General features: G+C 68.6%; 40 protein-coding genes, 4 tRNA genes and 4 pseudogenes. 44 read left to right on the plus strand and 4 right to left on the minus strand.

Translation table 11 applies throughout. The annotated features are described in order from the left end of the window. Nucleotides 1-1,007: glutathione S-transferase family protein (locus DLJ59_RS22080; protein WP_124774531.1), on the minus strand; the 1,007-nt coding region annotated here is incomplete at its 3' end. Between the two features lie 80 nt (nucleotides 1,008-1,087). Between DLJ59_RS22080 and DLJ59_RS22085 the strand changes: the two genes are divergently transcribed. The 10 genes and pseudogenes from DLJ59_RS22085 to DLJ59_RS22135 all read left to right on the plus strand — a co-directional run bounded on the left by DLJ59_RS22085 (nucleotide 1,088) and on the right by DLJ59_RS22135 (nucleotide 11,572). Continuing rightward, on the plus strand, nucleotides 1,088-1,516 hold the full coding sequence (locus DLJ59_RS22085; protein WP_124774532.1) for an ester cyclase: 429 nt from the start codon (nucleotides 1,088-1,090) through the stop codon (nucleotides 1,514-1,516). A gap of 187 nt (nucleotides 1,517-1,703) precedes the next feature. After that, the gene (locus DLJ59_RS22095; RefSeq protein WP_124774533.1) at nucleotides 1,704-2,309 is read left to right on the plus strand and encodes a NuoI/complex I 23 kDa subunit family protein; all 606 of its coding nucleotides are present in this window, start codon (nucleotides 1,704-1,706) and stop codon (nucleotides 2,307-2,309) included. 25 nt (nucleotides 2,310-2,334) lie between these two features. Then, a complete protein-coding gene (locus DLJ59_RS22100) occupies nucleotides 2,335-2,895 on the plus strand; it encodes an NADH-quinone oxidoreductase subunit J family protein (RefSeq protein WP_124774534.1) in 561 nt (186 codons plus the stop codon). After that, the gene (gene nuoK, locus DLJ59_RS22105; RefSeq protein ID WP_124774535.1) at nucleotides 2,892-3,254 is read left to right on the plus strand and encodes an NADH-quinone oxidoreductase subunit NuoK; all 363 of its coding nucleotides are present in this window, start codon (nucleotides 2,892-2,894) and stop codon (nucleotides 3,252-3,254) included. The genes DLJ59_RS22100 and nuoK overlap by 4 nt, the downstream gene beginning before the upstream one ends. Beyond that, nucleotides 3,251-5,182 carry an NADH-quinone oxidoreductase subunit 5 family protein gene (locus DLJ59_RS22110; protein ID WP_124774536.1) on the plus strand — a complete coding sequence of 644 codons (1,932 nt, stop codon included), beginning with the start codon at nucleotides 3,251-3,253 and terminating at the stop codon, nucleotides 5,180-5,182. The genes nuoK and DLJ59_RS22110 overlap by 4 nt, the downstream gene beginning before the upstream one ends. Next, nucleotides 5,179-6,687 (plus strand): complex I subunit 4 family protein, encoded by a 1,509-nt coding sequence (locus DLJ59_RS22115; protein WP_124774537.1) that lies wholly within the window; start codon nucleotides 5,179-5,181, stop codon nucleotides 6,685-6,687. The genes DLJ59_RS22110 and DLJ59_RS22115 overlap by 4 nt, the downstream gene beginning before the upstream one ends. Nucleotides 6,688-6,802: 115 nt before the next feature. Further along, the gene (locus DLJ59_RS22120; protein ID WP_124774538.1) at nucleotides 6,803-8,290 is read left to right on the plus strand and encodes an NADH-quinone oxidoreductase subunit N; all 1,488 of its coding nucleotides are present in this window, start codon (nucleotides 6,803-6,805) and stop codon (nucleotides 8,288-8,290) included. A 114-nt stretch (nucleotides 8,291-8,404) separates the two neighbouring features. Further along, the gene (gene htpX, locus DLJ59_RS22125) at nucleotides 8,405-9,280 is read left to right on the plus strand and encodes a zinc metalloprotease HtpX (RefSeq protein ID WP_124774539.1); all 876 of its coding nucleotides are present in this window, start codon (nucleotides 8,405-8,407) and stop codon (nucleotides 9,278-9,280) included. A gap of 142 nt (nucleotides 9,281-9,422) precedes the next feature. Further along, nucleotides 9,423-10,682, plus strand: a complete 1,260-nt coding sequence (locus DLJ59_RS22130) for an MFS transporter (RefSeq protein WP_124774540.1) — start codon at nucleotides 9,423-9,425, stop codon at nucleotides 10,680-10,682. Nucleotides 10,683-10,928: 246 nt separating this feature from the next. Next, nucleotides 10,929-11,572: pseudogene (locus DLJ59_RS22135) on the plus strand (DUF1028 domain-containing protein). Nucleotides 11,573-11,698: 126 nt separating this feature from the next. Here the strand turns inward: DLJ59_RS22135 and DLJ59_RS22140 are convergent. After that, on the minus strand, nucleotides 11,699-12,193 hold the full coding sequence (locus DLJ59_RS22140; protein WP_124774541.1) for a YajQ family cyclic di-GMP-binding protein: 495 nt from the start codon (nucleotides 12,191-12,193) through the stop codon (nucleotides 11,699-11,701). 147 nt (nucleotides 12,194-12,340) lie between these two features. Here DLJ59_RS22140 and DLJ59_RS22145 point away from each other — a divergent pair. The 13 genes from DLJ59_RS22145 to DLJ59_RS22205 all read left to right on the plus strand — a co-directional run bounded on the left by DLJ59_RS22145 (nucleotide 12,341) and on the right by DLJ59_RS22205 (nucleotide 25,102). Next, nucleotides 12,341-12,424 (plus strand) — tRNA-Tyr (locus DLJ59_RS22145). 673 nt (nucleotides 12,425-13,097) lie between these two features. After that, nucleotides 13,098-14,894, plus strand: coding sequence for an IS481 family transposase (locus DLJ59_RS22150; protein ID WP_279635770.1), 1,797 nt, complete (start codon nucleotides 13,098-13,100; stop codon nucleotides 14,892-14,894). Nucleotides 14,895-15,198: 304 nt separating this feature from the next. After that, on the plus strand, nucleotides 15,199-16,107 hold the full coding sequence (locus DLJ59_RS22155) for a hypothetical protein (protein WP_124774543.1): 909 nt from the start codon (nucleotides 15,199-15,201) through the stop codon (nucleotides 16,105-16,107). Between the two features lie 824 nt (nucleotides 16,108-16,931). Beyond that, on the plus strand, nucleotides 16,932-17,198 hold the full coding sequence (locus DLJ59_RS22160) for a hypothetical protein (protein WP_124774544.1): 267 nt from the start codon (nucleotides 16,932-16,934) through the stop codon (nucleotides 17,196-17,198). 46 nt (nucleotides 17,199-17,244) lie between these two features. Further along, nucleotides 17,245-18,015 (plus strand): hypothetical protein, encoded by a 771-nt coding sequence (locus DLJ59_RS22165; protein WP_124774545.1) that lies wholly within the window; start codon nucleotides 17,245-17,247, stop codon nucleotides 18,013-18,015. 211 nt (nucleotides 18,016-18,226) lie between these two features. Continuing rightward, on the plus strand, nucleotides 18,227-18,769 hold the full coding sequence (locus tag DLJ59_RS22170; protein ID WP_124774546.1) for a DUF2637 domain-containing protein: 543 nt from the start codon (nucleotides 18,227-18,229) through the stop codon (nucleotides 18,767-18,769). Further along, nucleotides 18,766-20,520 (plus strand): replication initiator, encoded by a 1,755-nt coding sequence (locus tag DLJ59_RS22175; protein WP_124774547.1) that lies wholly within the window; start codon nucleotides 18,766-18,768, stop codon nucleotides 20,518-20,520. The genes DLJ59_RS22170 and DLJ59_RS22175 overlap by 4 nt, the downstream gene beginning before the upstream one ends. After that, nucleotides 20,517-20,702, plus strand: coding sequence for a helix-turn-helix transcriptional regulator (locus DLJ59_RS22180; protein WP_030329852.1), 186 nt, complete (start codon nucleotides 20,517-20,519; stop codon nucleotides 20,700-20,702). The genes DLJ59_RS22175 and DLJ59_RS22180 overlap by 4 nt, the downstream gene beginning before the upstream one ends. Then, complete coding sequence (locus DLJ59_RS22185) at nucleotides 20,699-22,135, plus strand: tyrosine-type recombinase/integrase (protein WP_124774548.1); 1,437 nt, start codon at nucleotides 20,699-20,701, stop codon at nucleotides 22,133-22,135. The genes DLJ59_RS22180 and DLJ59_RS22185 overlap by 4 nt, the downstream gene beginning before the upstream one ends. A gap of 189 nt (nucleotides 22,136-22,324) precedes the next feature. Continuing rightward, nucleotides 22,325-22,888: an RNA polymerase sigma factor gene (locus DLJ59_RS22190; protein ID WP_158630889.1), complete on the plus strand. Its 564-nt coding sequence runs from the start codon at nucleotides 22,325-22,327 to the stop codon at nucleotides 22,886-22,888. Beyond that, the gene (locus tag DLJ59_RS36415) at nucleotides 22,885-23,454 is read left to right on the plus strand and encodes a hypothetical protein (protein ID WP_158630890.1); all 570 of its coding nucleotides are present in this window, start codon (nucleotides 22,885-22,887) and stop codon (nucleotides 23,452-23,454) included. The genes DLJ59_RS22190 and DLJ59_RS36415 overlap by 4 nt, the downstream gene beginning before the upstream one ends. Nucleotides 23,455-23,703: 249 nt before the next feature. Next, complete coding sequence (locus DLJ59_RS22200) at nucleotides 23,704-24,270, plus strand: hypothetical protein (protein WP_124774551.1); 567 nt, start codon at nucleotides 23,704-23,706, stop codon at nucleotides 24,268-24,270. Nucleotides 24,271-24,829: 559 nt separating this feature from the next. After that, nucleotides 24,830-25,102: a hypothetical protein gene (locus DLJ59_RS22205; RefSeq protein ID WP_124774552.1), complete on the plus strand. Its 273-nt coding sequence runs from the start codon at nucleotides 24,830-24,832 to the stop codon at nucleotides 25,100-25,102. A gap of 8 nt (nucleotides 25,103-25,110) precedes the next feature. Here the strand turns inward: DLJ59_RS22205 and DLJ59_RS38110 are convergent, their stop codons facing one another. Both DLJ59_RS38110 and DLJ59_RS22220 read right to left on the minus strand, forming a co-directional pair. Continuing rightward, nucleotides 25,111-26,748 (minus strand): DUF3987 domain-containing protein, encoded by a 1,638-nt coding sequence (locus tag DLJ59_RS38110; protein WP_341869628.1) that lies wholly within the window; start codon nucleotides 26,746-26,748, stop codon nucleotides 25,111-25,113. A gap of 311 nt (nucleotides 26,749-27,059) precedes the next feature. After that, nucleotides 27,060-27,545: pseudogene (locus DLJ59_RS22220) on the minus strand (bifunctional DNA primase/polymerase); the annotation flags it as partial. Between DLJ59_RS22220 and DLJ59_RS22225 the strand changes: the two are divergent. From DLJ59_RS22225 to DLJ59_RS37010, 21 genes and pseudogenes are all read left to right on the plus strand, one after another. After that, nucleotides 27,543-28,076, plus strand: a pseudogene (locus DLJ59_RS22225) (HAD family hydrolase); the annotation flags it as partial. The pseudogenes DLJ59_RS22220 and DLJ59_RS22225 sit on opposite strands and share 3 nt — an antisense overlap. Before the next feature lie 77 nt (nucleotides 28,077-28,153). Beyond that, on the plus strand, nucleotides 28,154-29,638 hold the full coding sequence (locus tag DLJ59_RS22230; RefSeq protein WP_124774554.1) for an ATP-dependent nuclease: 1,485 nt from the start codon (nucleotides 28,154-28,156) through the stop codon (nucleotides 29,636-29,638). Nucleotides 29,639-31,274: 1,636 nt separating this feature from the next. Further along, nucleotides 31,275-33,806 (plus strand): putative bifunctional diguanylate cyclase/phosphodiesterase, encoded by a 2,532-nt coding sequence (locus DLJ59_RS22235; protein WP_124774555.1) that lies wholly within the window; start codon nucleotides 31,275-31,277, stop codon nucleotides 33,804-33,806. A gap of 93 nt (nucleotides 33,807-33,899) precedes the next feature. Continuing rightward, nucleotides 33,900-33,972 (plus strand) — tRNA-Thr (locus DLJ59_RS22240). 24 nt (nucleotides 33,973-33,996) lie between these two features. Next, nucleotides 33,997-34,069, plus strand: a tRNA-Met gene (locus DLJ59_RS22245). Between the two features lie 132 nt (nucleotides 34,070-34,201). Continuing rightward, on the plus strand, nucleotides 34,202-34,369 hold the full coding sequence (gene rpmG / locus DLJ59_RS22250; RefSeq protein ID WP_007073056.1) for a 50S ribosomal protein L33: 168 nt from the start codon (nucleotides 34,202-34,204) through the stop codon (nucleotides 34,367-34,369). A 127-nt stretch (nucleotides 34,370-34,496) separates the two neighbouring features. Next, entirely contained in the window at nucleotides 34,497-34,943 is a 447-nt protein-coding gene (locus DLJ59_RS22255; protein WP_124774556.1) for a MaoC family dehydratase N-terminal domain-containing protein, read from the plus strand. A 1-nt stretch (nucleotide 34,944) separates the two neighbouring features. Next, on the plus strand, nucleotides 34,945-35,337 hold the full coding sequence (locus DLJ59_RS22260; protein WP_124774557.1) for a MaoC family dehydratase: 393 nt from the start codon (nucleotides 34,945-34,947) through the stop codon (nucleotides 35,335-35,337). A 129-nt stretch (nucleotides 35,338-35,466) separates the two neighbouring features. Then, a tRNA-Trp gene (locus tag DLJ59_RS22265) sits at nucleotides 35,467-35,539 on the plus strand. A 214-nt stretch (nucleotides 35,540-35,753) separates the two neighbouring features. After that, complete coding sequence (gene secE, locus DLJ59_RS22275; protein WP_124774558.1) at nucleotides 35,754-36,143, plus strand: preprotein translocase subunit SecE; 390 nt, start codon at nucleotides 35,754-35,756, stop codon at nucleotides 36,141-36,143. Between the two features lie 38 nt (nucleotides 36,144-36,181). Then, entirely contained in the window at nucleotides 36,182-36,904 is a 723-nt protein-coding gene (gene nusG / locus DLJ59_RS22280) for a transcription termination/antitermination protein NusG (RefSeq protein ID WP_124774559.1), read from the plus strand. A gap of 186 nt (nucleotides 36,905-37,090) precedes the next feature. Then, nucleotides 37,091-37,522 carry a 50S ribosomal protein L11 gene (gene rplK / locus DLJ59_RS22285; protein ID WP_124774560.1) on the plus strand — a complete coding sequence of 144 codons (432 nt, stop codon included), beginning with the start codon at nucleotides 37,091-37,093 and terminating at the stop codon, nucleotides 37,520-37,522. A gap of 78 nt (nucleotides 37,523-37,600) precedes the next feature. Beyond that, on the plus strand, nucleotides 37,601-38,317 hold the full coding sequence (gene rplA / locus DLJ59_RS22290) for a 50S ribosomal protein L1 (RefSeq protein ID WP_124774561.1): 717 nt from the start codon (nucleotides 37,601-37,603) through the stop codon (nucleotides 38,315-38,317). An 80-nt stretch (nucleotides 38,318-38,397) separates the two neighbouring features. Further along, a complete protein-coding gene (locus DLJ59_RS22295) occupies nucleotides 38,398-39,288 on the plus strand; it encodes an ABC transporter ATP-binding protein (RefSeq protein WP_124774562.1) in 891 nt (296 codons plus the stop codon). After that, nucleotides 39,285-39,974 carry a hypothetical protein gene (locus tag DLJ59_RS22300; RefSeq protein WP_124774563.1) on the plus strand — a complete coding sequence of 230 codons (690 nt, stop codon included), beginning with the start codon at nucleotides 39,285-39,287 and terminating at the stop codon, nucleotides 39,972-39,974. The genes DLJ59_RS22295 and DLJ59_RS22300 overlap by 4 nt, the downstream gene beginning before the upstream one ends. A gap of 334 nt (nucleotides 39,975-40,308) precedes the next feature. Then, on the plus strand, nucleotides 40,309-40,854 hold the full coding sequence (gene rplJ, locus DLJ59_RS22305; protein ID WP_030329872.1) for a 50S ribosomal protein L10: 546 nt from the start codon (nucleotides 40,309-40,311) through the stop codon (nucleotides 40,852-40,854). A gap of 55 nt (nucleotides 40,855-40,909) precedes the next feature. Continuing rightward, the gene (gene rplL, locus DLJ59_RS22310; RefSeq protein WP_124774564.1) at nucleotides 40,910-41,299 is read left to right on the plus strand and encodes a 50S ribosomal protein L7/L12; all 390 of its coding nucleotides are present in this window, start codon (nucleotides 40,910-40,912) and stop codon (nucleotides 41,297-41,299) included. Between the two features lie 568 nt (nucleotides 41,300-41,867). After that, nucleotides 41,868-45,299: a DNA-directed RNA polymerase subunit beta gene (gene rpoB, locus DLJ59_RS22315; RefSeq protein ID WP_124774565.1), complete on the plus strand. Its 3,432-nt coding sequence runs from the start codon at nucleotides 41,868-41,870 to the stop codon at nucleotides 45,297-45,299. An 80-nt stretch (nucleotides 45,300-45,379) separates the two neighbouring features. Then, nucleotides 45,380-49,267 carry a DNA-directed RNA polymerase subunit beta' gene (locus DLJ59_RS22320; RefSeq protein ID WP_124774566.1) on the plus strand — a complete coding sequence of 1,296 codons (3,888 nt, stop codon included), beginning with the start codon at nucleotides 45,380-45,382 and terminating at the stop codon, nucleotides 49,265-49,267. A gap of 94 nt (nucleotides 49,268-49,361) precedes the next feature. Beyond that, nucleotides 49,362-49,730 (plus strand): hypothetical protein, encoded by a 369-nt coding sequence (locus DLJ59_RS22325; protein ID WP_124774567.1) that lies wholly within the window; start codon nucleotides 49,362-49,364, stop codon nucleotides 49,728-49,730. A gap of 220 nt (nucleotides 49,731-49,950) precedes the next feature. Beyond that, nucleotides 49,951-50,218 (plus strand): annotated as a pseudogene (locus DLJ59_RS37010) (RDD family protein); the annotation flags it as partial.

Consider the following 50,218-nt stretch of genomic DNA (forward strand, 5'->3'; position numbering starts at 1 on the left):
GTGTGGTTTGGGTCTACCGGCTCGACCGGCGGTGGGGGCGGGGTGCCGTCGCCGAAGGGGCGGCCACCCAACGCATCCCGGCCGTGCGGGCTGAGCCAGTTGGACAGGTCGGGGCCGAGCGGCACGATCCCGGTCGGGTTGATGTCGCGGTGCACCTCGTAGTAGTGCCGCTTGATGTGGTCGAAGTCGATGGTGTCGCCGAAACCGGGAGTCTGGAACAGGTCCCGGGCGTACGCCCACAGCACCGGCATCTCGCTCAACTTCTGCCGGTTGCACTTGAAGTGGCCGTGGTAGACCGGGTCGAAGCGGACCAGCGTGGTGAACAGCCGCACGTCGGCTTCGGTGATGGTGTCGCCGACCAGGTAACGCTGATCGGTCAACCGCTCGGTGAGCCAGTCCAGCCGGTCGAAGAGCCGGTGGTACGCCTTGTCGTACGCCTCCTGGCTGCCGGCGAACCCGCACCGGTAGACACCGTTGTTGACGTCGGAGAACACCACCGCGTTGACCTCGTCGATCTGCTCCCGCAGGTGCTCGGGGTAGAGCTGCGGCGCACCCTCGCGGTGGTACGCCCCCCACTGCGTGGACAGGTCCAGGCTCATCTGCGCGTAGTCGTTGGTCACCACCTGCCCGGTCGGAACGTCCACCATCGCTGGCACTGTGATGCCCCGCTCGTAGCCGGGGAAGCGCTTGAAGTACGCCTCCTGGATGCGTTCGATGCCGAGCACCGGGTCCCGGCCGTCCGGGTCGAGGTCGAAGGTCCAGCTCCGGGCGTCGTGGGTCGGGCCGGCCACCGCCATCGAGATGGCGTCCTCCAGGCCGAGCAACCGCCGCACGATGATCAGTCGGTTGGCCCACGGGCAGGCCCGGCTGACCGCCAGCCGGTACCGGCCCGGCTCGACCGGGTATCCGTCGCGCCCGTCCTTGGTGATCCGGGTGGCGATGTACCGCTGGTCGCGGGTGAACTCGCCGCCCGGCTCGACGTACTTGCCGCCTTTTTCCTCGCCCACGTCGCCCTCCCGGTCTGATCCGTGTCTCTACCCATCCTCGCGGATCTACGGCGCACAGTGGTCCCGGATACCCTGCCGGGATGACGGATGTGGAGGCGGCGGCCCGGCGGTTCATCGCCGACGTGTGGAATGCCCGCCAGGAGGAGTCGGCGTACGAGCTGGTCGCCGAGGAGTGCCCGGGGCTGGGCGGCACCGGGCCGGAGGCGACGCTGGCCTGGCACCGCGAGCGCCGGGCGGCCTTCCCGGACCTGCGCTACAAAATCGTCGACGTGGTCGCGGCCGGCGAGCGGGTGGCCGTGCACTGGCGGGCCGCCGGCACCCACGCCGGCCAGTTCGGGCCGGTGCCGCCGACCGGGCAGGTGGTCAGCTACTCGGGGGCGACGTTCCTGCGTTTCGACGCGGCGGGCCGGATCGTCGAGGTGTGGAGCTGCAACGAGTTGTTCCAACTGCTGCAACAACTCGGCGTCGAGATGCTCCCACCGACCGTCGTCGGCGGACCCGGGGCGTGATCCGGCTGATCGGCAGGTTGATCGGGATGGGCTCGCCGGTGTCGACGAACGTCGTCCGGCGCCCGGTCTCGGTGTAGACCTCGCTCACCGCGTACCAGCTCTTCCAGGTGCGTTCGTTCTCCCCGCGACCACGCTACGGCCCTGGACCTGTGGGTGGTGGTCGCGCGCGCCGTGGCCACAGGGCAGGATGGTCGACATGAGCGACCCCAGCGAGCGCGGTGGCACCGGCGAGCGCGGCCTTCCCGGCGCGGGCCTGGTGAAAGGGCTGGCGGTCACCCTCAAGACGATGACCAGCCGTTCGACCACCCAGCAGTACCCGGACACCGCCCCCGACCTGCCGCCCCGCTCGCGCGGCGTGATCGCCCTGTCCGAGGAGAACTGCACGGTCTGCATGCTCTGCGCCCGCGAGTGTCCGGACTGGTGCATCTACATCGACTCGCACAAGGAGGAGGTGGCGGTGCCCGGCGCCGCCCGCCCCCGCCAACGCAACGTGCTCGACAAGTTCGACATCGACTTCTCGCTCTGCATGTACTGCGGCATCTGCATCGAGGTCTGCCCGTTCGACGCGCTCTACTGGTCACCGGAGTTCGAGTACGCCGAGTACGACATCAAGGACCTGCTGCACGACAAGGACCACCTCGGTCAGTGGATGGCCACCGTTCCGCCGCCGCCGGCGCACGACCCGAACGGCGAACCGGCCAAGGAGGAGACGTCCGCCGCGCGCAAGGCCGCCGCCGCACGTCCCGCTCCACCAGCGGTACGCCCCGACGCCGACCAGGACCCGGCGTCGTGACCGCCCGAGCCGGAAGGGCAGCCCGGTGACCGGTGCGGATGTGCTGCTGCTCGCCCTCGGCGCGGTGGCGGTCGGCGCCGGCGTGCTGGTGGTGACCACGAAACACCTGGTCCGGGCCGGGCTCTACCTGGTGGTGTGCCTGGGCGCGTTGGCCGGTGACTTCCTGGTGCTCAGCGCCGAGCTGGTGGCCTGGGTGCAGGTGCTGATCTATGTGGGCGCGGTGGTGGTCCTGCTGCTGTTCGCGGTGATGCTGACCCGGGCTCCGATCGGCGCCTCCGACGACCTGGACCGGCCCGGCTGGCCGGCCGCGCTGATCGGCGGCGGCGCTGGGCTGGGGCTGACCGCCCTGCTGGTCGACGCGTACCGCTGGAGCACCGTCACGCTGCCCGACGCCGGCACCGCCGAGCGGCTGGGCGAGCAGATCTTCCAATCCTGGGTGCTGCCGTTCGAGGTGCTCTCGGTGCTGCTGCTCTCCGCCCTGGTGGGCGCGATCGTGCTGTCCCGGCCGGACATCGGCCGAGCCGGCCCGCACGGCGACGGCCGGGCAGCTGACCTGGTCGACAGCGAGCCCGGGGGGCGCCGGTGAGGCCGGTCATCCCGTACGTCACCGCCGCGCTGCTGTTCGGCCTCGGCGTGTACGGCGTACTGCGCCGCCGCAACGCGGTGCTGGTGCTGATGTCTGTCGAGTTGATGCTCAACGCGGTCAACCTGATCCTGGTCACCGCGGACACCACCGCCCGCGCCGTGCTCCCGCACTCGGGGCAGGTCTTCGCCCTGTTCGTCATCGTCCTCGCCGCCGCCGAGATCGGGGTGGGGTTGGCGATCGTCCTTCAGCTCTACCGGCTGCGGGCGACCGTCGCCGTGGATGACGTGCCGCTGACCGAGTCGCCGGATCCCGTCGGTGGGCGCGAGCCGGCCGTTTTGGACTCGGAGGCGGGCCGGTGACCGGGCTGCTCGGGGCGCTGCTGCCCGCCGTACCGCTGGTCGCCGGGCTGCTCGGCCTGCTGCTGCCACCGGCTTCTCGACGCCACGGCGCGACCGGCGGCGACCGGGCCCGGGCGACCGCCGTGACGCTCGGCGTCACCGGTGCGGCCGGCGCGCTGGCGGTGGCCGTCGCGCTGCTGCTCACCGTCGACGGGCCGACGGAGACGTCGAGCACCTGGGTCGACGTCGGCGGGCTGGTGGTGACCCTCGGCGTGCGGCTGGACGGCGCCGCCGCGCTGGTGGCGGTGGCGGTCACCGCTGTCGCCCTGGCCGTGCAGGTCTACTCGATCGGCTACCTGCGGCGCGGCCCCCACGACGATGTCGATGTCGACCACCGCTACCCGCCCTACGCCGCCCAGATCAGCCTCTTCACCGGTGCCATGTTGCTGGTGGTGGTCGCCGGGGACCTGATCATGCTGTTGGTCGGCTGGGAGGTGATGGGCCTCTGCTCGTACCTGCTGATCGCCCACGACCGCCGACTGGCCGGCGCCCCCGCCGCGGCCATGAAGGCGTTCCTGGTGACCCGGGTCGGCGACGTGGGGTTCCTGCTCGGCATCGCGCTGCTGGGCGTGTCGACGGGCAGCTTCCGGATCGCCGACGTGCTCGCCCACGACCACTCGCACGCCACGTTGACCGCCGCCGGTCTGCTGCTGCTCGCCGGCGTGGCCGGCAAGAGCGCGCAGTTCCCGCTGCACACCTGGCTGCCGGACGCGATGGCCGGCCCGACGCCGATCTCCGCGCTGATCCACGCCGCGACGATGGTCGCCGCCGGGGTGTACGCGGTGGCCCGGCTCTACCCGCTGTTCACGGCCGCGCCGGTGACGCTGACCGTGCTGGGGGTGCTCGGCGCGATCACGCTGCTGCTCGGCGCGCTCGCCGCCACCGCCCAGGACGACATCAAACGCGTACTGGCCTGGTCGACCGTGTCCCAGTTGGGCTACATGACCGGGGCGCTCGCGGTCGGCTCGCCGTCGGCCGCACTGTTCCACCTGCTCACCCATGCCGCCTTCAAGGCGCTGCTGTTCCTCGCCGCCGGCGTGGTGATCCACGCCGTCGGCACCACCCTGATGTCGGAGATGGGCGGGCTGCGGCGCAGCATGCCTGTGACGTTCTGGTGCACGGTGGTGGGCCTGGGTGCGCTGGCCGGGGTGCCGCCGTTGGCCGGTTTCTGGAGCAAGGACGGCGTACTGACTGTCGCCGAGTCGGCCGCGTTGGAGGGCACCGGTCCGGCGCCGTCCTGGGTGGGTTGGCTCGTCTGGATCGCCGGGCTGGTCGGCGTGGCGATCACCGCCTGGTACGCCGGTCGTCTGCTGCTGCGCGCCTTCTTCGGCGCTCCGCGCCTGCCCCTGGTCCGGCCGCACGACCCGCCGGCGGTGCTGCGTTGGCCGGTGCTGCTGCTGGCCGTGCCCGCCGCGCTGCTCGGTCTGGCCGGGTTCATCCGGGCGTTCGCCGACCGCCTGCGGTTCCCCACCGTCCCGGTGGCGGGCTCCGAGGACGGCCTGGTCCACCTGGGGTCGGGGGTGCTGCTGCCGCTCGCGTTCCTGCTGCTCGGCGCCGGGCTGGTGCTGCTGGGTTGGCGTCGGGACCGGGCCGCCGACCCGGCGGTCGCGCTGGGTCCGCTGCGGCCGGTCTTCGCCCGCGCGTTCTGGCTCGACGACGTCCAGCACACCCTTGTCGTACGCCCCGTCCGCGCGTTGGCCCGTGCCGCGCGCACCGGTGACGAGGTGGTGGTGGACGGCGCTGTCGAGGGCAGCGGGCGAGCCGCCTCCGGTCTGGGCGCGGGGCTGGCCGCGCTGCACCGCGCGGCGCTGCCCCGGGCCGCCGCCGGCGTACTGGCCGGCGCGTTGCTGATCGGCCTGGCCGCCGCCCTGGTGGGAGTTAACCGATGACGTTTGGGCAGGGGTTGCTGGTCGCTGTCCTGGCGGTGCCGGCGCTGGGCGCGGTCGCGGTCGCGGCGACGCCCCGGGACCGGGCGGCCCGGCTGGTCGGCACGGTCGCGGCGGCGCTGACCCTGCTGGCAGCGGTGCCGCTGGTGTTCGGCGGTCGGGGCTGGGTCGCCTGGTCGGCCGACGCGCCGGCGGTGCGCCCGTGGCACCAACTGGATCTGCCCTGGGTGCCCGGTCTGGAGTTGCGCTTCCACCTCGGGGTCGACGGCATCTCCTGGCCGCTGGTGGTGTTGACCGCGCTGCTCACGCTGCTCTGCTGCGCGTACACGATGTGGCGGGTGCCGGGCGGCGGCAGCGGCCGGGCACTGGTCGCGCTGCTGTTGGTGGTCGAGGTGGGCATCCTGGGCACCTTCCTCGCCCTGGACCTGGTGCTGTTCTTCCTCTTCTTCGAGGTCGTCCTGCTGCCGATGTACGCGATCATCGCCGGCTGGGGTGGTGCGGACCGGCGTCGGGCAGCCCGGAAGTTCGCGCTCTACACGCTGTTCGGGTCGGTGCTGCTGCTGGTCGGCGTGTACGTGGTGGTTGCCGCCGCCGGCACCGCCGACCTGGTGACACTGACCGGCGGCGCGGGGATGTCCAGGGGCACCCAATTGGCTGCGTTCACCCTGCTCGCGTTGGCGTTCGCGGTGAAGAGCCCGCTGTGGCCGCTGCACTCCTGGCTGCCCGACGCGCACACCCAGGCACCCACTGTGGGCAGTGTCGTGTTGGCCGGTGTGCTGCTCAAGATGGGCACGTACGGCCTGATCCGGGTAGCGGTGGGGGTGGCACCGGAGGGCGCACGGTGGGCGGCGCCGGTGCTCGGTGTGCTGGCCGTCGCCGCGATCCTCATCGGTTCGCTGGTCTGCCTGGCCCAGTCGGACGTGAAGCGGTTGATCGCGTACTCCAGCGTGGGGCACATGGGCTTCGTGCTGCTGGGCGTCGCCACGCTGACCGCAACCGGCATCCAGGCGGCGTTGATCGGCAACGTCGCGCACGGCGTGATCACCGGCCTGCTGTTCTTCCTGGCCGGGGCGGTGAAGGACCGTACCGGCACGGGCACCCTCGCCGAGTTGTCCGGGCTGCGGGAGACCGCGCCCCGGTTGGCGGGTCTGCTGGCGTTCGCGGCGATCGCGTCGCTGGGCCTGCCCGGGCTGGCCGGTTTCTGGGGCGAGGCTTTCGCGGTGATCGCCGCCGTGCAGGTCGGCGGCCCGCTCTGGACCACCCTCGGGGTGCTGGCGGCGGTCGGCGGGGCGCTCACCGCCGCGTACTTCCTGCGATTGCTGCGCCAGGTCACCCACAACCGGCCGAGCCCCGCCGTCGGGCGGGTCGGGCCCGGCCTGGCCGGTGCGGAGTTGACGGCCTGGGTGCCGCTGGTGCTGCTCGCGTTGGCCATCGGGCTGGCGCCGACACTGGTCCTCGGCGTCGCCGAGGCACCCGTCGACGCCCTGATCGGAGTGGTTTCCCGGTGAGCGCGAGGAGTGCGGCGAAGCGGAGCCCCGCAGTCGCGAACGAAGGTTGGCTCCTGGTGAGCGCGAGGAGTGCAGCGAAGCGGAGCCCCGCAGTCGCGAACGAAGGTTGGCTCAGATGAACGTCGTGCAGAGCGTGGACAGCGTCGCGCTGCTGCCGGCCTACCTGGCGGCCGGCACGGCCGTGCTCGTACTCATCACCGATCTGATCGTGGCTCGGCCACGGGCCACGATCGCGGTGGCGGCGCTCGGCGCGCTCGGCACCGCCGTCGGCTCGGCGCTGGTCGGGGCGGGTGCCGAGCGGCGGACGTTCTGCGTGGGCGCCGACTGCTCCTGGATCTTCGGCGGTCGCGCGGCAGTGGTCGGCGGGGTCGTCGCGCTGCTCACCCTGGGCGTGCTCGGGCTGTCGATTCCCGCGCTGCGGGCCGGGCGGTCACCGGTCGGGGAGTACGCCTTCCTGCTGGCCTGCTCGATGACCGGCGGGGTGGTGCTCGGCGCGGCCGGCGATCTCATCACACTGATCGTCGCTCTGGAGACGCTGACCCTGCCGCTGTACGTGCTGGTCGGGCTGCGCCGGGGGAGCCTGGCGAGCGCCGAGGCCGCGTTGACCTTCTTCGTGGTCAGCGTGGTGGCGACGACGCTGACCCTGCTCGGCGCAGCGCTGCTGTACGCGGTGACCGGTGGGCTGCACCTGGACCGGCTCGGCGCGTTGCTCGCCGAGCAGCCGGAGCTTCGGGACCTGCCGCTGACCACCGCCGCGGTGGCGGTGCTGCTGGTCGGGTTGGCGTTCAAGGTGGCGGCGGTGCCGTTCCACGCCTGGGCTCCCGCCACCTACGACGGCGCGCCGCTGCCGGTGGCCGCGTACCTGTCCACCGCGTCGAAGCTGGGCGGCCTGATCGCCCTGCTCGCCGTGGTGCAGCGGGCGTTGCCCGCCGAGCAGACCGGCCCGGTGCTCGCTCTGCTCGCCGTGCTCACCATGACCGTCGGCAACCTGGTCGCCCTGCGTCAGCGGCGGACCGTCCGGCTGCTCGCCTGGTCGTCCGTCGCGCAGGCCGGGTACATCCTCGCCCCGCTGGGAGCGTTGGCGTTGGCCGCGGGGCGCACCGACGACGCGCGGTCCGCCGCGTACGCGGCCGCCGTGGCGTACACCGTCTTCTTCGTGGTGTTGGAGCTTGCCGCCTTCGCCGGGGTGACGGCCCTGCGGCCGGCGGGCGCGGACGGCGGCACGCTGGACGACCTGCGCGGGGTGGCCCGCCGGCACCCGTGGCGGGCTGCGGCGTTCGGTCTCGCGCTGGTGGGTCTGGCTGGTCTGCCGCCGGGGTTGGCCGGCCTGTTCGCGAAGGTGACAGTGGTCCGGGCGCTGCTGGACGGCGGCGCGGCCTGGCTGGCGCTGGTGGTGGCGTTGAACGCGGTGATCGGCCTCGCCTACTACCTGCGGGTGACCGCCGCGCTCTGGGCGCCGACGCCCCTCGCCGTGCCGGATGGTGGCGGCGCCGCTGCCGTACCCGTGGTGGGCGTGGTGGCGGTGGTGCTGGCGGTGGCGACGGTGGCCGCCGTGGTGCTCGGCGTCGCCCCGCAGTTGGTGCTCGACCTGGCCGGCCGCTGATCCCACCCCCGCCCGATCTCAGGGAACTCTCAGCGTTGGGACGGATGGTTGGTGGGTACCGGGTTGTTACACCGGTCAGCGGATCCTGGCGATCCGTGCACCGAAGGAGACATCGTGCACCACAACCGTCTGAAGACCGCAGCGCTGCTTGGCCTGCTCAGCGCCCTGATCCTGGCGGTGGGCTACTGGTTCGGCGGCAGCGGCGGCCTGGTCATCGCCGTCCTCGTGTCTCTGGTCATGAACGGCGTTTCCTACTTCTACTCCGACAAGCTCGCACTGCGCTCGATGGGCGCGCAACCGGTCACCGAGGCGCAGTTCCCTGAGCTGTACCGGATGGTCCGGGAGTTGGCCACCGACGCCCAGCAGCCGATGCCCCGGCTCTACGTGAGCCCGACCGCGCAGCCCAACGCGTTCGCCACCGGTCGTAACCCGCAGCACGCGGCCGTCTGCGTGACGCAGGGCATCACCGAGATCCTCGACTACCGCGAACTGCGCGGCGTGATCGGGCACGAGCTGTCCCACGTCTACAACCGGGACATCCTGATCTCCAGCGTGGCGGCTGGCCTGGCCAGCATCATCACCCTGCTGGCGAACCTCGCCTTCTTCATCCCGCTGGGTGGCGGGGACGACGAGGACCGCCCCAACCCGGCTGTGCTGCTGCTCACCCTGATCCTGGGCCCGATCGCCGCCACGGTGATCCAGTTGGCGATCAGCCGGAGCCGCGAGTTTCAGGCGGACGCCTCCGGCGCCGAGCTGAGCCGCGACCCGCTGGCCCTGGCCAGCGCGCTCCGCAAGATCGACGCGGTGGCCCGACGTCGGCCGTTGCCGGCACAGGGCCAGCTCACCAGCACCGCCCACCTCATGATCGCCAACCCGTTCCGGGGTGGCGGCATGGCCGCGCTCTTCTCCACGCACCCGAAGATGGAGGACCGCGTGGCCCGGCTGGAGCAGATGGCCCGCAACTCAGGGCCGGTGCAGTTCCAGCGCTGACCCGCTGACCCGCTGATCCACCGCCTCCGCCCGTACCCGGTCGCACCGGGTACGGGCGGACTGCTGTATTCCGTTGTCCACCCGCCCGGCGCTGGCGTTAGGGTCGTAACGGCTTACGCTCATTACATCTCGGAGGTTCACGGTGACCGCGCTGCGTCAGTACCTGGGAGTCTGGCGGATCCCCGGCGCGCCCATGCTGCTGATCACCGGCATCATCGGGCGGCTCGGAATCGGCATGACCCCACTGGCGCTGCTCCTGGTAGTCGAGCAGGTGACCGGGCGCTACTCACTGGCCGCCATCGCAGGCGGCATCTACGCCCTCGCCGGTGCCGCGCTCAGCCCCGTGGCCGGACGCATCGCCGACCGGATCGGCCCCAGCCCCGTCCTGCTGCTCACCGCCGTGGCCCACCCCCTCGCGCTCATCGGGTTGCTGCTGGCCAGCCGCTCCGGCGACGACGCTCTGCCCGTCATCTACCTCACCGCAGGCGTGGCCGGCGCCACCTACCCGCCGCTCACCGCCGCCATCCGAGGCGCCTGGAACGACCTGACCGGCCCCAACTCCGGCCGGTACCCCCTCCGCAACACCGCGCTGGCCGCCGAGACCACGCTCTTCGAAATCGTCTTCGTCTTCGGCCCGCTGCTCGTCGCCGGCTTCGTCCTCGTCGCCGACGCGGCGGCCGCGCTGATCGGTGCGGCCGTGGTCACCCTGGTCGGCACCACCGCCGTTGCCCTCGGCCGGGTCATGCGCGGCTGGCGTCCGCACCCGCAGGAACACCACGCCCGCGGGCTCGGCCCGCTGCGGGTCCCCGGATTCCCGGCCCTGCTGATCTGCGTGGCCGGCCTGGGTATCGCGTTCGGGGCCGCCGGAGTGATCGTGCCGGCGTTCGCGAGCGACCACGCCACCGGCGACCCGGAGAGCCTCGCCGGCGTGCTGCTCGCCGTCTGGGGAGTCGGCAGTGCCCTCGGTGGTCTCTGGTTCGGCGTCCGCCGGCCAGCACCGAACATGACCCGGCAGTTCGCCCTGCTGCTCACCGCGCTGGCCGCCACCTTCGCCGTGTTCGCGGTGATGCCCACCCCACTGGCGTTGGGCGTCGCGCTGGTCGCCGGCGGGGCCACCATCGCGCCCGCGCTGACCCTGGAGAACACGCTGGTCGGCCGGATCGCCCCCACCGGCATGTTGAACGAGGCGTACACCTGGGTGGTCACCGTCGCGGTCGCGTCCAGCGCGGCCGGCGGCTCGGTAGCCGGCGTGATCGTGGACCACGCCGGCGGCGTCCGCTGGGCGTTCCTGTTCGCCGGGGCAGCGGTCGCCGTCGGGGCCGTGGTCGCCGCACTGCCCGCCGGGCCCATCGCCCGCGCGGAAACCACGGCGGTACGCACCGAACAGCCCGTCCCCGCCTGACCCGCCGGCTTGTCGTCCGCTCGGCGGCCGGGCGGGCTTGTCTTCCGTGCGGGCTTGATCCACTCGGGCTTCTTGAAGGCGGGCTGTCGCTGCGGGGTGGATACCCCGACTTCAAGGAACCCGAGGAGGCCGCCGGGGACAGGTACGTCAACAACCGGCCGCGGGCATGCCGGGAGTAGGTCCGGGTACCTCCCGGGCGTGACCTTCTCGATTGCCGCATGGTGTCGGCGTAGCGGCCAGCTGGGGGTGGGAGCCCTGACAGCCAGACCCGCGGTCGGCAAGGTCGTCGCACACGTCCATTCGGGCAGTGGTGCGGTGGCGACCCAGGCCACCCCTAATCCGTTCCTCGCCTATGACGGACTGCCGCTGCTCGACGAGGCTGCTCGCTGCAGGACGTCCTGACCGAGCTGCTGGCCCACGACCCGGGTCGGGAAGTGCGGCAGGTCGGCATGGTCGACCGTCACGGCCGCTCGTACGCCTTCACCGGCTCCCAAACCAAGGGCTGGGCGGGGCACCGCACCGGGACGGGTTACGCCGTGCAGGGCAACCGCCTGGTGGGCCCGCAGACCCTCGCGGAGATCGTCCGGGTGTTCGAGGAGAGTGGGGAGCTCAACCTGGCGGAGCGGCTCGTCCTGGCCATCGGGGCTGGCGAAGAGGCCGGCGGCGACCGGCACGGCGCACGGTCGGCGACCGTCACGGTGATTGGCGATCAGCCGTACCCGCTCTGGGACGTGCGGGTCGACGACTCCGAGCATCCGGCGCGGGACCTGCGCCGGCTGCACGGCGTCTTTCGGGAAGAGGTGCTGCCGACCATCCGGGGAATGCCGACCCGCGACGACCCCATGGGCGAAGCCGCCCGGCAGGCACTTGCGGCGAAGCCCTCCGAGTAGGCGTCGGAGGCATGTCGGTTGGTGCCGGTCCAGATTTCGCCTCACCTCAGCCAGGCCCGGCGTCTGCCTACCTGCGATATCGGCGAGCCCGGCTGATCGGCGGCGGCGGCTTAGGCGGTCGCCGCCCTACCTGTAGTTGTTGAACTGGAGGGCGACGCCGAAGTCCTCGCCCTTCAACAGCGAGATGACGGCCTGCAGGTCGTCGCGCTTCTTGCCGGTCACGCGCAGCTGGTCGCCCTGGATCTGCGCCTGCACGCCCTTAGGGCCCTCGTCGCGGATCTTCTTGCTGATGGCCTTGGCCTTGTCCGTCTCGATGCCCTGGATCACCTTGCAGTCGATCTTGAAGATCTTGCCCGACGGGCGCGGCTCCCCAGCATCCAGCGACTTCAGCGAGATGTTCCGCTTGACGAGCTTCTCCTTGAACACGTCCAGTGCGGCGCGGACGCGCTCCTCGGTCTCCGCCTGAAGACCGATCGCCTCCTCGCCCGACCAGGAGATCTCAGCGCCGGTGCCGCGGAAGTCGAACCGCGTCGCAAGCTCCTTCTCCGCCTGCCGAAGGGCGTTGTCGACCTCCTGACGGTCAACCTTGCTCACGATGTCGAACGACGGGTTCGCTGCCATGTTTCTGCTCCTGCTGTCCGGCGGTCTGGGCCTGCCGTCGGCCGCCGACCAGCGGCACGACCCCCTGACGGTACCCGGTTGCGTCGGTGCCGGGGGGAGCCGCTATCCTTGCTTCCGCCGCCGCGTTGCGACGCGGTGGGGTGCCCTGGCGGGTTGCCCGAGCGGCCAATGGGAGCGGACTGTAAATCCGTCGCGAAAGCTTCAGAGGTTCGAATCCTCTACCCGCCACCAGGTGCAGACACGGCCCCTGACCAGCAGAGATGCTGATCAGGGGCCGTTGTCGTTGTTCTAGCCGAGTCTGGCTGAGTCCAGCCGTTGACGACTGGTTGTGGGCAGATGGTGGGCAGGTCGATCTTGCCTCTCAGGGCTCCTCTGAGGGCTGCAAACGCCCGTGCTCCGGGAGGCTGGCCCAGCGCGATCGCAGCTGGAGCACCGGCTCAGGCTGCCGCGGTCTTAGCTGGCTGCGTAGGTAGCCCGGGGGCAAGCCAGTCCCGGGGTTGGACTGGCGCGGCAGCCGGAAGCCCTCGCCCTCGATCAGGTTGACCTGCCGGCTTCCGTGCCGCCTAGCCGTGGTTGGTGCGTCTGGATCAGTCGACTTCGGGGCGGCGATCCGGCGGCAGTCGGTGGCTCTCCGCCCCGGCGCCGCAGGCGGCCGGGGCGGCTTGCCGCCGGCCGGCTCACCGCCCGCGTCGCGCGAAGCGCGGCGCCTTGATCCAGAACAGGGAAAATCGGCAACACATCTAGGTAGCGCATGTCCTCCGTCGGCTGATGTGCGACACGCGTCCGCCAGGTGATCTGCGACAGTGGTCCGTTTCGGCACTCTGGGCCCGACGTCTCCGCGGGGCGTCGGGACTCGGGGAGGCCGGGATTGGCGCTGGTTGTCTTGTCGGTTGTTGAGCAGCGGTTGGACGCGGTTCGTGCGGTGCTGGCCGGGTCGGACGTGATGGAGGTAGCCGCCAGCTGTGGAGTGCATCGGTCGACGGTGCATCGGTGGGTGGGTCGGTATCTGACCGAGCAGCTGGCCGGGCTGGCTGACCGGTCGCATCGACCGCACTCATCGCCGGGTCAGGTGGCGGTGGCCGTCGAGGTCGCGGTGGCGGAGATGCGTCGGGAGCATCCTCGGTGGGGATCGCGGCGGATCCGGTTGGAGATGCTGCGCAAACCCGGCCCGTGGGTGGTTGAGGATTCGGTGGTGCCGTCGGAGCGGACGATCGATCGGATTCTGCAGCGGCAGGGTCTGTTGCGGGTCCGACCCCGGAAGCGGCCGAAGGATTCGTATAAGCGGTGGGAACGGCCCGCCCCGATGCAGCTATGGCAGATGGACATTGTCGGTGGAGTGCAGTTGGTCAACCCGGCGACCGGTGTGCTGCGGGAGGCGAAGCTGGTCACCGCCGTCGACGACCACTCCCGGTATTGCGTGATCGCGAAGGTCGTGGAGAGGGCCACCGGCCGGGCGGTGTGTCTGGCCCTGGCAGAGGCCCTGGCCCGGTTCGGGGTTCCGGAGGAGATCATCACTGACAATGGCAAGCAGTTCACCGACCGGTTCGGGAAGTACCGGCCCCGCACTGGTGAGGTGCTGTTCGACAAGATCTGCCGCCACAACGGCATCACGCACCGGCTCACCGCACCCGCCTCACCGAATCAGAACGGCAAGGTCGAACGGTTCCACGGCACCGTGCGCCCCGACTTCCTTGACACCGCCGAGGCGTTCATCAGCCTCCGGGAAGCCCAGGCCGCGGTGGACGCGTATGTGCTGCACTACAACACCGACCGACCCCACCAGGCCCTCGATGCGAAGACACCGGTCACGCCGGCTGACCGGTTCCAGCCGGCCCCCGCCCAGCAGCGGGCCCTGGTCGACCTGTGGCTGCCGCCCACCCTGGACCCCGTCCCCTCCACCGACGTCCAGCCGGTGGCAGCCGACGCACCAGCGGTCCAGGTCCAGGCGCCGGCGGTGGATCCTGGTGGGCCGGTGGAGTTCGACCGGGTCGTCCCGGCGTCGGGCAACCTGATGGTCTGCCAACGCCAGTTCTGGATGGGCACCCACCGGGCCGGCATGGTGGCCCGGATCTGGGCCGACTGCGACCTGATCCACGTCCTCATCGCCGGCATCCGCATCAAGACCGTCCGCTCTCACCTGAGCGTCAACGACCTGGCCACCCTCACCCGCCAGGGCGCCGTCCCGGCCGGTCCCGCACCTCTGCCGCCGATCGAGGACGGCGACGCCATCGAGGTCGAACGCTGCGTCAACCGAGGCGGCGGCGTCTCCCTGGGCCAACACATCGTCCTGGCCGCAGAGATCCTCGCCGGCCGCCGCGTCGGCATCCGCATCGAGCCTGCCACCCTCATGTTCTACGACCTCGACACCCGCGAACTGCTCCGCACCCGCACCAACCCTCTACGCCCGGAACAGATGAAGCGCCTCCGCGGTGCCCGCCCAGCAGGGCCACCACCGCGCCCCTCGATCGAACCCGTCCGAGTGCAACGGCGTGCTTCCAACAGCGGCATCATCATGGTCGCCGGCCAGAAGGTCGCCCTCGGCCGGCTGCACCGACACCAGACAGTCACCGTGACTGTCTCCGAGACGACCCTCGCCATCGAACTCACCGACGGAGACACCAAAGTCGTCCGACGCACCACCACCCAGCCAGTCCGTAGCATCAAAGGCCAGCGACCGCGGATCGCTACCCACGTTTCCTAGACCACCCGTCGCACATCACCTGGCAGAGCTGCGTCGCACATCAACTGACGGATCACAATCTAGGTAGCGCACCTGCTCGACTGTCGTGGATCGGCCTTAGGGTCACGGCTTCTGGGCCAGGGACTCAAACCCTGAGCCCTCATTGACGCACGATCGACCAAATCCAATCGGGCTAATCGACGCGCTGAGCTGGGCGGCGTTGGCCTTACCCTGCAGCGGTTGACGGCTCCTGTCGGCGTTATTTGTGCCAACGTGTGCCCGATGATCTTGCATGCTCCAACCACTCGTACGGCATAGTGGACTGGTGCCGAAGGACGACGATGCCGCGACTCAATCCACTTACGGACGGCTCGACGGGCAGGCTGGGCGCCGTGAGCAGGTCGTCGACGAACACATGTACCGGCTCCCGCCTGGCGCGCGATACCGGGCGACCTTTCGGCTCCAACTGTTCACCGCACCGCAGCAGCGTCCCGTTGCAGTCGCAACCCAGCTGATGGGCGAAGGGACTTCGCTGATCAACGCGGCCGAGGCCTGTGCTTCTTCGGTCTGGCAGCAGTACTTCCCAGATGATGCTGAGCCACCGATCTGGATCCAGCGCTTCCTGCCAGAGTCCGGGTCGCCGAGCATTGCTGCCGTCTCCTTCACCGTTGACGCCGAGGCGCGTCGCCTATCTCATCCAGCATGGCGTTCTGTACGCGACGAGGACGTAGATGCCCTGGTAGGGCAGCATGTCGATAGGGAACGAGGAGCGGGATTCATACCGCCCGAGCCTGAGCTAGAGGAGAGGCCAGAACGCTACGCGCCAGCGTGGGTCGCTCTGTTTCCGAAGCCCGCTCCGTTCCGCCAATCGGCATGCATGTCGGCCGGCACTCCTTTGTGGCGCCGTCTCGCCCGCCAGTTCGTACCGTATCGCGGTGCCCGCGGCTGCTGCTGGTACCACGGCGGCGACTGGCACACGGTGTCAAGCGTGGCTATGCGGCTCGTCCGCCAGGCTCAATCCGCAGGCGTCCCGCACGACGAGATTCCGCACCACGTGGACCAGCAGACCGCCACTTTTCCTCTTAGTGACTGGGAGCGGGAGGCCCTGCTATCGCTGCTAATCGACACTGTCCGGCCATATCGTCCATTCCAAGGCGGCTACAACAACGGCCAACACCGCGCGCAGGCGATGCTCGACGCCGGAGTCCGCCGCACCCTCGTTGAACGATACTGACGGAGGAGTAACCCAAAGACCATCTCCCACAGCAAGTAGCGCTTGTGGCATCGCACGAGGGCCGGAGCCTTCGACTGGTTCAGGGTGGGGCTGTCCGCGCTGGTTGCTGGCTTGACTGCTCCTGCCGATAACGCTGGCCGGCGCGCGGCCGGGCGTCATGCCTTGACCGGGCTATCCGTCGGCGACCGCGAGATGCACGGGGTGCGACGACAGGGGCGCTGTCAAGTGGAGGGCCTGGCCGTCCTTGGACTTTCTGACGTTGTCCGTCACCGAGATCAGGGGGTGAGGTCATTGGCGAGGCTCTGCCGGCCGCTGCTGGCTCGCGCTCGGCGGATATTAGTGACAGACATCACACTGCTCGCACGGCGTGTCTTGTGATATCGCGCGCGCGCCGGCAGTTACGCTCGCGCAGGTCACTTCGTTGCGCGAGCGTAACTGCGCGCGCGTTGGTTTACGCTGCCCAAAAGTCGCAGTGGGGCCACCCGAAGCGGCAGTTTTGGCTAGGTTTGACACGGTTTGGCCGGTCTAGAAAGGCTTGACATCCCCGATAGGCTGGCGGTCGCTACGCGATGCACCGCACCCACAGGGCCGCCAGCCTATCGGGGATGTCGCCGTGGTTCGTAACCTCTGGGCTGTAGGCGACCTCGTGCAGACGCAGCACCCATCGCCGGATCGCCGCAGGTCGCAACCTGAGTGGGGTGTTGCCCTCTGTGACGCATCTCCGTAGCCACACCTTCCGGACCACAGTACCGTTGGGCGTTAGGAGCATAGTGTTGCCGGGTACTTCGGTACTACGGTACTCTAGCCACTGGAAGGGGGCCCCAATGGCCGCTACGTCCGCTCCCATCAAGGTCGACGTTGGAACTGACCAGCTCATTTCTCACGCCGCCCACTTCCTGGGCAAGGCTAAGAAAGACGTCGTAGACGCGGCAGTCCGCGAGTACATAGAAGCGCATCGCAATGAGATCAACGACGGCATCCGTGTAGCCCTAAACCAGCTCGACGGATCGCCTAAGTCAGCGGTCTCACTGCTCGCAGGCCTATCGCCTGACCAGCTTGACGAGTATGGCGGGATGCCTGCGGAAAGCTGACCCTTCGTGTCTGGTGTCGGGCGGATTCGGGCGTTAAGGTTGCTGAATGAGCAGCGAGGCCCAATCTGTCCGGCCCACAAAGGCCTGCATTGAAGCGCTTGAGCTGTCCAAGCCGCCTATTAGCTTACCTCTGCCAGACCTGGATCATCCTCTGGTTAGAGAGGCGCAGCGACTCCCGGAAGTGCATGCTGCTGGGGGTGTGGAAAGGATCCTGAGCCTAACGGATCGGGTCTGGTTCAAGGTCAAGGTCAGTCGCTGGCGTGGGGCTGCAACTCGGCTCCCCGAGGCTGAGTCGACCGCCCCTGAGCTGCAAGCCCGCAGTGCGCCATGGTGGCTAGGTGCTGGCGGCTACAGGCGAGAAGGTGACCCCAGCGACTTCTATGAGTCGTTGGCAGCCACTGCCGGTCGCGACGGCTCCTCAGATCGCTGGCTCCCCCAAGCCTGGGACTGGAAGCGGCTCGAACTCGAGCATATATATGCATGGGAACGTGAGATCCGAAGGATCGTCTGCGAGTTGATCGCCCGATCCTTGCAGAACGGGTATGCCTATCAAGCGGAGTTCGAGCACTACAAGGTGACCGCTTTGGCCCGTGCAGAGGACGGCGAAACTTATTTACTAATCGGGACTGAAAACATCGCGGACCACCGAGTATTCGCGGTGATTTTAAATGCCATTCCGGGTATCGACCATAGCAGTTGGATGCCAGAGCCCGAAGGGGTCAGAGAGCTCGAACCGGAACCTGGCGAGATTATCTGGTCAACCATCTTGCCGCCCGCAGTGGCCGCGAAGTTGCTGGACACTCTCCCTGATGAGTGAAGATCGCTGAACGCCGTTGCCCGCTCGCCCTGGTCGACGGTGGGTGAGATGGCCTCCGCAACCGCCGAGGGACGGCGACCCACCGAAGGCAGGCCCTGGCCATCTTGTAGCCGGAGCGCCGCCGCCGGAGGTGTAGCGCCCGCAACGCTGTGACCGTCGCCAGCTCGCCGACGCGGCCGGGGTGCCCTCTGCTAGGCCACGGCAGCGGCCGATGATCCGCGAACGCGCCGAGTCCGGCGTCCGGGTGCTGATCCTGCTCGCCATCGGCACCATGGCCGGCGCCGCCGCCTTCACCCACGTCCACGACCTCACCGTTGCCCACGGCCAACCCGACTGGATCGGCTGGGCCAACGCCGTAGCGGTCGAGCTGATGGCCATCTACCTCGGCCTGGAGATCCGCGCCCGCCGTCGTGATGGTCGACCCGTCGGCCTGGTCGGCGTGCTCCTGATCGCGTTCGCGCTGCTCTCCCTCGCCGCCCAGGTCGCCGAAGCCGAACCGTCCGTCTGGGGCTGGATCGTCGCGGCGGTGCCGTCGCTGGCCTTCCTCGCCCTGGTCAAGGTCGTCCTGTCCAGCGAACCCACCACACCGCCGGCTATCGAGCCCGACCAACCGCAGGGCGATTGGTACGACGAGCCGCAGCCGGTCGAACCTACGCCGCCGGCTCCGGTGATGCCGCCGGCATCAGCCGCGGTGCTGCCTCCGATCAAAGCCATCCAGCCCAACCGGCCCCAGATCGTCGGGATCATTCGATGACGGCTCCGACCCTGCCCGGTCTCGAACCCGCCCCGACCCCGGTTGCTCCTCGGCCGGGATCGCGGGCGGCCCGCATGGCGCTACCTCGCTCGATCGACGTGCTCAAAGACATCGCCATCGAGTACGGCGTCTGCGTCCGCCCGCTCGCCATGCGCCGCACCGACCTCGACACCGGCCTTACCGAAGTCATCGACCTGCCCTGCGGCGCGACCCGGGAGGACAAGTGCCCGCCGTGCGCCAAGAAGAACCGCCGGCTACGGCAAGCGCAGATCCGCGAGGGCTGGCACCGCAACGACGAACCACTACCCGGCCCGGAACCCGCAACCGAAGCGCAGAAGTCCCTTGTCCTGTTCCGCGCACACCTGGAGTTCTCTCGCGACGAGGCCCTTCGCGCAGCCCAGTGGGACCAGGTGACCGACCTCGACGAGGCAATCCGCGAGGTAGAGGAAGCCATCACCGCTGAGGGCCTGCGCGGGCGCGTCGGGCCACCGCACGCCAGCGACGACGAGGGCCAGGACGACGAGCCCGGCCCACGGCGCAAGCGCTCCACCAAACGGCGCCAAGATGCCCCCGAACTGCCCCGGCGCAAGGTCGAGCGGCGCACCGTCGGCAAGACCTACATCGCCCCCGACGGCTCGACCTACCAACCGTCGATGTGGCTCACGCTCACCCTCGACTCGTACGGCCCGGTCCGCCCAGACGGCACCCCCGTCAACCCGGCCAGGTACGACTACCGCCGCGCGGCCTGGGACGCCGTGCACTTCCCCCGGCTGCTCGACCAGTTCTGGCAGAACCTCCGGCGGTGCGAGGGCTGGAACGTCCAGTACGCCGGCTGCGTCGAGCCGCAACGCCGACTCGCCCCGCACGCCCACTTCGTCATCCGGGGCACCATTCCTCGGGACGTGCTCCGCACCGTGGCGGCGGCGACCTATCACCAAGTGTGGTGGCCCTCGGTCGACGTCCAGCGCTACACCCTCGACCGGCTACCGATCTGGGACGAGCAGGCGGCGGCATGGGTCGACCCGGACACCCGCGAGCCACTGACCACCTGGACGGAAGCCCTCGACATCATCGACGACGACCCGGACGCGGAGCCGGTGCACGTGGTGCGTTTCGGCTCTCAGGTCGACGCCCGCGGCGTCATGCCCGGCACCGAGGACGCCGAACGAACCATCCGGTACGTCACGAAATACATCACCAAGCACACCGGCGACTGCCACAAGGCAACCACCGACCGGCAACGCAAGCACCTCGACCGGCTCTGGCAGCAACTCCAGCTCACCCCCTGCACCGACCGCTGCGCCAACTGGCTGCTCTACGGCATCCAGCCCAAGAAGGCACACGCCAAGCTCAAGCCCGGCCGCTGCAAGGGCAAGGTCCACCAGCGCGACACCCTCGGCATCGGCGGCCGGCGCATCCTCATCTCCCGCGACTGGTCCGGCAAGACCCTCGCCGACCACAAGCACGACGCGCGGGCCTGGGTCCGGGCACTGCTCGGCGTCACCACCGACGGCACGCAGCTCGTCGACAACCAGGGCGACACCACCGAACGAATCCGGCACGCCTGGGAGTTGGCCCGACCCGATGACCCGGACGTCGGCCCGATGACCCACCGGCTCATGCGCTCGATCAGCGAACGCGCCCGCTGGCGATCCGAACTACTCGCCGCCAAGGACCGGGCCGCGCAGGAGTCTCTAGATCTTTCGGCAACTCAGCACAGCGCACAGCACGACGGGGAGGAAACGCAGTGAACGAGGAGTTGTTGACCGTGCCGGAAGTGCTCGCCGAACTGCGCGTACCGCGCTCGACCTGGTTCTACTGGCGGCAGACCGGCAAGGGACCACGGGTGATCAAGCTCCCGAACGGGCAGCTTCGGGTCCGTCGGTCGGCGCTTGGTCGGTGGCTCGGCGACCTGGAGCAGGACGCCGCATGAAGAGCTATGAAGTCCAGATCTGGGAGATCGCCAAGCGCGCTGACCGAAAGGCTCGGCCGTGGCGGGTCCGCTGGGCGGTGAGCGGCCAACGCTTCGAGGACATGTTCCGTACCAAAGCCCTCGCGCACTCGTTCCGCGCCGAGCTGGTCCAGGCGGCCAACGCGGGGGAGCCCTTCGACCCGACCACCGGCCGCCCGGTCTCCGAGGCCAGAACCAAGAACCCCACCACCTGGTACGCCCATAGCCGCGCGTACGTTGAGATGAGGTGGCCCCGGGCGGCGGCCAAGACCCGGCGCTCGATCGTCGAAGCGCTGACCTCGATCACGGTGACCCTGACCCGGCCGACGAAGCGGGGCCGACCGACCGACGCTCTGCTCCGTGAGGCGCTGTACCTCTACGGCCTCAACCCGCGCCGCTGGTCCGACGAGATCCCGGCCGAGCACGCGGCGGCGCTCGCCTGGCTGGAAACCGCGTCCCTCCCGGTCGTCGAGCTGGACTCGCCCGCGATGGTCCGCCGAGTCCTCGACAGCCTGTGCGTACGCCTCGACGGCAAGCCCGCGGCTGCCTCCACCGTCCAGCGGAAGCGGGCCACCTTCTACAACGTGCTCGGGTACGCCGTCGAGCTGGAGCTGATCGCCTCCAACCCGGTCGATCGGGTCCAGTGGACCGCACCCGAGGTCGCCCAGTCCATCGACCGGCGGGTGGTAGCGAATCCAGCCCAGGTCGCCACGCTGCTCGAAGCGGTGAAATCTCTCGGCAAACGCGCCGACAAGGTCACCGCGTTTTTCGGCTGTCTCTACTACGCGGGGATGCGTCCCTCGGAAGCTGCAGACCTACGGCGGGAAGACTGCGACCTTGCCGGCCGGTGCGCCGACTGTGGGGCCGACTTCGACGACCTGGCGGCGGTCAAGCCTTCCCGGTCCTGCGAGCACGAGAAGATCGAATATCGCTGGGGCCGTCTGGTGCTCGCCGGCACCTCGCCGCGTGCCGGGTCGCATTGGACCGACGATGGCGGCTCCCACGAGCGGCGCGGACTCAAGCACCGGGGGAGGGCCGAGACTCGTACGGTCCCGATCCCGCCCCGGCTCGTCGAGCTGCTGTGCGCGCACGTCGAGAATCACGGGGTCGGCCCGGACGGTCGGTTCTTCCGGGGCCTGCACGGTGGGCCGCTCTCCGAGTCGGTCTACGACCGGTGGTGGAAGCTCGCCCGCGAGAAGGCCCTGACCGAATCGCAGGTCGCTTCGCCGCTCGTTCGCCGGCCCTACGACCTACGGCACGCGGCGGCCTCGCTCTGGCTGAATGCCGGCGTCCCGCCGACTGAGGTTGCCCGGCGCCTGGGCCACGGCGTCGCCGTCCTGCTCCGTGTCTACGCCAACTGCATCGACGGCGGCGACGACACCATGAACGACAAGATCGGCGACGCGCTCGGATGAGCGTCCTCGGTTTGCTGCTCTCGGCTGTGAGGCCCCCGGCCATGCGCCGAGCTTCAGCCATGACGTCCGCGCTGACGTCTTCGGCTCGTCTCAAGAGGGAGGGACCGGAGCCAGAATCCTTCCGGGCGGCTGTAAGCAACCGTGGCTGCGGCGACAAGTATGGGTGTGAGACCACCACCTGGAGGATCGGTGCCGGATGCGCGGAGGACGACCGCCGACCGTGAGCGCCTTGCTGACTTGTTCCGTCAACACGGCGACGCGGTCTTCGCGTATGCCAATGATCGACTGGGCGGTGATGATGCGCAGGACCTCGTAAGCGAGGTGTTCGCCGTGGCATGGCGGCGCTTGGCAACCGTCAAGGAGGGCCAGGAACGGCCCTGGCTGTTCGGGGTCGCGCGACGCCTCGTGTTGCAACATCGACGCGGTCGCGCAGTTCACGCGGCGTTGCAGGCACGTCTGCACTCTCAGGCCCACGACGAGACTGAGTACGGTCCGTCCACTTCCCAACGAGTGGACGTGATGGCGGCATTGGCGGAACTGCCAGAGATCGACCGCGAGGTGCTGCTACTGCGGTACTGGTACGACTTCAACGGCAGGGAATCGGCGAAGGTGTTGGGGTGCACGACGGCGACGTTTGCTGTGCGGTTACACCGGGCTCGTCGCCGCTTCGAGGACGCATACGGGCATCGGCGGGTAGAGCCGAAACCGTTTCCCGTCGGCGATCTGACCGCATGCACGAGGGGGCTGGAGTGAAGCACTACGAAGCAGAAACCGAAGACCTGATTAGTCGCGTCCGGCCCACCGCCGAGGTCACGTTCACGACAAGCCCTCAGGGAGAGGCGATACTCGCTCGCGTTCTCGGATTGCCGCAGCAGCCTGAGAAGAGCTTCCGAAAGAGGAGATTGGGGGTCGTTGGAGCGGTTGCCGCCGCGACTCTGGCTGCTGGTGGTGCGACCGCCGCAATCGGTGGTTATCACGCGCCTAATGCGCCGCCTGAGGCAATGCCTGCAAATGATATGGCCTTTGTATGCGCCACAAGCGGTATGCACCGGATGGGGGAAACGGCCGCGAGAGTTGCCGAGGCTCCGATCGATGCATGCCGGAGGTCGTGGAGCCGGATCTTTAGCGTCAAGGCGCCATCCCACCTGTATGCCTGCGTTCAACGTATCGAGGCGATTCCTTCAACGGGAAGTAGCGAGGCTTCCTCTCCCGAAACGAGGTGGGGGAAGCTCGTGTACGTCATCGACGGCGAGCAGTTCAAGAACGCACCCGAGACGTGCGGATCGGTCAAGATGTTCGTAGCGCCGGCAGACGACTGAGCGGATGTGCTTGCAGCCCGCGGCCCGCCTCGCTCCGGCTGAATGCCGGCGTCCCGCCAACCGAGGTCGCCCGGCGCCTGGGCCACGGCGTCGCCGTCCTGCTCCGCCTCTACGCCAACTGCATCGACGGAGGAGACGACACCATGAACGACAAGATCGGCGACGCTCTCGGATGATGGCGGAACTAAGGAGGGTGCAGACCGACGGGAAAGTGAGCCGTAAGCTAACGCGATGTTGGCGGAGCCTGGAGTGATCGATCTGGACGAACAAAATCGCCAACCGGCGGTGTACAACCCTGACCGCCTTATGCGCAGGTCAACGATGGTTGTTCGGCTGGTCGCTGTCTTCCTGGTCGGTGCTGTGCTTGGTGGTGTCGGTGTCAACGAACTGCGAGACTCGCAGGAAGAGCGGGATCGGGTCGCTTCGGTCTCACTCGTTGCCATCCCTGCGTCAGTCGGAAGCGGCGGCGGGGACGTCAAAGGCGTTCTCCAGATGGATGGGCAGCTGGCAGTGATCAACACTGGCCCTGCGCCGATCACAGTTGTTGCGGTTGCCGGGGAACGACCCGGCGTTCTGGTGCGTGGTACCGGCAAGTCCGTGTTGCTGCGTGCCGGCGGCACCGGCTGGGTCGAAGTCAAGCTGAGCCTCGAATGTGCTACTGCGTTCGGGAGTGAGCCTTTGTCGATGCGCCTGGCGGTCGAGACTGCCGACCGGCAGGCGAGAGAGGCCACCTATCCCGTCGCTGTAACGGGGAGCGTCTGGCACCGTGGTGTTGAACGACCGTGCGAGCACCTCCTTCGAGTCGGTCAAGCGTGACGGCAGGTGGGCAGCATCGGGGCATGGGCGGATGGTGGGCACTGGGATGCGAGTGCGGCGGCCAACGCAGAGAAACGGCAGGTCAACGCCGCCGACCGGGGCAAGATCGCGGACGCCCTGTAAATCCGTCGCGAAAGCTTCAGAGGTTCGAATCCTCTACCCGCCACCAGGTGCTAAGAAGGGCCCCTGACCAGCGTGAACGCCGGTCAGGGGCCTCTTCTGTGAGTCTCACTCGGTCCCGCTTCAACCCGCTAGATCTCGCTGGTTGTGTCGTATACGTGTCGCCAGCTGTATGTCGGTTGCTTCGATGCTTGACCATGGCTCCGTGGCGTGGGAATGGCTGGCACCGGTCGGGACCGTAGTCGGAGCGGCAGTAGGGGCGCTAGCGGGCGTCGTGAGCGGAAGGGCTGCGGCCCGTAGCCAGGTCCAAGCACAAGAAGTGCAGCTACGTGTCCTCAAGCTTGAGGTCGAGTCTCAGCACAGGCGAGAGCTCCTATCCGTCAAGCAGGGACTTTATGGGAGGTTCCTGGCAGAAAGTCATAGTGCATACGTTAAGGTCATGAATGTTCGTCATCTCTCCGATCGGCGTAGTGAGGAAGGGAAAGGCAAGCTCCAATTGGCGGAGGAAGCTCTGGAGCGCCTGGGTGCCTTGCATGGAGAGATTGCCGTTCTGGCAGAGCCGCATCTTGCGGCCGAGACGCTGCGGCTCGTCGCCGATCTATGGGAGGGCCTCTCCGAGACAAGCGGAATCGATGATTTTGCGGGCATGAAGCGCTTCGGAGGTATCACGGTTGCGATGCAGCGGGACATTAAAGTCGCTGTTGGTGTCTGACGCGCGAACTAAACGTAGTCGCCCCGAAGCGCTGCTTCGATGCGCTTCCGAGCAGCCTCTTCCTGCCCGTAGATGCACTTCGCGTAGACACGCATGAGGACGTGCATGCTGTGCCCGGCCCATTCGGCCACCTGGGTAGCCGGCACCCCCGCATTGAGCCAGAGCGACACGGCGGCGTGCCGTAGGTCGTACGGACGCCGGGCCAGCGGGGAACGTTGCTGAGCCGGGGTGAGTACCTTCGCCCGCGCGTCGCGCCACGCCTTTCCATAGGTGTTGTTCGGGATCGGTTGCCCGGCGGTGGGCACGTACCGACCGCCGGGGCCGCGCCGGGTGACGAACAGCTTTCCGTTAGATCCTGGCGGGTACTCCTTGACGTGGTGGTCGAGCAGCCGCACGAGCGGCGGTGGCACCGGCACGTCTCGCGTGGCGGCCTTCGCTCGGTGCTTCAACCCTCGTTCCTCGGCCGTGTCGCTCCCGTCGCCCCAGTCGCGTCCTACGGCCACGGTCGAGCCGGTCAGGTGTAGTACTCCCCACCCGTCGGCGATGTCCCGCAGCGCGGCGGCCTCGGCGATCCTTGGTCGCATGGCTTCCCCGAGGGTTGATTGCGCGGCGAACAGCGGCGCGGTCATCGCCCGGTGAACGGGGCTCTTGCGTTCGCCGGGGCCGGCGATGACGGCGGCGAAGATGTTCACCGGTTCCCGCCACCCGCCGACCGGCTCCATCTCCAGCCGGCCACCCGCGCACGCGGAGAGCACGGCCACGGCGAGGGTGCCGGCCATCGCGGGATCGGTCTGGGTGAACCGGGCGACGCCGGTCACCATGTCGCCGAGCCAACGGGGGAACACGTCGACCGGGAACGGCGGCGGCGCGGTGGACGGCCCGGTCAGGGGCACTGGAACATCCCACAGCGGCCCGCCGTTGCCCGGCGGCGTGTCGGTGTCGTGCTGTTGGTCGGTGGTGACGAGGTGTAGGCGGGCGGGTGTCATGCGGCCTCTCCGTTCTGCGCGGTGGTGCGGGTGCGGGTGCGGTAGGCGGCTTGGCGGCAGGCGTGGGAGCAGTGGCGCGGCCACCGGCCGGTGGCCGGTCGGCGTAGCGGGGTTGCCGCAGTGGCAGTGACGCAACCCGGCCGGCGGGGTGACGTCAGCGGCGGCGGGGACCACGGCCAGGAGGGAACCGTCACCGTCGTTCTGGTGCCGGGGTTGCGTCACGCCCGCGGGGCATCCGTCATCGGCCGCCGCGGTGGATGCGTCACCGTCTGGCGCCGGGGTTGCGTCACGGCCAGGTGGCATCCGCCGGCGGGTTTCGTCGGCCGCATGGTGGCGCATGAGTTGCACGCCGATCCAGTGCGTGTAGGCGGGTGGGATGGCCTGGGTGAGGTTGGGCCAGGGCATCCAGTCGATGCCCATCGCGGTCCGCGCTTCCTCGGTGTTGGGTGACGTTTCCCCGTCGACGGTGCGCTTTCGTCCCGAGCGCTGGCCGTAGCTGCCGTACACGGGAACGGGTGGTGCCTGCCGGTCGTGCCAGCACGGCGTACCGGTCAGCGGCAGGTTCGACTCGAACAGGCGGTGTCGGCGCACCCCGAGGCGCAGGCTGTCTCCGCAGATCGTGATCGGGTCGAGCAGGGGTGCGCCGGGCACGTTCTCCATGACGTACGCCCACGGGCCGCCCGGCGTGGCCACCGCCGCCCGCAACCGTTCCCGGGTTGGCTCGATCAGGTCGGGGTGCTCGTGCCGGAGGTGGGCGGGTGTGGCGGCGCTGAACCGCTGGCACGGCGGCGACGCGGCGATCACGTCGAAGCCGGTCAGGTCCGCGGTGAGGGCGTCGGCCTGGATGAACGGGAACGGGTAGTAGGGCTGCGGTCGGATGTCCACGCCCACCACGTCGAACCCAGCGGCGTAGTAGCCGGCCGACGCGCCACCCGCGCAGCAGAACAGATCCAGCACCCGCAGGCGGCGGTTCACGCGGCCACCGTCCGGGGCCGGCGGCTGCCGGCGGTCAAGCCGGATCGGACGGTGCGGTACGCCTCGGCGCTGCGCAACCCGGCCGTCACGCCCGCCTGTTCCAGCACGCTCTGTGCGTCGTCCTCACCGAGCGCCCCACCGGCCACCAACTGGCCGAGGGCTACGGCGGCGATGTACAGCGCCCGGTTGCGCTCCCCGCTCGCGGCGGTGGCCACCCGCTCGGCCTCCCGGGCCACGGCGGCCCGCACATACCCGGCGGCCCGTCCGGTACCGAGGTCGACCACCACTGGCCGCTGCGGAGGCAACGGCGTGGGGGCGAGCAGCCCAGCCAGCCAGGCGGGCAACGGGGCGGGGCCGGTGTCCAGATCGACCGTGTACGGGCGGTGGTTGACGGTGCTGCCGGCGGCGACCACGTATCCCCCCTGGGCGCGGGTGTCGACCATCGGGCCGAGCGTGCCGGCGGTGTTGCGTAACGCCGGTCCAGCGAGCCTGACCCGCTTGAGGTGCTACGTCGCACCGGAGCGGCTGGCGACCACGGCACCACCCGGGCGGTGGAGGATCCCCTCTGTGCGGCCGAGCGCCGGGCCGTGAAGACGGCCGAGCCGACTCCGTACGGCCGTGAGGTCATCGTGGCTGCCCAGCAAGCCGGAATGCCGGTGGCGGCGGTCAGCAACAACTCGGCCGGGGCGGTAGCCGCCTACCTGTCAGCACACCGACTCGCCGGTTACGTCTCGCCGGTGGTCGGCCGGGCGTACGCCGACCCGGACCGTATGAAGCCCAACCCGGAACCGATCCTGCAAGCTGTGCGCGCGCTCGGTCAGTTGCCGGCCCGGTGCGTGCTGGTCGGTGACTCACTCTCCGACATTGAGGGAGCGCAGGCGGCGGGAGTGCGGGTGATTGGATTCGCTAATAAAAGCACGAAGAGGGAACTATTCGTGACAGCCGGGGCGGACTGTGTGATTGCGGATATGAAGGAAATTGCCGTGAAGCTTACGCCATCCGACACGCCGTAGTTGACAACTGGTAGTGGTGACCGACGGATGTAGGGTTCCCCGAGGGGTTGGGCCGCATAATCGCGACAGGAGTTCTAGTGGCTGGATATAAAAGCGAGATCCGTCACAGTGATATCACGGCACTTGAGGACAAGGTAACGCGGGGAAGCTATCACAAGTATCTCAAGCGCTTGACCCTTAAAAAAGTTCGGGGGTTCAGGGACCGAGAGGTATCTTTCGACTTCCCTGTCACCGCACTGATCGGACCCAACGGTGGCGGCAAGACGACGATACTTGGCGCGGCCGGATTGATTTACGCCGACGTTCCTCCTCGGCGCTTCTTTGCCAAGAGTGGCAAGTATGACAGCAGTATGAAAGATTGGTCCGTTGAGTATGAACTGATCGATCGGGACCTGAATAGGCGCATCTCTGTTGCCCGTGTCGCAAGTTTCAAACAGGCCAAATGGAATCGAACGGCCGTAGATCGTCAAGTTCTTATCTTCGGTGTTGAGCGTACCGTCCCCGCGACCGAGCGACGGGATTTGACGCAAGCGGTAGGCAGCAGCTTCGTAGCTGCCTCCGAGGTCGCTTTGACTTCGGCTGTCGCTACTCACGTCGCCGCCATCCTGGGAAAGCCGATTGAGGGTTACAACCGGCTAACCGTCGACAAGGCTGGCCGCATCACGATATTCGCTGGGCAGACCCCTGGCGGGGACGAATACTCTGAGTTCCACTTTGGCGCTGGTGAGGCCAGCATCATTCGCATCGTGAGCGCCGTTGAAGAAGCCTCCGATGGGACGATGATCCTGATAGAGGAAATAGAGAACGGGTTGCACCCCGTGGCAACCCGGCGTGTGGTTGAGTACCTAATTGATGTAGCTGCCCGCAAATCATGTCAGGTAATTTTCACTACCCATTCCAACGATGCTCTTGCGCCACTTCCGGCTCGCGCGATATGGGCCGCTTACTCGGGAGAGGTCTTGCAAGGGAAGCTCGATATTGCCGCTTTGCGAACCATCGCAGGCCAGATCGACGCGAAGCTTGCCATATTCGTGGAGGACAGTTTCGCCGAGCTGATGGTCACGAGTTCCCTGCGGGCTATCGGCAACGTCGAGATCGATGCAGTCAAGGTCCATGCAATGGGTGGGGCGGGACCTGCGATCAGAGTTAACGAACAGCACAACATTGACCCGACATCAACGTTTCCGTCGGTATGCCTGCTGGACGGCGACCAAGCGGAGTCGGCGGAAGCTAAAGAACGGGTCTTTCTGCTGCCCGGGGCGACGCTGCCCGAGAGTCATGTCTTCTCGCGAGTCCTGGACCGCATTGACATCGTTGCTGCGAAGTTGACGGCAGCGATGCAACTTCCCCTGAATCGGCAGGAAACAGTCAAAGAAGTCGTGCGGCGGCGCGACCTGATTAACAGGGACAGGCATGTCATATGGGAGCAGATAGGCGAAGATCTGGACTTCACTGCAGGCTTTATCGTGGCCTCTGCCTTCCTGGCCGTGTGGGCGCAGGAGTACCCGGAAGAGGTGGAGACCCTGGTCGGGCAGTTCGGCGACCTGGTGCCTAGACGTTGAGGGTTGGCGGTGGCTTGGCTGCCGGCCGTGTTGGCCCGCGCCGGCCCCCGTGTCACATGGGTGTCGCCGCACCCTGGCCGATCGGCGTTCGTGCTGGTCAGGCGCATGGAAACGGCGCACTGTAAATCCGTCGCGAAAGCTTCAGAGGGTTCGAATCCTCTACCCGCCACCAGGTGCAGACACGGCCCCTGACCAGCAGAGATGCTGATCGGGGGCCGTTGTCGTTTGTCTGACCACCAACTGCATCGACGGTGGCGACCCAGTAACGACAAGATCGATGACGCACTCGAGGAGTGCCCTTCCTCCAGCTGCTTGTCGTGGCTGTGGCGTCGCCGACGAGACGCCGAGCTTCGGCGCGTTGCAGACGGAGCCGATGTAGCCGTAGGCGTGGCCGAGGGCGATCAGCCCGGCCGCCACGGGAGTGCCACTCCAGATAATGAACAGGTACGCCCACGACGTGAAGGTGTGAGGCGTGATGACGCCTGTCTGTAGCCCTGCGGGCCGATGACCCGCAGAGCATCCTCTGGAAGCCGCCTCGAGATGCCGGCGAGGATCGCGAGGGTTGGGCCCACACCCGCTGTCAGGCAGTCGCATGCGGCCGGGATTACGTCGACCGCCGCGCTTGGCCTGACATTGCGCAGGGTGACGGCGTCCTTGAGTCGAGTGAGGACGTCTCCCGCCGGGGGAGTCTCGTTGTCGCTGGCTTGTCCACCGTTGGCGTGGGCGGGATGGCAGCTTTGCGGGCGCTGTAGATGGGGGCAGCGGCACTGAACTTGGACGGGCTCAAGAGCGACCGAGGCGGCCGTTCGGGCGCCGGTGATTTCATCCCATTCGGTAACTCACGGCCGAGGACGAGCCGGCGTTCGCCGACGCCGACGCGCGGGCGTTGGGGTGGTCCCGGTCGGTGGTCCCGGCGGCAGGTTGGCGCTCAGGGTTGACACGCCATCACGCCTCACATCCGCAACCATCGATGCAAAGTGCAAGGTTAGCTGCGCATACTCTGTCTGCGATCAGCGCATGTGTTGCTGGCCGCCCAAGTGAAATGAACCCGACGAGGCACTAGCGCGATGGCGGGGAGCCGGTATGGTGGTCGATGGCCGGATTGGGGGCGCAAGTTCGTCGCGCGGGCTGTTGAGGCCTTGCTGGCGGTGACCGTCGTACCGGATGTGGCGAGTGCCTACAGCTGGACCCGAATTGCGTTGAAGGTCGTATTCAGCGCTGGGTGAAGCGGTTAAGCGCGTTGCAGGCTTGTGATCTGGTCCGGTGTGTTGGGGGCGGTGGGCCGAACGGCGGGAAGTCACAGACGGTGGTGCCAGTTGGGCGACCACCACTTCTCTGGTTGCCCGCGCTGTGGCACGATCGTGGAACCTCCATCAACGCTGTACATCTCCCGACAGGAGCGATCATGTCTGGTCGAAGGCTAGGCCGACTCGGTGGGTCTCTCCTCCTTGTTCTCGCCGCCGCTGCCATCGTTGCCTTCCCTGCTGGCCTCTATGACAGCAGTGCCCGCGGAGCTCAGGCCATCGATCTCATCTGGACCGTCGCTCCGGAAGGCACTATCGTCGGCAGCGGTCGCTGACTGGTTCAGCTCACCTCCAGCCAAGGGCGGTAAACCGCAGGCGCTGTAGGGAGCGGTATGGCTCCGCGTGATCGATCGCGACGTCGTTCGGCGGATCGCGCCTGGTTCATCACCGCGCCACTGGTGTTCTTCGCGGCGATCTGTTCCATCGTCACGGGGCTGGTGTCGTCCCAGCCCTTCGGTGACTGGCTCCTGGCGCTCCTGTTGTTGGTCGCCATGGCCGCCGTGGGCATGCCGGTCCTCAACTTTGTCGTCCGGCGGCAGTCGTTCGGGATGACCCTGACCGAGATCCCGCTGGTTCTAGCGCTGTTTTTGCTGCCACCGCTGACCGTGGTGGCGATCTACACGGTGGCGTCCATGCTCACGCAGACGCGGCACCGGTTCGCGCCCGTCAAGTTCTGGTTCAACGTGGCCAAGGCTGCCGCCGGGACCTCTCTCGCCGTCCTCCTCCTTCAGGCGCTACCGCCCTCGAAGGAGGTGGACGACCCCGGCACCTGGCTGAGTCTCTTCGCGGCCGTAACCGCGGTGATCCTCGTCAGCCTTCTGGGTATCGTCGGCGTGCATACCCTGCTACAGGGCTGGCAGGCGGGACGGGACTCTCTCCGCACCGCACGCCCCGCGCTGCTCACTGCGGCGATCAACGTCTCGCTCGGTCTGATCATCCTGATCGCCGTCACCACCACCTGGTGGTCGTTGGTGTTGCTGGCCGCACTCGGTGCGGCACTGGTCCTGGTCTACCGCTCCTACGCGGAGTTCTTCCGGCAACACCGGACGTTGGCCTCGATGTACGACCTCACCCGCGCAATCGGGGAGCGTGGCCAGGACGGCACGCTCGTCGATGCTCTTCTGGGTCGGGTCCGGGCCCTGATGCAGGCCGAGTACGCGACCCTGTGGCTGCCCGCCCAGGGCCGCCATCCCGAGGTGCTGCTCACCGCCCGGGTGGACGACTCAGGCCTGTTGGACGTCGTACCTACGCCGACATCCCTTCGTCAGCGAGCCTCGGACGAGGGGCGGACCATCGCGGTGGGGCGTGCCTTCGACGAGGAGTCGAACGAGCGCCGGGCGCTGAGTCACGGCAAGGTCAAGGACGTCATCGTCGTGCCGCTCCGGTCCGGCCAGGCGGTCATCGGCACCCTGGAGGTCGCCAACCGGCTCAGCGACGTCGGTCATTTCACCCGTGGCGACATCCCCATCTTCGAGACCGTGGCCGCGCACGCGGCTGTGGCCCTGGAAAATTCGCGCCTGGTCGACCGGCTCCGCCACGACGCGCACCACGACACGTTGACCCGACTGCCCAACCGGCGGCGGATCACCGGGGCGCTGGACGAGTCGGTCAAGATCCGCGCGCCGGGCGAGGTGGTGGCGCTGCTGCTCTTCGACGTCGACGGTCTGCGCCAGGTCAACGAGTCCCTGGGACACGCGGCCGGCGACAAGGTCCTCACCGAGGTTGCCAATCGGTTGCGGGCCAGCGCACCGTCGTCGGCTCTGGTTGGTCGTGCCGGCGGGGACGAGTTCCTGGTGACGCTGCGGTTGGAGAGCGCCGAGGCGGCGCTCGAGTTGGCCGCCCAGCTGCGCGACCAGATCCGCGACGAGATGGTCTTCGACGCGCTCACCCTCGACGTCAACACCGCCGTCGGGGTGGCCGTACACCCGGATCACGGCAGCGACGCGGCGGCCCTGCTGCTTCGGGTCGACCTGGCCGCCACCGCGGCCAAGTCGGTGCCGGGCAGCGTGCAGCTGTTCAACCCCGCGCTGGAGTCCCGTTCACTGCGCCGGCTGGGTCTGGCCGGCGATCTGCGCCGAGCACTGGACCAGGGCGAGCTGGAGGTCTATTTCCAGCCCAAGGTGACTCTGCGGGACCGGCGCCTGGTTGGTGTCGAGTGTCTGGCCCGCTGGGAGCACCCGGCGCACGGCACTGTCGCACCCGAGGACTTCGTGGCGGTGGCCGAGCACACCGGCCAGTTGAGCCGGCTCACCGAGGTGGTGCTCCGGGAGGGCCTTCGCCGCAGCCGGGACTGGGCGCTGGCCGACCAGCCGCTGCCCATCGCTGTCAACCTCTCGGCTCGTACGCTCATCGACCAGCATTTCCCGGACCGGGTCCAGGAGTTGTTGAGCGAGTACAAGGTGCCGGCGCAGCGCCTCACCCTGGAGATCACCGAGTCGGGGGTGCTGGACGGCACGGACCGGCCCATCCCCACCCTGCAACGGCTGCGGGATCTGGGCGTGCGGCTGTCGGTGGACGACTTCGGCACGGGCGACTCGTCCCTGGCGCACCTGCGGCGGCTGCCGGTGCACGAGGTGAAGGTGGACCGTTCCTTCGTGCAGGGCATGGCGACCGACCCGGGCGACCTGGCGATCGTCAACGCGGTGGTGACCCTCTCCCAGCAGTTCGGCTTGGCGGTGGTGGCCGAGGGGGTGGAGAGCGAGCTGACCCTGGAGCTTCTCCAGGACATCGGCTGTGAGATCGGGCAGGGCTTCCTGTTCAGCAGGCCGCTGCCGTACGAGCGGTTGGCTGCCTGGTTCGGCGCCCAGGTCGAGCCGGAGACGATCTCCAACGGGGAGCTTCCGCGCCTTCGAGTGGTGCCCTGAGCAGGGCGCGGACGATCACCGGGGATCCGATTTCACCTGCCGAGCCGGGCCGTGTACTCTTACTCCTGCGCGCCCCACGGGGAGATCGCGCAGGCCCCCTTAGCTCAGTCGGCAGAGCGTCTCCATGGTAAGGAGAAGGTCTACGGTTCGATTCCGTAAGGGGGCTCGAGGGTTCAGCTGGACCCATCGCAGCGGTGTAGCTCAGATGGTAGAGCAAGCGGCTCATAATCGCTGTGTCGCCGGTTCAAGTCCGGCCACCGCTACTCTCGTCTTCCGGGCTCGTTGCCGGTGGTCGTAAGAATGGGCGCTTCTGGCGCCCACTTTGCATGTCCGCGCTGTCAGCGTCTAGGCTGGCGCGTCGTAGTTGTTTCCGTTAGCGAGGAAGGCACTCCGCCGTGGCGAAGGCTACCGATGTCCGGCCGAAGATCACTTTGGCGTGTGTGGAGTGCAAGGAGCGCAACTACATCACGCGCAAGAATCGGCGCAACGACCCCGACCGCATCGAGCTGAAGAAGTTCTGCCCGCGTGACGGTCGGCACACGGTCCACCGCGAGACCCGCTGACCACTGGCCGGCCCTGAGGGCCGGCCGTTGTCGAAGCTTTCCGATCGCCGATCTGACCGGTTTGGTGCGGCTCCGCCGCCGCCTACCGATCAGGTCGGCGATTGGGCTTTCCGTGTAGGTTCGCGGCATGTCTCTGGACGCTTCCTTCGTCGGCCGGACCTATCCGCCGACCGCCCCCTACCAGGTGGGCCGAGAAAAGATCCGCGAGTTCGCCAGCGCCATCGGCGCCACCGATGCGGCCCACCATGACCCGGAGGCCGCGCGGGCGCAGGGCCACCCCGACGTGGTGGCCCCGCCGACCTTCCCGGTGATCGTCACGATGGCCGCGAGCCGCCAGATCATCGAGGACCCGGTCCTGGGTGTCGACTACAGCCGCCTGGTGCACGGCGACCAGCGGTTCGCGTACACCCGGCCGGTGTTCGCCGGCGACGAGCTGGTCTGCACCAACACCATCGAGGACGTCAGCACCCGGGGTGGGCACGGCTTCCTGACCACGCGCACCGATGTGAGCACCGTCGGCGGGGAGCCCGTGGTCGCGGTCTGGGCCAGGTATGTCATCCGCGGGGAGGCCTGAGATGGAGTTGCCAGCACAGACGTTCCGGGTGACCCGCGCGGACCTGGTCCGCTACGCCGGCGCCTCGGGCGACTTCAACCCGATCCACTGGAGCGACCGGGTCGCCACGAAGGTGGGCCTGCCCGGGGTGATCGCCCACGGCATGTTCACCATGGCGTTGGTCGGCCGGGCGGTCACCGCGTGGGCCGGGTCGCCGGACGCGGTGGTCGAGTACGGGGTGCGGTTCACCCGGCCGGTGGTGGTTCCGGACGACGACCAGGGGACCGAGATCGAGGTCACCGCGCGGGTCCGTGAGGTGACCGAGGACGGTCTCACCCGCCTTGAGGTGACGGCCACCTGCCTCGGTGAGAAGGTGCTGTCGCAGGCGCGGGCAACCATCCGGACGGCACGCTGAACCGAGCCCGCCACGCGTGGCGGAGAGACCGGTTGGGAAAGTCGGGCGGCTACCCGTACACTGGTCCGCCGTGGGGCAAGTGACCCCTGCTCGGTCGTCTGTGGCCGCGTGGGGCGAGTGTTGCCGCATAGGGGTGTAGCTCAATTGGCAGAGCAGCGGTCTCCAAAACCGCAGGCTGCAGGTTCAAGTCCTGTCACCCCTGCGCCTCAGGCCTGACCGTTCCCGTGGGTCGCGCCGCCAGCTTGGCGGCGTCCGGCCCGTGGTGGTGGCATCGGCGGGGTGGTTCCGAGGCAATCGGGCCCTCCCGGGTGATCCACCGGCCGCGGCCCGTCGCGGGACGGTTGGGTCCGGCCGGCGTGACCAGCGCCGCGTACGCCACTCGGCGTGCGACCCCAGATTCCGCGACGGAGGGCGAAGTGGCCGACAACAAGCGGCGCGACGACGACGGCGACGATCGTCTGGACGACGAGATCGTCGACGACGTGGCCGACGACGACGCCTCCGGCGCGGACGAGCCGGTTTCCCGGGGAGGCACCGCCACCCGGTCGCGTGCCCGGGCGGAGTCGGCGGACAGCCGGCCGACCACCCGGTCGGAAACGGGTCGGGTGGGCGTCTTCGGCCGTGTCGCCCGGTTCTTCCGCGAGGTCGTGGCCGAACTGCGTAAGGTCATCTGGCCGACCCGCAAGGAGTTGCTGACCTACACCGCCGTGGTGGTGGCGTTCGTCGCGGTGATGCTGACGATCGTGGGTGTGCTGGACTTCGGCTTCGCCAAGGTCGTGTTGTTTGTCTTTGGCAACTCGGACTGACCGGCTGCCTCCAGCCATAGTGACGGAAGTGAGCGAGCGTGCCTGAGTACGACGAGACCGCCGGACCGGTGGACGAGCAGTCCACGGTCGCGACGGCGGCTGGTGACGAGTCGGTTGAGGCCGCCAGCGAGCCGGAGTTTCCAACGACCGAGCCCGCACCGGACGAGGACTACGACCCGGTCGCGGAGCTGAGGCAGAAGCTGCGCTACGCGCCGGGTGACTGGTACGTGGTGCACTCGTACGCCGGCTACGAGAACAAGGTCAAGACCAACCTCGAGACCCGGATCACGAGCCTCGACATGGAGGACTTCATCTTCCAGGTCGAGGTGCCGACCCGGGAAGAGGTCGAGGTCAAGAACGGTAAGCGTTCGCAGATCCAGGCGAAGGTCTTCCCGGGCTACATCCTGGTCCGGATGGAGCTGACCGCTGAGTCGTACTCCTGCGTCCGGAACACCCCGGGTGTGACCGGCTTCGTCGGTGCGACCGACCGGGCCGACCGACCCGCTCCGCTCTCGCTCGACGAGGTGCTGAAGTGGCTGGCGCCGGCGGTCGAGACCGAGCAGAAGAAGGCGAAGCCGGAGATCAAGGTCCTCGACTTCGAGGTGGGCGACTCCGTCACCGTCACCGACGGCGCGTTCGCGTCGCTGCCGGCCACGATCAGCGAGATCAACGCCGACCAGCAGAAGCTCAAGGTGCTGGTGTCGATCTTCGGTCGTGAGACTCCGGTGGAGCTCAACTTCAACCAGGTCGCCAAGATCTGATTGGTCGTCGGCGGCGGGTCCGACCCGCCGCCGACGTCGGCGTACGCGCTCTCGCTCGACCTCGGCGGACGAGTGGGCTGCGGCCTGCGCTACTCTTGAATGTCGCCGCTGTCGCACCGCGCTGACCGTGCGCGCCCGAGGGCGGCGACAGCCGCATTTTCCCAGCTCCAAGCCCCAGGAAGTGACATGCCTCCGAAGAAGAAGCTCGTCAAGACGTTCACGCTTCAGCTGCCGGCTGGCCAGGCCACGCCGGCGCCGCCGGTCGGCCCCGCGCTCGGCCAGCACGGCGTGAACATCATGGAGTTCTGCAAGTCCTACAACGCGCAGACCGAGTCTCAGCGGGGCGACATCGTCCCCGCCGAGATCAGCGTGTACGAGGACCGGTCCTTCACGTTCGTGCTGAAGACCCCGCCCGCCGCCCGGCTGCTGATCAAGGCCGCCGGTGTGCAGAAGGGTTCGGGTGTTCCGCAGGCCGAGAAGGTCGGGTCGGTCAGCCGCGCCCAGCTGCGTGAGATCGCCGAGAAGAAGATGGCCGACCTCAACGCCAACGACATCGCCCAGGCCGAGAAGATCATCGCCGGCACCGCCCGGTCGATGGGCATCACCGTCAACGACTGACGTCGGCCCCGGCTTTCGACCCGACCGTGGGAGGGCTCGCGCCGAGCGGCCCGCCAGAGACCACAGGAGTAATCAGCAATGCAGCGCAGCAAGAGCTACCGCAAGGCCGCCGATGTCATCGACCGGTCGAAGCTCTACACCCCCACCGAGGCCGTGAAGCTGGCCAAGGAGACCACCAACGTCAAGTTCGACGCCACGGTCGAGGTCGCCATGCGCCTCGGCGTCGACCCCCGCAAGGCGGACCAGATGGTCCGCGGCACGGTCAACCTGCCGCACGGCACCGGTAAGACCGCCCGCGTGATCGTGTTCGCCAGCGGCGCGAAGGCCGAAGAGGCCGCCGCCGCGGGTGCGGACGAGGTGGGCACGGACGAGCTGGTCGCCCGGATCCAGGGTGGTTGGCTCGACTTCGACGCGGCGATCGCCACGCCGGACCAGATGGCCAAGATCGGCCGGATCGCGCGGATCCTGGGCCCGCGCGGTCTCATGCCGAACCCGAAGACCGGCACGGTGACCATGGACGTCACCAAGGCGGTGCAGGACATCAAGGGCGGCAAGATCACCTTCCGGGTGGACAAGCACTCCAACCTGCACCTGATCATCGGCAAGGCCTCCTTCACGGAGAGCCAGCTGGTGGACAACTACGCTGCGGTGCTCGACGAGGTGCTGCGTGCCAAGCCGTCCGCGGCCAAGGGCAAGTACCTCCGCAAGGTCATCCTGACCACCACGATGGGGCCGGGCGTTCCGGTCGACCCGAACCTGGTGAAGAACCTTCGGGAGGACCAGGCCGAGGCCTGAGTCGACAGTTCGCTCCGCAGGGGCGCCGCCACGACTGTGGCGGCGCCCCTGCGCGTTCCAGGTGTGGGATGCTCGGGCCCATGCGGCTGGAGGACGTCTGGTTGCGGTACCACCGGCGGGGGCCGTGGGTGCTGCGAGGCATCGATGTGCGGATCGGTCCCGGTGAGGTGGCGGTCGTGCTGGGCCGCAACGGGGTGGGCAAGTCGACACTGCTCCAGGTGGCCGCGGGGGTCCTGCGGCCGGGCCGGGGCCGGGTCACCGACCGGCCGGCGCGGGTGGGTTGGGTTCCGGAGCGTTTCCCCGCCGACCAACCGTTCACGGTGGCCCGCTATCTGACCGGGATGGCCCGGGTGGCGGGGCTGGGCAGGGCCGCGGCGGACGAGGCGGTGACCTCCTGGACCGACCGGCTCGGGCTGTCGGCCTTCCGCTCGGTGCGGCTGCCGGAGCTGTCCAAGGGCACCGCGCAGAAGGTCGGCCTCGCCCAGGCGATGCTGCGCCCGCCGGGCCTGCTGGTCCTCGACGAGCCGTGGGAAGGGCTGGACGCCGCCACCCGTGAGTTGGTGCCCGAGCTGATCGCCGAGGTGCTCGCCGCCGACGGGTCCGTCCTGGTGAGCGACCACCGTGGCGAGACGATCCAGCTGCCGGCCGCGCGCCGCTGGTTGGTGGCCGACGGCTCGCTCTCCGAGGAGACGCCGTCGACGGACGAGACGTTCGCGGTGGTCGAGGTCGCGGTGCCGGCCGCGCGGGTCGCCGGCACCGTCGCCCGGTTGCGCGCCGAGGGCCACCAGGTGCTGCGGGTACGCTCCGACGCCTGCGCCGCCGCACCCGAGGCTCGACCCGCCGAGCCGCTGCGGGCGGCCGGCGCTGCCCGATCCGCCGAGCCGCCGATCGGGGTGGCCGGGGCGTTGGCAGCCGAGCAGTCGGAGGCCGTCGACGCGGCGGTCGAGCCGGCGGCGGGGGAGGCCCGGTGAGCGCCCTGATCCGGATGCGGTTGGCCGGTTTACTGCGCACGGGCAGGGCGGTGGCACCGCTGCTCGCCGGCCTGATCACGCTCGGCACGCTCTACGGTGGTGGCCGTGCCCAGCCGGCCGAGGCGTACGGGGTCTCTGCGGTCGTGCTCTTTCCGGTGCTCGCCTGGCAGACCAAGATTCTGTTGGACGTCGAGCCGGACGTGCAGCGCCGGCTGGCGCAGGTGACGGTCGGGGTGGCGCGGGAGCGGTTGGCCGGCTTGCTCGCCGCCGGAGTGGCGGCGCTGGTGACGGTGGCCGTCGCGCTGCTCTTTCCGTGGCTGGTCGGTGGGGTGTCCGGCCCGGTCGACCCGGGGGACCGGTCGATTCCGGTCGGGCTCGCGCTGGGAGTGTGGGCGCACCTGTTGGTCGTACCCGCTGCGGTTGCTCTTGGGGCGCTGGCCAGCCGGGCGTCGGTGGGCGGCGCCGGGTATGGCGTCGCGGTGTTGGCCCTGGGCGGGGTCGGCGCGGTGGTGCTCGGCCTGACCGGCTCGGTGGCCCCCTGGCTGGCGCCACCGATCATGGCGGCCGCACGCACCACCGGCGGCGACGCGGCCGCGCTGACCCTGCTGGGCCTCAGCGGGTGGGCGCTGGCCTGGAGTGGTGCGGTCGTCGGCGGCTACCTGTGGCGGCGCCGGGCCGAGGGCTGACCGGAGCCGGTGGCGCGGGTCACAGGGCACGATTTGGTGCTGGTGACCGGGGCGCGTAGTCTTCAAACGTCATCCGTGTTCTCACGGATGAGGAACCACCCAGAGACCGCTGGTCACCGTGCTTCGGCACGGTCGAAGGCCCCGCGACATCGGGCGACCCGCGTAGGGCGGCAAGCGTAACTCGGCAGTGAACATGGTCCGCCGACCGTGATGATCTGCCGGCCCTCGCCCCGTGCGCCCTGCGCCGGGGCTTTTTCGTTGTCGTGCTGCCTCCGCCCCCGTTCCCGCCTCGGCGGTGACGGGGACCAGCCTCGAGTAACGAGAGAGGAGGGACATGGCGGACAAGCCGATCCGGGCCGACAAGGCCACGGCCGTCGCTGAGCTGACCGAGAGCTTCCGCAGCTCGGGCGCCACCGTGCTGACCGAGTACCGCGGTCTGACGGTTTCCCAGCTCACCCAGCTTCGGCGCTCGCTCGGCGCCGACACCAGCTACACGGTCGCGAAGAACACGCTCGCGAAGCGTGCTGCGACGGACGCGGGCATCACCGGCCTCGACGAGCTGTTCACCGGTCCTACCGCGCTGACTTTCGTTTCGGGCGACGTCGTCGAGGCGGCGAAGGGGCTTCGCGACTTCGCGAAGGCCAACCCGAAGCTCGTCATCAAGGGCGGTGTCTTCGAGGGCAAGGCCATTTCCGCGGCCGAGGTCACGAAGCTTGCCGACCTGGAGTCCCGCGAGGTGCTGCTGGCCAAGCTGGCCGGCGCGATGAAGGGCAACCTGAGCAAGGCCGCGGCCCTGTTCCAGGCCCCGCTGTCGAAGACCGCCCGCCTGGCGGCTGCACTGCAGGACAAGCGCGAGAAGGAGGGCGCCGAGGCGGCCTGATGGCCCCCACGGCGCACCAGTTCTTACTTAACAGAATCAGGAAAGGACGCCAGATATGGCGAAGCTCAGCACTGTCGAGCTGCTCGACGCGTTCAAGGAGATGACGCTGATCGAGCTCTCTGAGTTCGTGAAGCAGTTCGAGGAGACCTTCGAGGTCACCGCCGCTGCTCCGGTCGCGGTTGCCGCTGCCGGTGGTGGCGCCGGTGGCGCTGCCGCCCCGGCCGAGGAGGAGAAGGACGAGTTCGACGTCATCCTCGAGGCCGACGGTGGCAAGAAGATCCAGGTCATCAAGGTCGTGCGTGAGCTGACCGGCCTGGGCCTCAAGGAGGCCAAGGACGCGGTCGAGTCCGCGCCGAAGGCCATCCTGGAGAAGGTCAACAAGGAGACCGCCGAGAAGGCGAAGACCAAGCTCGAGGGTGAAGGCGCCAAGGTCACCCTCAAGTGACCTGACGTTCCACCTACGCGTACCCGGCTCGTGGGCCGGGATTCCATCGCGTCGCGGCGGGCGGTGATCCGACACGGATCGCCGCCCGCCGTATTGGTGGTGTCGGCTCTGCTCGGCCCTGAGATCGGCTCCGACCTGCGGCTCCGTCGAACGGAGCGAGGGCGGCGGGTCGCTCTCCAGGGGGAAACACGCGGCGAGGGTAATACCGGCCCTTGACGCGGCCCGGGGCTGCCAGGCACGCTGACACCAGCAAGACACCGCGCTTGCGACGGCCACGACGTGGGTATGACAGCGGCGGCACCATCGGCCGCGGTAACCCGAGCGGCCCAGTGGGGAGTTGCGTTCTGAGCGGCCCGGCAGACCCCGGTGACGGGGGCCGAGGAGCGCTCCGCAAACAACCTGCGGGGTGGGCTGGACAGCGGTTAGCCTCTCGGCTACACTGCTAGTTTGCGCTGCCTTCCGACTTGACCCCTGCTCGGAAATGTCCGTTTACGGATATTTCTGGTGGGGTCATTGGAGTGCACGCGTACCAGCCGTTCTGCAGCACCGGTCCTCGGAAGGACGCATCTTGGCAGCTTCCCGCCCTGCGAAGACCAGTCGTACGTCGAGCGCATTCGCTCCCCGCCGAGTTTCATTCGGCAGGATCACCGAACACCTCGAGGTCCCCAACCTCCTTGCCATCCAGAACGAGTCCTTCGACTGGCTCGTCGGCAACGAGGCTTGGCAGGGCCGGTCGGCGGACGACCCGCACGCACGCTCGGGTCTCGCGGAGATCCTTGAAGAGATCAGTCCCATTGAGGACTTCTCCGGCACCATGTCGCTTTCCTTCTCGGCGCCGCGCTTCGACGAGGTCAAGGCCTCGATCGAGGAGTGCAAGGAGAAGGACCTGACCTACTGCGCTCCGCTCTTCGTGACCGCGGAGTTCACCAACAACACCACTGGCGAGATCAAGAGCCAGACGGTGTTCATGGGTGACTTCCCGATGATGACGCCCAAGGGCACCTTCGTCATCAACGGCACCGAGCGCGTCGTGGTCAGCCAGCTCGTCCGGTCTCCGGGCGTGTACTTCGACAAGCAGCCGGACAAGACCTCCGACCGCGACCTCTCCAGCGTCAAGGTCATCCCGAGTCGGGGTGCCTGGCTGGAGTTCGACATCGATAAGCGCGACACGGTCGGCGTCCGCATCGACCGCAAGCGTCGCCAGGCCGTCACCGTCCTGCTCAAGGCCATCGGATGGTCGGCCGAGCGGATCCGTGAGCGGTTCGGGTGGTCCGAGCTGATGATGACCACGCTCGAGAAGGACCACATCGCCGGCGCCGACGAGGCGCTGCTCGACATCTACCGCAAGCTGCGCCCTGGCGAGCCGCCGACGCGCGAGAACGCCCAGACCCTGCTCGACAACCTCTTCTTCAACCCGAAGAGGTACGACGTGGCCAAGGTCGGGCGCTACAAGTTCAACAAGAAGCTCGAAGTCGACGTGCCGATCACCACCGGCACGCTGACCGAGGACGACATCGTCGCCACCGTGGAGTACCTGTGCCGGCTGCACGCCGGTGAGGACGGCTACGAGGCCGACGACATCGACCACTTCGGCAACCGCCGTCTCCGTACCGTGGGCGAGCTGATCCAGAACCAGGTTCGGGTCGGCCTGTCCCGGATGGAGCGGGTCGTCCGCGAGCGGATGACCACGCAGGACGTCGAGGCGATCACCCCGCAGACCCTGATCAACATCCGCCCGGTGGTGGCGGCGATCAAGGAGTTCTTCGGGACGTCCCAGCTGTCCCAGTTCATGGACCAGACCAACCCGCTGGCGGGCTTGACCCACCGGCGTCGGCTGAGCGCGCTCGGCCCGGGTGGTCTGTCCCGGGAGCGGGCCGGCTTCGAGGTCCGCGACGTGCACCCGTCCCACTACGGCCGGATGTGCCCGATCGAGACGCCGGAAGGCCCGAACATCGGCCTGATCGGCGCGCTGTCCACCTTCGCCCGGGTCAACCCGTTCGGCTTCATCGAGACGCCGTACCGGAAGGTCGTCGAGGGTCGGGTCACCGACCAGATCGACTACCTGACCGCAGACGAGGAGGACCGGTTCGTCAAGGCCCAGGCCAACGCGCGCCTCAAGGCTGACGGCACGTTCGCCGAGGACCGGGTGCTCTGCCGTCGTAAGGGCGGCGAGACCGAGGACGTCGTCCCGGCTGCCGTCGACTACATGGACGTCTCGCCTCGGCAGATGACCTCGGTCGCGACCGCCATGATCCCGTTCCTCGAGCACGACGACGCCAACCGGGCACTGATGGGCGCGAACATGCAGCGCCAGGCGGTGCCGCTGGTCAAGGCCGAGGCGCCGCTCGTGGGTACGGGCATGGAGTACCGGGCCGCGGTCGACGCTGGCGACGTGGTGGTCGCCGAGGTCGGCGGTGTGATCGAGGATCTCTGCGCCGACTACGTCACCATCCACCAGGATGACGGCCACCGCCGGACGTACCTGCTGCACAAGTTCCGCCGCTCCAACGCCGGCTCCTGCGTCAACCAGAAGCCGGTGGTCTTCGAGGGCGATCGCGTCGAGGCCGGTCAGGTCATCGCCGACGGTCCGTGCACCGACGAGGGCGAGATGGCGCTCGGACGCAACCTGCTGGTGGCGTTCATGTGCTGGGAGGGCCACAACTACGAGGACGCGATCATCCTGTCGCAGCGCCTCGTGCAGCAGGACGTGCTCACCTCGATCCACATCGAGGAGCACGAGGTCGACGCCCGGGACACCAAGCTCGGTCCGGAGGAGATCACCCGCGACATCCCGAACGTCAGCGAGGAAATGCTCGCTGACCTCGACGAGCGCGGCATCATCCGGATCGGTGCCGAGGTCGTCCCCGGTGACATCCTGGTCGGCAAGGTCACGCCCAAGGGCGAGACCGAGCTGACCCCGGAGGAGCGGCTGCTCCGCGCGATCTTCGGTGAGAAGGCGCGTGAGGTTCGGGACACCTCGCTGAAGGTGCCGCACGGCGAGACCGGCACGGTCATCGGTGTGCGCACGTTCTCCCGCGAGGACGGCGACGAGTTGCCGCCGGGTGTCAACGAGCTGGTCCGGGTCTACGTCGCCCAGAAGCGCAAGATCCAGGACGGCGACAAGCTCGCCGGCCGGCACGGCAACAAGGGTGTCATCTCGAAGATCCTGCCGATCGAGGACATGCCGTTCCTTGAGGACGGCACCCCGGTCGACATCGTGCTCAACCCGCTCGGTGTGCCGAGCCGGATGAACATCGGCCAGGTGCTGGAGACCCACCTCGGTTGGGTCGCCAAGACCGGTTGGAAGGTCGAGGGTGACGACGCCGACTGGAAGCGCCAGCTCCGCTCGATCGACGCGCACGAGTCCGAGGGTGACACCAACGTGGCCACCCCGGTCTTCGACGGTGCCCGCGAGGAGGAGATCTCCGGTCTGCTCGAGTCGACCCTGCCCAACCGGGACGGCAAGCAGCTGATCGGGCGTACCGGCAAGGCGCAGCTGTTCGACGGTCGTTCCGGCGAGCCGCTGCCCGACCCGATCGCGGTCGGCTACGTCTACATCCTGAAGCTCAACCACCTGGTCGACGACAAGATCCACGCTCGCTCGACCGGCCCGTACTCGATGATCACGCAGCAGCCGCTGGGTGGTAAGGCGCAGTTCGGTGGTCAGCGTTTCGGTGAGATGGAGTGCTGGGCGATGCAGGCGTACGGCGCTGCCTACGCCCTGCAGGAGCTGCTCACGATCAAGTCCGACGACGTGCTCGGCCGAGTGAAGGTCTACGAGGCCATCGTCAAGGGCGAGAACATCCCGGAGCCGGGCATCCCGGAGTCGTTCAAGGTGCTGCTCAAGGAGCTGCAGTCGCTGTGCCTCAACGTTGAGGTGCTCTCCAGCGACGGTGTGGCCCTGGAAATGCGCGAGACCGACGACGAGGTGTTCCGGGCCGCTGAGGAGCTGGGCATCGACCTGTCCCGGCGCGAGCCGAGCTCGGTCGAAGAGGTCTGAGGTGTGCGGTCGGGGGCCGGCTCGCCGGCCCCCGACCCCGCCCGAGAATTAGCAGTACAGACGACGACATAGGGGACATAGTGCTCGACGTCAACTTCTTCGACGAGCTGCGCATTGGTCTCGCCACCGCTGACGACATCCGTCAGTGGTCGCACGGCGAGGTCAAGAAGCCTGAGACGATCAACTACCGCACCTTGAAGCCGGAAAAGGACGGGCTCTTCTGCGAGAAGATCTTCGGTCCGCAGCGGGACTGGGAGTGCTACTGCGGTAAGTACAAGCGCGTCCGGTTCAAGGGCATCATCTGTGAGCGCTGCGGCGTCGAGGTGACCCGCTCCAAGGTCCGTCGTGAGCGGATGGGGCACATCGAGCTCGCCGCTCCGGTGACCCACATCTGGTACTTCAAGGGCGTTCCGAGCCGGCTGGGCTACCTGCTGGACCTTGCCCCCAAGGACCTCGAGAAGATCATCTACTTCGCCTCGTACGTCGTGACGAGCGTTGACGCCGAGTCGCGTCACCGTGACCTCTCGACGATCGAGAACGAGATCCTGGCCGAGAAGCGGCAGTCCGAGAACAGCCGCGACTCGGAGATCGAGAAGCGCGCCGCCAAGCTCGAGGCCGACCTGGCCGAGCTGGAGGCCGAGGGTGCCAAGGCGGACGTCCGGCGCAAGGTCAAGGAGGGCGGAGAGCGCGAGATGCGCCAGATCCGCGACCGGGCCCAGCGCGAGATCGACCGCCTGGACGAGGTGCTGGACACCTTCCGCAAGCTGGAGCCGAAGCAGCTGGTCACCGACGAGCTGCTCTACCGCGAGCTGCGCGACCGGTTCGGTGAGTACTTCACCGGTTCCATGGGCGCCGAGGCGATCAAGGCGCTGGTCCAGAACATGGACCTCGACGCCGAGGCCGAGAGCCTGCGGGAGACCATCCGGTCCGGTAAGGGCCAGCGGAAGATCCGGGCGCTCAAGCGACTCAAGGTCGTCGCGGCGTTCCTGAACACCCGCAACTCGCCGCTCGGCATGGTGCTGGACTGCGTCCCGGTCATCCCGCCGGACCTGCGCCCGATGGTGCAGCTCGACGGTGGCCGCTTCGCGACCTCGGACCTGAACGACCTGTACCGCCGCGTGATCAACCGGAACAACCGCCTCAAGCGGCTGATCGACCTCGGCGCGCCCGAGATCATCGTCAACAACGAGAAGCGGATGCTCCAGGAGGCCGTCGACGCGCTGTTCGACAACGGCCGTCGCGGCCGGCCGGTCACCGGCCCGGGTAACCGCCCGCTCAAGTCGCTCTCCGACATGCTCAAGGGCAAGCAGGGCCGGTTCCGCCAGAACCTGCTGGGCAAGCGCGTCGACTACTCCGGCCGTTCGGTCATCGTGGTCGGCCCGAAGCTCAAGCTGCACCAGTGCGGTCTGCCCAAGCAGATGGCGCTGGAGCTGTTCAAGCCGTTCGTGATGAAGCGGCTGGTCGACCTCAACCACGCCCAGAACATCAAGTCCGCCAAGCGGATGGTCGAGCGTCAGCGCCCGGTCGTGTGGGATGTGCTGGAAGAGGTCATCGGCGAGCACCCGGTGCTGCTCAACCGGGCGCCGACCCTGCACCGTCTGGGCATCCAGGCCTTCGAGCCGCAGCTGGTCGAGGGCAAGGCGATCCAGATCCACCCGCTGGTCTGCACCGCGTTCAACGCCGACTTCGACGGTGACCAGATGGCGGTGCACGTGCCGCTGTCCGCCGAGGCTCAGGCCGAGGCGCGGATCCTGATGCTGTCGTCGAACAACATCCTCAAGCCGGCCGACGGTAAGCCGGTCACCATGCCTACCCAGGACATGGTCATCGGTCTGTACCACCTCACCCACCTCACCGCCGGTGAGAAGGGCGAGGGCCGGGCGTTCAGCTCGGACGCCGAGGCGCGGATGGCCTTCGACAACGGTGAGCTGCACCTGCAGGCGCCGGTGAAGATCCGCCTGCGTGGCGTGGTCGGTGTCGACAACGGCAACGGCTCCGAGGCGTGGGCCGCCCCGGAAGGCTGGGTCGAGGGTGACCCGCTGACCGTGGAGACCACCCTGGGTCGGGTGCTGTTCAACGAGACGCTGCCGCAGGGCTACCGCTTCGTGAACTACGAGATCCGCAAGGGTCAGCTCTCCGCGATCGTCAACGACCTCGCCGAGCGCTTCCCCAAGGTGGCGCTGGCCGCCACCCTGGACGGGCTCAAGGAGGCCGGTTTCCACTGGGCCACCTGGTCCGGCGTGACGATCGGCATGGAGGACGTCATCGCTCCGCCGCGCAAGGCGGAGATCCTGGCGAAGTACGAGAAGGACGCCGACCAGATCGACAAGCAGTACCAGCGTGGTCTGATGACCGCCGAGGAGCGTCGCGGCGAGCTCATCGAGATCTGGACCAAGGCGACCAACGAGGTCGCCAAGGAGATGGACACCGCGCTGCCGCAGGAGAACCCACTGTGGAAGATGATCAACTCGGGTGCTCGCGGTAACCTGCTCCAGCTCCGGCAGATCGCGGCGATCCGTGGTCTGGTGGCCAACCCCAAGGGCGAGATCATCCCGCGGCCGATCAAGGCCAGTTACCGGGAGGGTCTGTCCGTGCTGGAGTACTTCATCTCCACGCACGGTGCCCGCAAGGGTCTGGCCGACACCGCGCTGCGGACCGCCGACTCGGGTTACCTGACCCGTCGTCTGGTGGACGTCTCGCAGGACGTCATCATCCGCGAAGAGGACTGCGGCACCGACCGGGCGATCCCGATGCAGATCGGCGAGAAGCTGGACGGCAAGCTCGTCGTCCACACCCACGCCGAGACCAGCGTGCACGCCCGGACCCTCGCCGACGACATCAAGGGGCCGGACGGCACCGTGGTCGCCGAGCGCGGTCAGGACATCAACTCCATCGGGGTCGACAAGATCGTCGCCGCCGGAGTGGAGACGGTCCGGGTGCGCAGCGTGCTCACCTGCGAGTCGAAGCTCGGCGTCTGCGCGGCCTGCTACGGCCGGTCGCTGCCGACCGGTAAGTCGGTCGACATCGGCGAGGCGGTCGGCATCATCGCCGCCCAGTCCATCGGTGAGCCTGGTACGCAGCTGACGATGCGTACCTTCCACACCGGTGGTGTCGCGGGTGAGGACATCACCCAGGGTCTGCCGCGTGTTCAGGAAATCTTCGAGGCTCGGGTCCCGAAGGGTAAGGCGCCCATCGCCGACACCCCCGGCCGGATCCGGATCGAGGACGGCGAGCGCTCGCGCAAGATCATCGTGGTGCCGGACGACGGCAGCGAAGAGATCGTCTACGACAAGATCTCGAAGCGGGTCAAGCTCCGGACCCACGACGGCGGTCACGTCGCGGTCGGCGAGAAGCTGACCGAGGGCACCATCGACCCGCACGAGTTGCTGCGGATCATGGGTCCGCGGGCGGTCCAGGTCCACCTGACCAGTGAGGTCCAGGAGGTCTACCGCTCGCAGGGTGTGCTCATCCACGACAAGCACATCGAGATCATCATCCGCCAGATGCTCAAGCGGGTGACGGTCATCGACTCCGGCTCGACCGAGTTCCTGCCGGGTGTGCTCGTCGACCGGGCGCTGTTCGAGTCGGAGAACCGCCGGCTCGTCTCGGAGGGCGGCGAGCCCGCCGCTGGTCGTCCGGTGCTGATGGGTATCACCAAGGCCTCGCTGGCCACCGACTCCTGGCTCTCGGCGGCCTCCTTCCAGGAGACCACCCGGGTGCTGACCGACGCTGCGATCAACTCGCGCAGCGACTCGCTGGTCGGCCTCAAGGAGAACGTGATCATCGGCAAGCTCATCCCGGCGGGTACCGGCATCAGCAAGTACCGCAACGTCCGGGTCGAGCCGACCGAGGAGGCCAAGGCCAAGGTCTACTCGATGACCGGGTACCCGGAGACCGACTACGGTTTCGGGCCGGCCAGCGGGCAGGCTGTGCCGCTGGACGACTTCGATTTCGGGTCGTACCGCTAAGCACCAGTTATCCGACGAGGCCCCCGGTGAAAGCCGGGGGCCTCGTCGTGTCCGTGCCCACCCACCCCGGGGCCGGGTTCGGCATGATGGGGGTATGACGACCGCACCCGGGCAGGTGTCCGTCGCCCAGCCGGACCTGCGCCACCCGAAGGACCCGGACCCGGCCCGCGCCACGAAGGCACGGGCGGTCTTCGCGCTGGGCCTGCTCGGCATGCTGACCGGGTTGTTCATCGGTGGCGTGGTGCCGGCCACGGTGGCCCTGCAACTGGCTCGGCAGGCCCGCCGCGAGGCGTACGCCTCGGGGGGTTTCCTGACCGGCAGCGTCTGGCTGCGACGGGGGGAGTGGATGGCCTGGACCGGTCTGGTGCTGGTCGCGGTCAGCGTGGTGACCGCGGTGGTCATCGGGGTGGTCCGGTTGGCCGGCGCGCCGTTTGGTCACGACTACCCGGCGAACATGGACTGAGCCGCCGGTGCCCGCGCCCGGCGCGGGCGGCGGCGCTCGCGGCGGTAGCCTGGCCGATGTCCGCCGCGTGGCGGTGGTGGCCTTTCGACAGGAGGACCTCGTGACGGAACCGGCGCGGCCCCCTGCGGACGAACCGGCCGGCCCCCCGGACCCGCCGGCTCCTCCGACCGAGCGAAGCGACTGGGCGCGGCCGTCCCTGAGCGGCGAGCAGCCCTCGCCGGTGTCCGCCCCGGACGCGCCGCCCCCTCCGGCGCCGTACTCCGGCTGGGGCACGCCCTCGGCGCCCGGCCCCGCGCAGCCGTACCCGGTCTCCAGCGCCCGGACCTGGACCCCGCAGGGCTGGGGCCCGGGCACATCCGGCCCCGGTGTGCCGCAGAGCTGGGGCCCGCCGCCAGGGGGACCTGGTGTGCCGCCGGGCTGGGGCCCGCCGTCGTCCGGGCCGGGTGTGCCGCACGGCTGGGGGCCGCCGTCGTCCAACCCTGGTGTGC

This window comes from Micromonospora inaquosa (genome assembly GCF_003857055.1).
In the GTDB taxonomy this organism is placed as follows: Bacteria; Actinomycetota; Actinomycetes; order Mycobacteriales; family Micromonosporaceae; genus Micromonospora; species Micromonospora inaquosa.

Bases quoted from the DNA above. Each gene is read 5' to 3' on its own strand.
- DLJ59_RS22085 (WP_124774532.1), top strand. From the start codon at position 1,088: ATGACGGATGTGGAGGCGGCGGCCCGGCGGTTCATCGCCGACGTGTGG.
- DLJ59_RS22095 (WP_124774533.1), top strand. From the start codon at position 1,704: ATGGTCGACATGAGCGACCCCAGCGAGCGCGGTGGCACCGGCGAGCGC.
- DLJ59_RS22115 (WP_124774537.1), top strand. From the start codon at position 5,179: ATGACGTTTGGGCAGGGGTTGCTGGTCGCTGTCCTGGCGGTGCCGGCG.
- DLJ59_RS22120 (WP_124774538.1), top strand. From the start codon at position 6,803: ATGAACGTCGTGCAGAGCGTGGACAGCGTCGCGCTGCTGCCGGCCTAC.
- DLJ59_RS22140 (WP_124774541.1), bottom strand. From the start codon at position 12,193: ATGGCAGCGAACCCGTCGTTCGACATCGTGAGCAAGGTTGACCGTCAG.
- DLJ59_RS22160 (WP_124774544.1), top strand. From the start codon at position 16,932: ATGGCCGCTACGTCCGCTCCCATCAAGGTCGACGTTGGAACTGACCAG.
- DLJ59_RS22165 (WP_124774545.1), top strand. From the start codon at position 17,245: ATGAGCAGCGAGGCCCAATCTGTCCGGCCCACAAAGGCCTGCATTGAA.
- DLJ59_RS22170 (WP_124774546.1), top strand. From the start codon at position 18,227: ATGATCCGCGAACGCGCCGAGTCCGGCGTCCGGGTGCTGATCCTGCTC.
- DLJ59_RS22175 (WP_124774547.1), top strand. From the start codon at position 18,766: ATGACGGCTCCGACCCTGCCCGGTCTCGAACCCGCCCCGACCCCGGTT.
- DLJ59_RS22185 (WP_124774548.1), top strand. From the start codon at position 20,699: ATGAAGAGCTATGAAGTCCAGATCTGGGAGATCGCCAAGCGCGCTGAC.
- DLJ59_RS22205 (WP_124774552.1), top strand. From the start codon at position 24,830: ATGAATGTTCGTCATCTCTCCGATCGGCGTAGTGAGGAAGGGAAAGGC.
- DLJ59_RS38110 (WP_341869628.1), bottom strand. From the start codon at position 26,748: ATGGAGAACGTGCCCGGCGCACCCCTGCTCGACCCGATCACGATCTGC.
- DLJ59_RS22235 (WP_124774555.1), top strand. From the start codon at position 31,275: ATGGCTCCGCGTGATCGATCGCGACGTCGTTCGGCGGATCGCGCCTGG.
- DLJ59_RS22255 (WP_124774556.1), top strand. From the start codon at position 34,497: ATGTCTCTGGACGCTTCCTTCGTCGGCCGGACCTATCCGCCGACCGCC.
- DLJ59_RS22260 (WP_124774557.1), top strand. From the start codon at position 34,945: ATGGAGTTGCCAGCACAGACGTTCCGGGTGACCCGCGCGGACCTGGTC.
- rplK (WP_124774560.1), top strand. From the start codon at position 37,091: ATGCCTCCGAAGAAGAAGCTCGTCAAGACGTTCACGCTTCAGCTGCCG.
- rplA (WP_124774561.1), top strand. From the start codon at position 37,601: ATGCAGCGCAGCAAGAGCTACCGCAAGGCCGCCGATGTCATCGACCGG.
- DLJ59_RS22295 (WP_124774562.1), top strand. From the start codon at position 38,398: ATGCGGCTGGAGGACGTCTGGTTGCGGTACCACCGGCGGGGGCCGTGG.
- rplJ (WP_030329872.1), top strand. From the start codon at position 40,309: ATGGCGGACAAGCCGATCCGGGCCGACAAGGCCACGGCCGTCGCTGAG.
- rplL (WP_124774564.1), top strand. From the start codon at position 40,910: ATGGCGAAGCTCAGCACTGTCGAGCTGCTCGACGCGTTCAAGGAGATG.
- DLJ59_RS22325 (WP_124774567.1), top strand. From the start codon at position 49,362: ATGACGACCGCACCCGGGCAGGTGTCCGTCGCCCAGCCGGACCTGCGC.